The sequence below is a fragment of the Rhodoplanes elegans genome, from assembly GCF_016653355.1.
GTDB classification, from domain to species: domain Bacteria; phylum Pseudomonadota; class Alphaproteobacteria; order Rhizobiales; family Xanthobacteraceae; genus Rhodoplanes; species Rhodoplanes elegans.
The window spans coordinates 1-56,382 of sequence record NZ_NHSK01000059.1; the positions used below are offsets into that span (position 1 = coordinate 1).

A 56,382-nucleotide genomic window follows, 5' to 3' on the forward strand; every position below is an offset into this window, starting at 1 on the left:
CGAAGGGTGGCGCGGCGGGCGCCACCGGCGGGGCATCGACCGCCTCCTCGCCGTCCTCGGCCTCCGGTTCGACGCCGGGCGCCGCGACGGCCGCGCCACCCTTCGCCTCGGGACCCGCATAGGTCGCCTCGAGGTCGATGATGTCGCGCAGGAACACCTTTCCGGCGTTGAGCTCGTCGCGCCAGATGATGATCGCCTGGAAGGTCAGCGGGCTCTCGCACAGGCCGGCGATCATCGCCTCGCGGCCGGCCTCGATGCGCTTGGCGATGGCGATCTCGCCCTCGCGCGACAGGAGCTCCACCGAGCCCATCTCGCGCAGATACATGCGGACCGGGTCGTCGGTGCGCTCGCCGGGCTCCGCGCGCTCGGTCTTGGCCGGGGTCGCACGGGTGACCTCGACGAGCTCGCCTTCGCCCTCGTCGTCGTCCTCGTGCGCCTCCTCGGCGGTCTCCTCCTCGCCGTGCTCCTCCTGCTCGACGACGTTGATGCCCATCTCGTTGAGCATCGCGAAGATGTCCTCGATCTGGTCGGACGTCACCTCCTCGGAGGGGAGGACGGCGTTGATCTGGTCGTGCGTGACGTAGCCGCGCTTCTTGGCGAGCTTGATCATCTTGCGGACGGCGGCGTCCGACAGGTCGAGCAGCGGCAGCGGCGTGTCCGGAGTGTCCGGGGTCTGGCCTTCGGTCGTCTCGTCCTTCTTGTCCTTCACGACCTTGTCCTTGCCGGCCGCTTTCGTCCTGATGGTCGCCATGAGTTCTCCTGAAAGCCGCGCTCTCGCCCAGACCGCCTCGTGTCCCCGCCGTCACGTCGCCGGCGGCACTCCACCGGCCTCTGGCGACCGCTCGTCACCGCCTCGCCGGGGACCGTTCGCCCCGGTGCGGCGTCATCTCGCCCGTTTGCCTGACCGAATCGCTCGAAGTCTCACACTGAAACCTTGCGAGAGCCGAAACACCGTCATGGCGCGCCCGAAACTCGGCCGCACCGGTCCGAAAAACGTTTTCCGCACCCCGTCCCTAATGTACGCCCCGCCCGAATTGCCCGTCCGAGTTGTCCGACCGGCGCACCGGCCCGACCCGTCGGGAGCGTCCGCGGCCGTTCCCCTCTAGAGTCCGCGCGTCGGCCGGCCGGACAGTGCCCCGAACCCCTCGATCGAGGCCTCGGTGCCCTCGATCGCGGCCAGGCGGCCCTGGACGTCCTGCAACCACGCAAAATTGCGCTCGCTGGGGTCGTCCCCCAGCGCGCGCTCGGCCTCTTTGAGTTCCTTATTTAGCGTCCGGTTCTTGTGATGCAAGGTGAGAACGTGGCGCCACCAGGGGCGGACGTCCTCGGGGGCGGCGTCGGCCCGGGCCGGCCAGTCCGCCACATGGGTGAGCGCCGCCTCGATCCGCTCGACCAGGCCGCCGAGATCGCGGGCCAGCACGGCCGCCCGCAGGGTCGCGACGTCGATCTCGGCGCCGCCCTCCTCCTCGTGCGCCGCGATGACGTCGAGGATCGCCCGCCGCAGCCGGTCGGCATCCGGATGGACGAGATCCAGCACGGCGAATTCTTCGGCGTGGCCGTCCAGCAACCACGGATGGTTGAGCACGGCGAGCACCAGCAGGGCTTCGCGGGCCGGCAGCACGGCGCGGGCGCCGCGCACCACCGGGCTGGTCGACATCCGCGGGCTGAGCACGGCCGGCGTCGCCTCCGGCCCGGCGAAGCGGCGGTCCCCGCCCTTGGCTCCGCGGGTAAAGCCCCCCTTGCCGCCCCGGCCGGTGGACCGAAAGCCGCCCGCCGCCGGGCGCCCTTGAAACCGACCCGCTCCGCCGGCCGCCTCCGGCACCAGCAGGCCGCGCAGACGGTTCCCCAGATCGGCCCGGTAGTATTTTCGCACTGACTCGTTGGCGATGCCGGCCAAGAGGCCGTCGAGCCGTGCCTCCAGGCCGGCGCGGCGCTCCGGCGTGTCGAACCGGGCCGCCTCGGTCTCGCGCATCCAGAGAATGTCGGCCAGCGGCTGGGCGGCGGCGAGCACGTCGGCCATCGCGCCCTTGCCGCTCGCCCGGATCAGGTCGTCCGGGTCGTGCCCCTGCGGCAGCGTCGCGAAATAGAGGCTCTTGCCCGGCGCGAGCAGCGGCAGCGCGAGGTCGACAGCCCGATAGGCGGCGCGCCGGCCGGCCGAATCGCCGTCGAAGCACAGCACCGGCTCGTCGGCGATCTTCCACATCAGGGCGAGCTGGTCGGCGGTCAGCGAGGTGCCGAGCGGCGCCACCGTGCCGGGGAAGCCGGCCGTCACCATGGCGATGACGTCGACATAGCCCTCCACGGCGATGAGGGGCGCGCCGGCATGGGCGGCGGCTCGGGCGCCCGCCCCATTGTACAAGAGGCCGCCCTTGTGGAAGAGCGAAGTCTCCGGCGAATTCAAGTACTTGGCGGAGACGTCCTTGTCGAGCGCGCGTCCTCCGAAGGCGACGATGCGGCCGCGCAGGTCGCCGATCGGGAACATCACCCGGTCGCGGAACCGGTCGTAGGGGACCGGGATGTCGTCGCCGGCGACCAGCAGGCCGGCCTCCACCATGTCCTCGACCGACACGCCCTCGCGGCCGAGATGCTCCTTGAGGGCGAAGCGGTCGGCCGGCGCCCAGCCGATGCGAAATTTCTGCTGGGTCGCCGGGTCGAGGCCGCGGTCGGCCAGATAGCCGCGCGCCCGTGCCCCGGCCCGGCTCTGCAGCGCCGCCTCGAAGAACCGCGCCGCCAGCTCGACCACGTCGAGCAGCGTGCGGCTGTGGCGGGCCTGCTCGGCCGCCTCGGGGGACGACTTCGGCAGCGTCATGCCGGCCGCGCCGGCCAGCCGCTCGACCGCCTCGGGGAACGAGAGCCCCTCGGTCGCCATCACGAAGTCGAAGATGTTGCCGTTCCGGCCGGACGAGAAGTCGAACCACATCCCCTTCGAATCGTTCACGAAAAACGAGGGGGTCCGTTCCTTGTTGAAGGGCGACAGTCCCTTCCACTCTCGCCCCGCCTTCTTCAGCTTGACGCGCCGCGACACCACCTCCGAGACCGGGAGGCGGGCGCGCAGATCGTCGAGGAACTCGGGCGGAAACCGCATGGTGATTCGTGAGCCGATTCGCGACTGTAGGCCGAACCTGCCGCCAATATAGGGCGTCCCGCCCGGCCGCGACTCGGCCAGGGTTGCGAAGCGGGGTTGTCCCGGGTTTCCACAGGGGGGCATGAGGCGAAAAGCGCCACCTCGCAGCGCCGGCTCGTGCTTCTAACAAGGCCCGGCCTCGGCGCATCCCACACCGAGGGATGAAACGACTCTCCTCGTGCCCCGGACAAGGCGCGGCAGGCCGCAGGCCTGATGCGCCGCTGAGCCGGGGCCCAGGGGCGGCACGACGAGTGGCGATGGGGCCCTCCGAAAAAGAAGTGTCCGCCTCACCTGATCGCCCCTGGGGTCCCGGTTCGCGGCGCGATGCGCCGCGCCCGGGACACGATGCCTTCGCCGAGGCGACGCAGCAGAACAGCAAGCCTTCGGGCAGTGCCGCATCCGTTCGGGCATTGCCGCATCGGCCCTCTTGGCGTTGCTGTCGGCTCTCGCGGCCAACCTTTTTGCTGAAATCCTCCCGGATCGAAACTGCGTGATCTGAGAAATCCGGACGCTCCGGAGCCGCTGGCCATCTCACCCGCTTCGCAGCCCTCTCTTCACTCCATCACATTACCGCGCGTGCAACCTCCGGCGTGGCCTCGTCGCTGGTGTGCACCGCAAAATTGCAGGACACTGCGGCGTTGCAATCCTGGGAGGTCCGCATGCAGACGCTTTCGACGCTTGCCGGCGTGCAGGTGCAGCGCGCCGCCGCGTTCCCGGAAAAGTTCGCCGATAATCCCGTCCGCTCCGTCGCTCTCGACACGCTCCAGCGCCGCAACGCCGCGATCGACGCGGCCTTCTACGACGTCGGCGCCATCACGGCGGAGGAGGCGCCCCAGCTCGCCTTCTGGCTGGCGCGCGAGGGCGCCATCGTGCTGGTGCCGCCGAGCGGGCAGGGGACGCTCCAGGTGTTCCTCGACCCCGAGGCGTTCTTCGCGGCCGGCGTTCCGGTCGCCGCCCTGGCGGTGGCCGGCGTCGGCAGCTCGGCGCTCGGGGCGGCCGCCTTCGCCCGCAACGTCGCCGACGTGCTGGAGGCGCCGGTCGCCGCCGTCGTCTCCGGCTACGGCCTCGCCGACGTGATGACCGAGGCGCTCGGCGGCTACTTCTGGTTCGGCACGCTGAACAGCATCCGTCATCTGTTCGAGCCGCTCGACGCGGCCACCAAGCTGTTCACCCGCTCCGAGCACGCCGCCGAGCTGTCGAGTGGCGCGATGTGGGCGCGCACCAGCAAGGACACGCGCACGGTCGTCGCGCTCCTGTCCGACCCGCGCTTCCAGCCGGCACTGCTGATCGGCCATTCCAAGGGCAACCTCGTCATCTCCGAGGCGCTCTATGCGCTGTCGTGCGACCAGCAGGCGCTCACGGCGGAGCTCGCGCGGCGCCTCCGCATCGTCACGGTCAGCGCCAAGATCGGCATGCCGCCGCCGTTCCGGCAGGTCCTCGACGTGATCGGCCAGTGGGACTGGTTCGGTGCGCTGAACTCGCGTCCCGACCTGGAGGCCGACTACACGGTGCCGCGCGCCTGGCACAGCACCAATCCGGAGTTCCCGATGGGGCTCGGCATCGACGTGAAGGCGGCGCTGCGCCACGTGCTGCCGATGTTCGATCAGCCGCGACCGGCCGGCAAGGCGGCGGTGCCGTTCTTCGCCGACCTGTCGCAGCGGGCCACCGCGGCGCTCGCCTCCGCGACCCTGCACGGCCGGGCGGGCCCGGTGCCGACCAGCTGAGCGGGCGGCTTTCGGCGGTGCGGCTGCGCGGCCGAGGGGCCGCTACCCGGTAAGCCTGCGGTGCTTCGGACGGGCTCGCCCGAAGCACCGGCGATGTCATGTCACTCGACGCCTTCGACGAAGCGCATGTCGCGCACCGCGCCGTCGGCCAGCACCTCGAGCGCCTTCTGGTAGCCCGGGCTGTCGTGGCAGGCGATCGCGGCGGCGAGGCTCGGGAACTCCCCGACGACGACGCGCTCCTTGACGCCCTGCTCGTGCGCGACGGCGGCCGGGCCGCGGCACAGATAGCGGCAGCCGTATTCGGTCATCACCGGGCCGGCGAGCGCCGCATAGGCGGCGACCTTGGCGGGATCCTTGATCGAACGATAGGTGGTGACCCAGTAACCCTTGGGCATGGTGGCTCCGTTGCTCGAGACGCCTCGCGGGGGCGGCGCGGCGCGCCGCCGCCCGGGCGAGACCTTAAGGCATCGTCCGCCGCCGGGCAGCCGGGCGGCCCGCGGATCTGCCGCGATCCGGGTGCAAAGGGGGGCGCGCCGCGGCATCGGGAACGGCCCGGAGAACCCGCCTTTTCCCCGCCGCACCCGCGTGCCACTCTCGATCCCGACATCGATCGACACGGGGACCGGAATGGCCTTTGCGAAATGTTCGGCGCGCCGCGCGGCGCGCGCCTGTCTCGTCGCTTTCTCCGGTGCTCTTCTGGCGGGCCTCGTCGCGGCGGCGCCCGCCCGGGCCGCCCAGTGCGGCGGCGACTTCGACACGTTCCTGGCCGCCATGGCACGCGACGCGCAGGCGCAGGGCGTGTCCCGCGCCGTGATCGAGCAGGCCTTCGCCGGCGTCACGGCCGATCCGGCCGTCCTCGCCTTCGATCGCCGCCAGCGCTACACCTTCAAGAAGACCTTCGAGGAATACGCCGCGACGCGCGTCATCCCGGCCCGCATCAAGCGCGCCCGGACGCTGATGCAGAAGCACGCGGCGCTGCTCGGCCGCGTCGAGCGCCAGTACGGGGTGCCCAAGGAGCTCCTCATGGCGATCTGGACGCTGGAGAGCGACAACGGCACCGGCGACATGGGCAAGCTGCCGGTGATCCGCACCATCGCGACGCTGGCGCACGACTGCCGCCGCACCGAGCTGTTCCAGGGCGAGCTGATCGCGGCGCTGAAGATCGTCCAGCGCGGCGACCTGCCGCTGCGCGACATGATCGGCGCCTTCGCGGGCGAGCTCGGCCAGACCCAGTTCCTGCCGTCCTCCTACATCAAGTACGGCGTCGACTACGACGGCAACGGCCATGTCGACCTGCGCCACAGCGTGCCCGACGTGCTCGCCTCGACGGCCAATCTCCTCAAGGTCAACGGCTGGCAGCCCGGCGCGCCGTTCGGCGAGGGCACCCAGAACTTCGAGGTGATGCGCGAGTGGAACCGCTCGGTCATCTACCGCAAGACCATGCACCTGTTCGCCGAGCGCCTGACCGAGTGAAGCCAGCGTTGCGGCACCGTGGCCGGCGCGTGGCGCGCGACGTTCCGGGCCGCTGCCCGTCGTGCTAGCATCGTCCCCATGAACGAGGTTCTCCGCCCGCCCGATCTGCCGCTCACGACGCAGGCCGCCGAAGGCCTGATGCGCCGGCGCTGGAGCGTCGCCGAGATCGAGGCGATGGTGAAGGCCGGCGTCCTCGCCGAGGACGAGCGCTTCGAGCTGATCGGCGGGGAGGTGGTGCCGATGTCCCCGAAGGGGCTCCGCCACGAGCGGATCAAGGTCAGTCTCGCATTGTACTGGGTGCCGCGCCTGCCCGGTGATCTCGCTGTCGCCCAGGAAACCACCTTCCGCCTCGATCCCGACACGTTCCTGGAGCCCGACTTCGTCTTCTTCCGTCGTGCCGACGGGTTGGCCAACCTCACGGCCGAGACCGCGCTCGCCGCCGTCGAGGTGTCGGACTCGAGCCTCGTCTACGACCTCGGCCGCAAGGCCCGGCTCTATGCCGCCTTCGGGATCCGCGAGGTCGTCGTGATCGAGGCCGACGGGCTCGTCGCCCATCTCCACCGCAGCCCGGGGCCGGAAGGGTTTCGCGAGAAGGTCACGATCCGCCCGGACGAGCCGCTGCGGCTCGGCTTCGCCCCGACGCTCGAACTGCGCCTGCGCGATCTGCCGCTCGTCTGACGGCGGTACGAAAATAGCGGTAACGCCTTCGCCGTGCAGGAAATGCGGCACGATCCACGGTTTTCGCCGGCCCTGCGGGCTGGGCGTCCTGCGTAGAACACCCTATATGTCTCGGATTGCCGTTTCGGCGGCGCCGGACCGCCGAAAACCCTCGCATGCCGATCTCCAAGCTCGCCCTGATCCGCTCGACCGTCGCCGCATTGCTGGTCGGTCTGGCGGCGCTGCTCGCCATCGTGGTCGCCACGTTGTGGCTGGTGGCCGACACGCGCGTCTATTCCGACCTGTCGGTGAAGGTGCGCCAGCAGCGCGCCGCGCTCGCCGACCTGCGCAGCCTGATGCAGGACGCCGAGACGGGGCAGCGCGGCTATCTGCTGACTGCCGAGGATGCCTATCTGGGGCCCTACGAGCGGGCGAGGCGCGGCCTCGTCGACCAGATCGACCTGGTGCGCCAGCGGCTCGCCTCCGATCCCACGGTCGCCGCGCCGATCGCCCGCCTGTCCGAGATCGTCTCGGCCAAGCTCGCGGAGATGCAGGAGACCATCGATCTCGTGCGCGCAGGGCGCCGCGACGAGGCGGTTGCCATCGTGCGGACCGACCGCGGCCGCGAGCTGATGGACGAGGCGCGCGCCATCCTGGCGAACCTCATTGCCGAGGCCGAGGGTCGCATCGCGGAGGCCGTGGCCCACCAGTCCAAGACCATCTCGACCCTCTACTGGGTCACGATCCTGGGCGCCCTCGTCATCGTCGGCGTGGTCGGCGGTTGTGCGTGGATGGCGATCGCCTACACGCGCCAGCTCGTCGCGGCTCGGCAGGAGGTCGAGACCCTCAATGCCAGCCTGGAGCAGCGGGTCGCCGAGCGCACCGCCGATCTCGGCCGCGCCAACGACGAGATCCAGCGCTTCGCCTATATCGTCACCCACGACCTGCGGGCGCCGCTCGTCAACATCATGGGCTTCACCAGCGAGCTGGAGGCGAGCCTCGGCGCGATCCGCGGCTGGATCGAGAAGGCCGGCGTGCCCGACGACGACCCGATCGCCGCCGAGGCGCGGCTCGCCGCGACCGAGGACGCGCCGGAGGCGCTCGGCTTCATCCGCTCCTCCACCCGCAAGATGGACGGGCTGATCAACGCCATCCTGAAGCTCTCGCGCGAGGGGCGCCGCACGCTGCGGCCCGAGCGCATCGAGCTCGGCGCGCTCCTGGAGACCGCGTCGGAGAGCATCCGCCATCAGGTCGTCGAGGCCGGCGGCGAGGTGGCGCTGTCGCCCGGCCTGCCGTCCGTCGTCTCCGACCGGCTGGCGTTGGAGCAGGTGTTCGGCAACCTGCTCGACAACGCCGTCAAGTACCGCAGCCCCGACCGGCCGATCCGGATCAGCATCCGGGCGAAGCCGGAGCCCGGCCAGCGCATCGTCGTCGAGGTCGAGGACAACGGCCGCGGCATCGCCGCGCAGGATCACGAGCGCGTCTTCGATCTGTTCCGCCGCTCCGGCGCCCAGGACCAGCCGGGCGAGGGCATCGGGCTCGCCCATGTGCGCGCCATGGTGCGCAATCTGGGCGGCGACATCACGCTCGCCTCCGAGGTCGGGCGCGGCACCATCATGAGGATCAACCTGCCGCGCGACCTCCGCCAGGTCGCGCGCGTCGCCGGGAGTGAACGGACGTGAACCAGAACGCGAGGCCGGTCCGGATCGTGATGATCGAGGACGACGAGGGGCACGCCCGCCTCATCGAGAAGAACATCCGGCGCGCCGGCGTCAACAACGAGATCCTGCCGTTCACCAACGGCACCGAGGCGCTCGACTACCTGCTCGGGCCGGACGGCTCCGGCGAGGTGAGCGCCGGGCGCCAGCTCCTCGTGCTGCTCGACCTCAACCTGCCGGACATGACCGGCATCGACATCCTGGAGCGGCTGAAGTCCAACCAGCACACGCGGCGCTCGCCCGTCGTAGTCCTCACGACGACCGACGACGCGCGAGAAATCCAGCGCTGCTACGACCTCGGCGCCAACGTGTACATCACCAAGCCGGTCAACTACGAAGGCTTCGCCAACGCGATCCGGCAGCTCGGCCTGTTCTTCGCGGTCATGCAGGTCCCGGAAACCGACTGATCCATGTCCAACTCGCCCGTCACGGTCCTGCATGTCGACGACGATCCGGGCCTCGCGCGTCTGGTGCAGAAGGCGCTCGGCCGGCGCGGCTACGCGGTCGAGCGGGTGAGCACCGCGGAGGAGGGGTTCGCGCGGCTGGCCCGCGGCGGCATCCAGGTGATCGTGCTCGACCACTTCCTGCCGACCGGCACCGGGCTCGACATGCTGGCGCGCCTGAAGGAGCTGCCGGCGCCGCCGCCGGCCGTCTACGTCACGGCCTCGGGCGAGACCGCGGTCGCGGTCGCGGCCCTCAAGGCCGGCGCCGCCGACTACGTCTCGAAGAGCGTCGGCGAGGAGTTCCTGGCCCTGCTCGAGAGCGCCATCGAGCAGTCGCTGGAGAAGGCGCGGCTCGCCGCCGCCCGCGACCGCGCCGAGCGCGAGATGCGCGAGGCCAAGGAGCGCGCCGAGGTGCTGCTGCACGAGGTGAACCACCGCGTCGCCAACTCGCTCGCGCTGGTCGCAGCCCTCGTCCACATGCAGGCGAAGGAGATCTCCGATCCGGCCGCCCAGGCGGCGCTGCGCGAGATGCAGGCCCGCATCATGGCGATCGCCGGCGTGCATCGCCGCCTCTACACGTCCGGCGACGTGCGCTCGGTCGAGATCTCCGAGTATCTGGGCGCGCTGCTCGGCGACCTCGAGGCGACCATGAAGGCCTCCGGCCACGCCGCCACCATCCGGCTCGCCGCCGCGCCGGTGCGGGTGCCGACCGACAAGGCCGTGTCGATCGGCGTGGTCGTCACCGAGCTGGTCACCAACGCCTTCAAGTACGCCTATCCGGCCGACCGCGGCGGCGAGATCCGGGTGCGCTTCGATGCCCTCGACGACGGCCGGGCGGCGCTGCGGGTGGAGGACGACGGGGTCGGCTGGCGCGGCGACGGGCCGGCGAAGGGCACCGGCATGGGCAGCCGCATCGTCGCCGCGATGGCGCGCGGACTCGGCTCCGAGGTCGCCTATCCGGCGCCGGCCGGGGCGGCCGCCGGCTGCTGCGTCAGCCTCGAGTTCGAGGTGTGATGCGGGCGCGGCCGTCCGCTGCGCTGCGGCAGAAAACGCTCGGCCTTGACGCACTGCCGTATGCATGGCTGTGCCCCGAAGGCGTGGCGGTCCGGTTTGCCGTTGAGGCCGCCGTAAGCCCCGTGTAAGTTCCAGTCCGGCTGCCGCCGCGCTGCCCGGCCGGTCCCGGCATCCACGTTCCGCCCGGAACGCCTGTCCTCGATCCTCTCCGGAGACCGTCCATGAAGGCGCTGATCCTGTATGTCGTGTTCGTCCTGATCGGTGCCGCGATCGCCGCCGGCATCAGCTACTATGTCGAGATGTACGTCTCGGTGACGGCCGGCCTGATCACCTTCCTGGCGCTGTTCTTCACCAACTTCGTCACCGCCTGGCTGGCCGTGATCTTCGCCATGGACGGCTCGCTGCGCAACGCGACCGGGCGCGCCGAGCAGCTCGAGATCGAGGCCAAGACGCGGCGCGCCCACTGACGCGACCCTGTCGGGCACGTCGGGCCCCGCGCGGCCTGGCCGTGCGGCGCGGTTTGCCGCGCCGCGACGCGCGGGCTAAGCTCGCGCCGGTGTTTCTGCTCCGGTGATCGCGATGTCGTTCTGGAAGTCCCTGTTCGGCGGGGGTGCGTCCGCGCCCGCGTCTGCCCCGCGCAGCGAGGTGGTCGAGTACAAGGGGTATACGATCCGGGCCGAGCCGTTTCAGAACAACGGCCAGTACCAGACCGCCGGCGTGATCGAGAAGGAGATCGGGGGCGTCCGCAAGGAACACCGCTTCATCCGCGCCGACAGCCACGCCGCGCTCGACGACGCGATGAGCTTCACGCTCTCCAAGGCTCGCCAGATCGTCGACCTGCAGGGCGACCGCATCTTCGAGTGAGTTTGCTCGCGGCCGTCACCGTCGGTTCTGCCTCGTCCTGAGGAGCCGCCGAAGGCGGCGTCTCGAAGGACGTGGCCCGCCGAAGTCGCGGGTGCCCGCCGGCGTCTCGTGCACACATCGGCTGAATGCGGCGGGGCCTCATGGTTCGAGACGGCCGCTATGCGGCCTCCTCACCATGAGGGCGGAGCCGGTACTCCCGTGCGCCGGCCGGATCCGCCGCGTTCGCGCGGCGGCCGGCGTCCCGCCGCCTTCACCACAGCCAGCCGCTGCGCTTCGGGCCGAGCTCGTCGATCCGGGCCTTCTGGGTCGCGTCGAGCGCGGCGTAGAAGGTGTCGAAGGCCGGCCGCACCAGGCGCAGCGCCGCGATCGCGGTCTCGAGCCGCTTCTCCATCATGGCGAGCTGCTCGGGCGCCGCCTGCAGGCGCGGGGCGCGCTTCGGGCACGCGGTCGCGAACAGATCCGCCGCCTTCGCCGAGGCGGCCTTGAGGTCCTCCAGCGGCTTCTGCTGGGCTTCGGTCGGCTTGATCACCCGCTCGATCCAGGTCACCCGCCACTGGGTGAGGCCGACCGCGCGCGGATCGCACAGCCGGCGCATGCCGCCGGTGCCGAGCGTGCCCGGACCCGTCATCACGCCGGGCAGCAGCACCATCCCGCGGGCGCCGCGCACCGGCTCGGGATAGGCGGGCGCCTGCGCCAGGGCCGGGAGGGTCACCAAGAGGCCGAGCAGACCGAGACCGACCGTCGCTGCGACGAAACGCTTCGTCGTCATGACACACCTCCTGCTTACGATTACAAGTGTCGCGCGCTGCCGCGCGGCCGTGTTGACATGCGTCAAGGGCCGGAAGTCCTGATCAGAAGCGCCGATCGCCGGGCTCGACGGCCGGTCGTTACCTCACCGAGTGTCGTCATGTGATAAAAGTAGCGGTCTGACGCGGCATTCGGCGAGATTTGTCGATTTTCACGGACCCGGATGGCGTCTCGTGCGTTATCGGATCGCGCGGAAATCCAAGCGCGTCCTCCGGTGCTCGCCTTCAGCTTGTTCCTCTTCGACGCCGCCCTGCGTCCGGAGCCGAGGCGAGAGTTCGTCGACACGATCGAGGCTGGCGAGACCAGCAGCCGAAGGAACGCAGGCGGTAAGATCGCGCGGCAACCAGGGTGCGTGATGCGGAAAGAGCGGTATCAGGACGACCTATCGGTGAGCGCCGCCATCGCGGCATGGCGCGCCGGCGAGGCGGCGTTCTCGGTCGAGATGAGGTCCGCCGCGGCGCTGACCCCGCGGACGCTCGATTGCTGGCTCGCCTTCCATGGCCTCACCGATCGCCTGCGGCCGGCTCAGTGCCGCCAATTGCTCGGGTTCCTCGACGACGTCGCGCGCCCGGTCTTTCGCGCTGCGGGAACGCCCTCGTCCGAGGCCTTCACCCGGCTCGACGAGATCAACTTCGAAGCCGTGCGGGCCGGCATCACGACGGCCTCGTTGATGGGTCTGCTCACCCGCTTCGCCTGCGCCTGTGCGCCAGCCGTCTACGCCCCGGCGACGCAGCGCGCCCGCCGCGGCATCCAGGCGATCGGGCATCGGCTGCCGGACATGAGCTACCGTAGCTACATGCTGGCCTTCATGAAGGAGCACGAGCGCTTCGCCGACCGGGTGGCGACCATCGTGCTGGCGGCCGGCAGTGCGGCGGCGAAGCGGCCCGTGATGCCGCTCGATCTGCTGGTGATGCGGGCGCTCGACTGGCGGCTGATGATGGCCGGCGGGTATCCCGTGGGGCAGCTCGAGACGCTGGTGGCGCCGCAGCCGCTGCCGATCCGGATCGCCGGCGGCAGCCGCCCGTCGGCCGCGCGCACCGGGCGCGATCTGCTCCCCGGCGAGACCGCCGGCTGACTCCCCGCCTTCGCGGGGATGAGCGGAATGTGGCGACGTCGGCGGAAGCCGCTCTAGGTCACGCCTCCGAGGGGAGCAGGGCGAGGCGGGCGTCGATCACCTGGCGGATCAGTCCCGGCAGATCGGCCGGCCACTCGCAGAGCGCCAGCGCCTGCGCGGCCGTGAGCTCCTCGGCGCCGCCGAACCCCCACGTCACCCCGATGCAGTCGAGGCCGTTGGCGCGGGCGCCGTTCACGTCGTGCTCGCGGTCGCCGACCATGATGCAGGTCTCGGGATCGATGTCCTCGGTCCCCAGGCACATCGCGATGATGTCGGCCTTCTGGTCGATGCGGCCGTCGAGCGACGAGCCGTAGACGCGCTCGAAGCGCGGCGCGAGCCCGAAGCGGGTGACGATCTTCTCGGCGAAGCTGACCAGCTTGGAGGTGGCGACGTAGAGGCGGAAGCCGTCCTCGACGAGCGCGCCGATCGCCTCCGTTATGCCGGGATAGAGCCGGTTGTCGTAGAGGGCGCCGGCGGCGTAGTGGGTGCGGTAGTGCTGCAGCGCCTGCGCCGTCTTCTCGGGATCGTCGAGCAGGAGCATGAAGCTCTCGCGCAGCGGCGGCCCGATGATCCAGGCGAGCGGCTCGCCGTCCGGCCACGGCTTGCCGATCTGCTCCAGCGCGTAACGGAACGAGGCGTAGACGCCGCCGGCCGGATCGCTGATGGTCCCGTCGAGGTCCAGCAGCACGGTGCCGCGTGCGCTTGTGATCGTGCGCGAAGACAGGGCCGGCTCGCTCATGCGCGCCGGCCCGACATGACCGCGGTCATCACCGGGCTCACGCCGCCGCGCTGGCGCCGGAGGCGGGGCCGCCCGCGCCGGTGCCGACCTTCTCCGGATCGCTGTCGAAGTTGGAGATGCCGCCATGCGCGGCCGACCACTCCGACGGCCCCTCCAGGAATGCCTTCACCTCGCGCAGCACGCCCGGATCGAAATGGCCGCTGGCGGTCGCGACCTCCAGCACGTCGCGCCAGGTGGCGAGGTGATGCAGCTCGACGCCGAGGTCGCGCATGTTGCCCGACACCATCGGGAAGATGTCGTAGTAGAACAGCACGAAGCAGTGGTCGACCGTCGCGCCGGCCTTGCGCAGCGCGTTGCAGAAGTTGACCTTGCTGCGCCCGTCGGTGGCCAGATCCTCGACCAGCAGGGTGCGGGAGCCCGGCACCACCTCGCCCTCGATCTGGGCGTTGCGGCCGAAGCCCTTCGCCTTCTTGCGGATGTACTGCATCGGCAGCATCAGCTTGTCGGCGATCCAGGCGGCGAACGGGATACCGGCGGTCTCGCCGCCCGCGATGTTGTCGATCGACTCGTAGCCGACCTCGGTGAGGATCGTGGAGGCGGCGAAGTCCATCAGGGCGGAACGCAGCCGCGGATAGGAGATGATCTTGCGGCAGTCGACGTAGACCGGGCTCGCCCACCCCGACGTGAACACGAAGGGCTGCGCCGCATTGAACTGGATCGCCTTGATCTCCAGCAGCATCTTGGCCGTCTGCTGGGCGATCACGCGTTTCTCGGTCGGGGGGGAAAACGTGCTCACGGGGTCCTCCGTCTCTGGCACCGTCATGAGCCGCGCGCGAAAACCGCCGGTCAGCCGTGGCTGCCGGCGTCGAGTTCAGTCTCGAGCATGAGCGCGACTCGGCTCTTATCGCGCCATGCGCCGGGCCGGTCAAGCGACTCGGCCCCTTCAGGAATTCCGGTTTCCCCAAGTTCTCCAGACATTTTCGCGAGGGGCCGCGGCGCCGCAGGGCGGCTCCGCGGCGCCGCCGGCGGCATCGCGACGGGCGCCGCCGCCCGCCTCGCAACCGATGGTCGGCCGTTCGCGATCACGGCCCTTCGACCGCGAAGGCGTGCATCAGCTCGACGCCCTGCATGAAGTCGTCGAGGTCCATGGCCTCGGCCGGATTGTGCGAGCCGTTGGCGTTGCGCACGAAGATCATGGCGGAGGGAATGCCGGCATTGGCGAACACGGCCGCGTCGTGGCCGGCGCCGGAGGCGAGCGTCTCGGTCGGCAGGCCGAGCTTGTCGGACGCCGCGACGAGCTTGCGCACCAGCGCCTCGTCCATGCGGGCAGGCTCGGCATAGACGCGGTCGTCGAACTCGAACTTGACGTGACGCAGGTCGGAGACGGCGCGGCACTCCGAGCGGAACAGCTCGTAGAACGCCTCCAGCGTCTCGAAGCTCTGGCTGCGCACCTCGAACGAGAAGGCGACCTCGCCGGGGATGCGGCTGATCGCGTGCTCGTTCGGATCGGTGCCGATCACGCCGGCCGTGACGACGAGATCGAGGCCGCGCTCCAGGAGCCGCATCCAGTGCTCGTCGAGCCGCACGAGCAGATCGGCGACGGCGAACACCGCGTCGCGCCGCAGCCAGCGCGGCACCGTGCCGGAGTGGCCCGCCTCGCCGCGGCACATGATCGCGCGGTGGCGCAGGTTGCCGCGGATGCCGGTGACGACGGCGGTCGGGAATTTCCGCGCCAGCATCACCGGACCCTGCTCGATGTGCAGCTCGACATAGGCCTTGACGGTCGAAGCGTCGATCATCCGGCGGCCGGCCGCCGCGGCGGCGACGTCGATGCCGGCGGCGGCGAGCGTCTCGCGCAGCGTGCGGCCGGTGCCGCGACGCTTCGCCTCCATGTCCTTCGGGTCGAGCGTCCCGAACAACAAGCGCGAGCCGACATTGGCGCGGCCGTAGAAGGCGCTCTCCTCGCCGCGCAGCACCATGGCGCGCACCGGCACGGGCGGGCGCGTGCCCTCGGCGGCGATGCGGATCAGCGTCAGCAGGGCTGCGACGACGCCGGCGCCGCCGTCGAAGTTGCCGCCCTGCGGCACCGAGTCGGCATGCGAGGCGAGCAGCAGCGCCGGCTTCGTGCCGTCGTCGCCGGGCAGCGAGACGATCATGTTCTGCGCGGCGTCGATCTTCACCTTGAGGCCGTGCCGCTCGGCCGCCTCGCGGAAGATCGCCATCGCGGCGTTCTCGCCGGCGTCGTAGCACTCGCGCGTGATGCCCACGCCGTCGAACGTCGCCTCGCGCAGGGCGTCGAACAGGTCGCGCGCGATGTCGCGCAGGCGGAGCGGCTCGGGCAGACGGACCACGGCGGCGTCACTCATGGGACGATCTCGTGCAACGTTATCAGAACGGTGGCGGTCGTGATCACGAGGCGGCCTCGTGGGTGTCGACCGTCAGATCCGCGTCGTGAATCGCGCCGGTGAGCGCGGCGACGCGCGGGAATCCTTTCCGTCGGCAGTAGTCGACGAGGCCGTCGATCACGGTGAGCATCGCGGTCGGGCGCACGAAGGTGGCGGTGCCGACCTGCACGGCCGTGGCGCCGGCCAGCATGAACTCGACCGCGTCGGCGGCCGTCGAGATGCCGCCGCAGCCGATCACCGGGATTTTGACGGCGCGGGCGCATTGCCACACCATCCGCACCGCGATCGGCTTGATGGCGGGGCCGGAGAGCCCGCCCATCACGTTGCCGAGCCGTGGCCGCATCGTCTCGATGTCGATCGACATGGCGAGGATCGTGTTGGCGACCACGACGGCATCGGCGCCGGCCGCCTCGGCGGCGCGGGCGACGCTCGCGATGTCGCCCGTGTTGGGCGACAGCTTCACCCACAGCGGCAGCGCCGTGGCGCGCCGCATCTTCTCGACCACGAGCGCGGTCGGGCGCGGGTCCATCGCGAAGGCCTTGCCGTCCTCCTCGATGTTCGGGCACGAGATGTTCGCCTCGATCGCCGCGACGCCCGGCACGTCGAGCCGCCGCACCGCGTCGGCGAAGGCGTCGGCCGAGAGCGCCGAGACGCTGACCACCAGGGGGGTCGGCACGTCGCGATAGAGCGGCAACGTCTCGGCGACGAAGTGATCGAGCCCCTTGCTCGGGATGCCGATCGAATTCAGCATGCCCTGACCGACCTCGCAGACGCGCGGCGTCGGGTTGCCGCCGCGCAACTGCGGCGTCACGGTCTTGGTGACGAGCGCGCCGAGCGCCTCGAACGGCACGACGGCGCCGAGATTCTCGGCGAAGGTGCCGGACGCCGGCATCACGGCGTTGCGCAGCGTCAGGCTGCCGATGCGGACCGTCTGGTCGATCGTCTGGCCGGCGGCGATGCCCGGGCCGGCGCCGGGCGGCGTTCCGTGCCCTACCATGACATCGCCTCGGCGAGCGGGAACACCGGACCTTCGGTGCAGACGCGGCGCGCCTCGACGACGCCGTCGACCGAGAAGTTGCGCACGCAGCAGAAGCACATGCCGAGGCCGCAGGCCATCTGCTGCTCGAGCGCGACCTCGCCGGGAATGCTCAGCTCGCGGCCGACGCGCTGCATCAGCAGCATCAGCCGGTTGGAGCCGCAGGTGTAGAACGCGTCGGCGCGCCCCGCCGCTGCGACCTCGCGAAGAATCGCCTCGACATTGGCCGGATCGCTCGACCCGTCGGTGTCGAGCACGACGCGCACCGAGGCACCGACGGCGGCGAAGCGCTCGGCCGACATCACGGTCGCCGGGCTGCGGGCCGACAGGATTGCCGTGACGCCGACGCCTTGCGCGGCCGCCGCCTCGGCGAGCGGGGCGAGGGTCGCGAGCCCGACGCCGCGGCCGAGCACGACGATGTGCTTGGCGGTGTCCGGAATCGAGAAGCCGACGCCGAGCGGGCCGAGCAGCCGCATGGTGCGGCCGACCTTGATCGAGGCGAGCGCGCGGGTGCCGACACCCGTGACCTTGTAGAGGAACTCGACGCGGCCGCGCGCCGGATCGGCGCCGTACAGGCTCATCGGCCGGCGCAGGAACGGCTTGTCCTCGGCGGTGTGCGGGCATTCGAGATTGAAGAACTGGCCGGCCTTGGCGAGCGGCGCCGGCTCGGGCGCCTCCAGCACGAGGTGGCGGTACTCGTCGTTCAGCCAGACATGCGAGACCACGACGCCGAGCACGTCGGCGACCGCCGGCGCATCGCCGTGTGCGGCGCCGGATGCGGGGCTCGAGCCGAGCGTGGTGGTGTGCGGCATGCCGGAGTCTGCCGTGCCGGCGACCGGCGCGCCACCCCCCGGCGAGCCGGGCGCTTGCGCGATCGTGCCTTGCGCGGTCGCGCCGCGGCGCATCGGCTGGAAGCTGATGGTCTGGCCCATTCCGCCCTTTCCGGATCCGGGCGGCGACGGGCGGATGCCCGCTCGCCTGGCCGGATCGCTCGAATCGTTTCGGCCGCCGCGGGCCGGTGATCGTCACCGTCGGCGCGGGGCGTTCGACTGTCTAATTTCTGAGACTGTCGCAGCAGGCCGCCTCGTTGTCAACCCGGGGGCTCACGGCTCGAAATTTTATGGCGGTAAAACAAAGCTGTCGTGAACCAATGGTGACGGGCCGGCGAGGTCTTCCGGTCGTCGACCCAGTCCCGAGCCGCGGGAGAAATCTCTTTTTTTCTCCTCTTGTTGTGGTATCAACGGTAGTTTCTTCTCCGGGGGCGCCGTCGGCGCCCGTGGTCGCATTCGAGGGAGGGAACGCTCTTGGACGAACTGCTCACCTGGCTGAAGGCCCAGCACAACGGCCTTCGGACCTACAAGGATTTCCAGCAGAGGGTGCTGAACCTCGCCGGCTCGGATCGCGAGCATGTGGCGCTCTATCAGATCCTCGCGCTGCTGGTCGGCCGCTTCATCGACTCCTACGAGGAGCATCCGCTCACCGGCGACGTGGCCGACCAGGCGTTCGATCACCTCATCGAGATCACCGAGAAGGCGACCGCCTCGATGGGCGCGGCGCCGGCCGATCAGCTCGCGACTCTCAACGCCATCGCGGCGGCCGATCTCGGCTGACGGGCGCGCCTGCTCGGGCCTTCGCACCCTCTCGTCGACACGAACAAAAAAGAGTGCCCGCGCGGGCACTCTTTTGGTTTTGTCGCCGAGGGTGAGGCCTCGCCGTCGTCATGGGCGGGCTTGTCACGAGCCGGGCCCGTCAGGGCCAGCCACGTCTCGTAGCGGCGAACCCGGCGTCGTGGATGCCCGGCACGCGGCCGGGCGCGACGGCGCCGCGAGCGTCCCCGCCACGACCCCGCCTCGAGGGCGGGACGGCCGCCGCCTGAGCACCGCAGGTTCTTGTCCGGTCGCTCGATTTCGCGCTGGCGGCTGGGCGAAGTGCCTCGGTTTGACACCATTTCTGCCGTAGTCTAAATTTTGATACAGGCCCCGATCCCACACAAAACAGCTCCGATCCCGCATACAAGAGAGAGTCCCATGGCTTCACGGCGCCAATTCCTGAAGATCACGAGCGGTGCGCTCGTCGTCGCTGCGTCCGCCTCCACGGTGTCGGCCCAGACGGCCAAGTACACGGCCAAGATCGCGCATCTCGAAGCCCCGACCCAGCCGCGTCATCGCGGGCTCGAGAAGGTGGCCGAGCTCGTCAAGGCGCGCACCAACGGCGAGGTCGAGTTCAAGCTGTTCCCGGCCTCCCAGCTGGGCAATGCGCGCCAGATGGTCGAGGGAGTGCAGTTCGGCTCGATCGAGTGCACGGTCATGCCCGCGGCCTTCCTGGGCGGGTTCAATCCGGTGGTGTCGGTCTTCGACATCCCGTTCCTGCTGCCCAACGACGTCGCCAAGGCGAATGCGCTGCGCACCGGCCCGTTCGGCCAATACGTGCTCGACACCTTCTCCAGCCGCGGCTTCGTCGCCATCGCGCTGTGGCCGAACGGCCGCAAGAGCCTGACGTCGAACAAGCCGATCAACTCGACGCAGGCCTTTAAGGGGCAGAAGTTCCGCGTGATGGACTCGCGCATCCTGATCGAGCAGTTCGGCGCGGTCGGCGCGAGCGCCATCGCGATCCCGTTCGGCGAGCTCTACACGGCCCTGCAGACCGGCGTCGTGGACGGCGAGGAGAACCCGCTCGACACGATCTCCACCATGAAGTTCCACGAGGTTCAGAAGTATCTCGTGGTGTCGGATCACGGCGCCATGGAGGACTTCGTGCTGTTCAATCCGACGTGGTGGAAGTCGCTGCCGGAGGGGCACCGCAAGATCATCACCGACACCTTCATCGAGGTCCGGCCCGAGGTCGAGAAGATGAAGGCGGATGCGAAGATCGCCGCCCTGGAGATCATCAAGAACGCCGGCAAGACCGAGATCAGCGACCTGGGCGAGGCCGACCGCAAGGCCTGGGAGTCGGCAATGGTGCCGAAGTCGGAAGCCGCCTTCGTGGCGCGCGCCGGCGCGGAAGGCCAGAAGGCGATCGACCTCTACAAGGCCGAGATGAAGAAGCTCGGCAACTGACGAACGCGCGACGCGCCCGGCGAGCACCGGGCGCGTCGCGACCGTTCCGACGGCGGGCGGACATGGCCACCCTGCAGACTCGATGAAGAAGACACGCATGTTCGCTCGCGCATTGGACATCATCCGTATCGTCGAGAGAACGTTCATCGCGGTCGTCCTGATCGCGATGTCGTTCCTGTATTTCGTCAATGTCGTGGTCCGCTACTTCAGCGCGGAGCTCGCGACCGAACTCGCCTGGATCGACGAGGCGACGCTGTTCGGGCTCGCGTGGCTGGTCTTCGTCGGTCTCGGGCTGGCGCTGGAGCGGCGCCGGCACATCGCGATGACCGTGCTGATCGACCAGCTGCAGGGCCGCGTCGCCCGCCTGGTGCAGATCGCGATCAATCTGACGGGCCTCGTCTTCTGCCTGCTCTTCACCAAGTTCAGCTTCGATCTCGCGCTGTTCATCTACAACAGCGGGCAGATCAGCCCGACGCTCGGCACCACGATGCTGTGGCTCTACGCGCCGCTGCCGGTCGGGTTCGCCCTTCTGTCGCTGCGCTACCTGCTCGAGCTCACCGGCGTCCAGAACCGGTTCCTGCTTCGCGACGTGTTCCAGGATCATTGAGGTAAGCGCGCGTGACCGTCATCCTGCTCTGCGTCGCCGCGGCGATCCTGCTCGTCCTGGGCTTCGAGATGTTCCTCGTCATGGGGGTACCGACCCTGCTGGCGTGGCTTCTCCTGTTCCCGTCGATTCCGCCGGTCGCCCTGGCACAGAAGCTCCTCGGCGGCGTCAACGTCTCCACCCTGCTGGCGATCCCGTTCTTCATCTTCGCCGCCGACATCATGGCGCGCGGAACCATCGCCAAACGGCTCACCGATCTCGTCAAGACCAATATCGGCCATGTCCGCGGCGGTATCGGGCATACGACGGTCGTCTCCTGCATGGGGTTCGGCGCCATCTGCGGATCGGCGCCCGCGACCGTGGCGGCGCTCGGCCGTCTGCTACATCCCGAGCTCTTGAAGGCGCGCTATTCCGAGACCTTCTCGCTCGCCCTGATCGCCTCGAGCGCGGAGTGCGCCCTGCTCATCCCGCCGAGCATCACGCTCATCATCTACGGCTGGCTGACCGGGACGTCGATCGCCGACCTGTTCGCCGGCGGCTTCGTGGTCGGCGTCGCGCTCGGCATCGCGTTCATGATCTACGTGCAGATCGTCACGTGGCGCACCGGCGCCGGCCTGTTCCCGCGCGCGACGCGCCGCGAGCGCCTGCTCGCCTTGCGCGACGGGCTCGTCGCGCTGGGCATGCCGTTCATCATTCTCGGCGGCATCTATGGCGGGATCTTCACGGCCACCGAGGCCGCGGCCGTCGCCGTCGCCTATGCGCTCCTGATCGAGATGGTCGTCTATCGGTCGATCGGCCTCAAGGTCCTCATGGAGATCGCCGAGGGCTCGGCCATCACCGTCGCCGTCATCTTCATCCTGCTGGCGACCGGGTCGATGCTGTCGTTCCTCATCACGCTGGCGCAGGTGCCTGCCTTCTTCACGCAGCTGTTCGCGGCGTGGAACGTCGACTGGATCGTCTTCCTGCTGATCGTGAACGTCGTGCTGCTCGTCGCCGGGATGTTCATCGATCCCAACTCCATTCTGCTGGTTCTCGTGCCGACGTTCTATCCGGTCGCGACGTCGCTCGGCATCGACCCGGTCCATTTCGGCCTCGTCGTCTGCCTCAACATCTGCATCGGGATGATAACGCCACCGTTCGGGCTCGACCTGTTCGTCGCGTCGTCGACGCTGCGCCGGCCCGTGGAGCTGATCATCCGCGGTATCTGGCCGTTCATCGTCGTCAATATCCTGGTGCTCCTGCTCATTACCTATGTCCCGCAGATTTCCACGGGACTACTGGCGATCGTCCGCTGAGGCTCGCTGCCGCCAACCGTATCGCGACGAGACAACACGATCCCGGACACCATCCGCCGCCGCATCGGGGCGGGCCGCGGGGAGAACGATGTCCGACCATCTGGCCGAGATCGGCCGACGGCTGCGCGCCTATCGGCTGGGCAAGAACCTCACGGTGAGCAGCATCGCCGAGGCGATCGGGGTGTCGCGGGCTGCCGTCTACCGGCTGGAGCGCGGCGAGCTCGTCAAGATCGAGACGCTGGAGAAGATCTCCGAGCTCCTGGAGACGTCGCTGCCGTCGCTGATGGGGGTGGGTGTCGAGTACTACGCCAACGCCGTGTCGTTCTTCGAGCGCATGCGCCAGCTCGAGGAGACCGCCGTCCACGTGCTCGGCAACTTCTCGCCGTTCTCGTTCCTGCTCCAGTCCGACGAGTACATGGAGCATCTGCGCGTGATGCTGCTCGAGGGAATCCCCGAGAGCCATCGCGAGCCGGCGGCGGCGCGCGCCGAGGTCGAGGCCGTGATGGCGATCCTCCACGCGCGGCGGCGGGGCGCCGCGACCCGGCGCATCCCGGTGCTCAGCATCGTCTCGGCGCCCGACATCGAGCGCTTCCTGCGCTCCGGCCTGGTCGGACGCTTCGATCTCCCGGACGCGGTGGTGCGCGCGCGCCGCGCGCTCGCCGCCTGCGAGATCGAGCGGTTCGCCGGCCTGCTCGAGCACCCACCGATCGGCGTCCAGATTGGCGTCATCGAGGACCAGGCGCCGTTCCAGACCTTCCAGGTGTTCGAGGCGGCCGATCACGCCGCCGTCACTCTCAGCCCCTACCGGCTCGGCGACCACCCGAACATCACGTCCGGCATCGCCATGGCGACCGCGACCCCGGAGGCGGTGCGGCTGTTCAAGACCATCATCACCGAGCAGTGGGGCCGCGCCCGGAAAGGCGAGGCCGGCGCCCGCGTGCTGCGCGCCGTGCTGGCCCGCGCCGCGGGCGGGTGAGGGGAGCCCGCCTACCCCACGACCCGGATCGCCGCGGGTCCTTCCTCGACATGGCCGATGCGGCTCGCGGCCGGGTAGCCGGCCTCGACGATGGTGCGCAGGAGCGCGTCGGTGCGCTGCGGGGCGCAGGCGACCAGCAGACCCCCGGAGGTCTGCGGATCGGTGAGCAGGTGGCGGCGCCAGTCCGGCAGGTTTTTGGGGAGCGACACGGCCGCGCCGTAGCTCGACCAGTTGCGGTGCGAGGCGCCGGTGACGCAGCCGGCCTGCGCCAGCGCGGCGGCGTGGGACAGGAGCGGCACGGCCTGCAGCGAGGTGGTCAGCGCCACCGCGGCGCCGCGCGCCATCTCCAGCGCATGCCCGAGCAGGCCGAAGCCGGTGACGTCGGTGACGGCGTGCACGGCCGGGTCGCGGGCGAGATCGGCGCCGATGCGGTTCAGGAGCGTCGTCGAGGCGATCATCTCGTCATAGGCGCCGTCCGGCAGCACGCCCTTCTTGATCGCCGACGAGTACACGCCGACGCCGAGCGCCTTGGTGAGGATCAGGTCGTCGCCGGGCTTGGCATCGGCGTTGCGGCGGACCTGCTCGGGCCGGCAGGTGCCGATCACGGCGAGCCCGTAGATCGGCTCCGGCGAGTCGATCGAGTGGCCGCCGGCGACCGGGATGCCGGCCTGCGCGCACACGCTGGCGCCGCCCTTCAGGATCTCGCGGATCGTCTCGGGCGGCATCTTGTCGATCGGCATGCCGAGGATGGCGAGCGCCATGATCGGCCTGCCGCCCATCGCATAGACGTCCGAGATCGCGTTGGTCGCGGCGATGCGGCCGAAGTCGTGCGGGTCGTCGACCATCGGCATGAAGAAGTCCGTGGTGGCGATCACGCAGGTGGTGTCGTCGATCTGCCAGACGGCGGCGTCGTCGCCCGTCTCGGTGCCGACCAGGAGTTGCGCGAACGGCCCGGCGGCGGGCTGCTCGGCGAGCAGTTGCTGCAGCACCGAGGGGGCGAGCTTGCAGCCGCAGCCGCCGCCATGGGCGAGACTGGTGAGGCGGAGATCGTGCGCGTTCATGACAAGGCTCCGGAGAGGCGCGGGGCGGGGGAAGCCGCCGCGCCGAGCTGCCGCCAGGCGGCGGCGAGACGGTCGGCGGCGGTCGCGACATCGTCCGCCGTGGTGGCGCGCCCGAGCGACAGGCGCACGGCGCCGAGCGCCGCCTCGGGCGCGAGCCCGAGCGCGAGCAGCACGGCGGACGGCGCCTCGCTGCCGGCGTGGCAGGCCGAGCCGGTCGAGGCGAGCACGCCCGGACAGGCCTCCAGCAGCAGCCGGCCGGAGACGTCGGGGAAGAGCACGTTCAGGGTGTTGGGCAGACGCTGTTCCGGATCGCCGACCAGCACCAGGCCCGGCACCGCCTCGCGCAGCCGAGCCAGAAGCCCGGCGGCGAGCACCCGCGTGCGGGCGGCGTCCTGCTCCAGCCGCGCGGCGGCGATCCGGCAGGCGGCGCCGAGCCCGACCATGAAGGCGACGTTCTCGGTGCCGGGCCGCCGGCCGTGCTCCTGCCCGGCGCCGGCGAGCAGCGGTGGCAGGGCGATGTCGTGGCGGATGTAGAGCGCGCCGATGCCCTTCGGGGCGTAGACCTTGTGACCCGCCACCGTGAGCAGATCGACGCCGAGCGCCGCGACGTCGACCGGCACCTTGCCGAGCGACTGCGCCGCGTCGGCATGGACCCGCACGCCGCGGGCGCGGGCCGCCCGGGCGATCTCGGCGACCGGCTGCAGCGTGCCGATCTCGTTCTGGGCGTGGATGAGCGTGACCAGCGCGGTCGTGTCGTCGAGCGACGTGATCACGTCGTCGGCGGCGACACGGCCGTCGGGTCGCGGGGCGACGCGGCGCACCGGATGGCCGGCGCGCTCCAAGAGCCGGCAGCACTCCTCGGTGGCCGGATGCTCGAACGCCGTCGTCACGATGCCGTGCCGACCCGGGCGCGCGACCGCGGCGCCGCGGATCGCCGTGTTGGAGGATTCGGTGCCGCCGCTGGTGAACACGATCTCGTCCGGGCTCGCGCCGATCAGCGCCGCGACTTCGGCGCGAGCGGTCTCCACCGCGGCGCGGGCGCGCCGGCCGGCCGGATGCGACGAGGAGGGATTGCCGAACTCCTCGCGCAGGAACGGCAGCATGGCGGCGAGCACGTCCGGGTCGACCGGGGTCGTCGCGTTGTGGTCGAGATAGACGGGGCCGGGCAGGGGCTGGGTCATGTTGTGCGGGCCGGTCCGGGCTCAATGCCGCTTGACGATGCGGAAGACGTAGAGGTCGCCGCTGATCTCCTGGCCGTCGAGCCAGTGGCCGGTCTGGGCGCAGAAATGCGGCACGTCGATCACGGTGAGCGGATCCGTGCATTCGAGCACCAGCGTGCCGCCGATCGGCACGTGCCGCAGCGCCGTCTTGGCCTTCAGCACCGGCAGCGGGCAGGAGAGCCCGCGCAGGTCGAGGATGGTTTCCATTTGTTCGGTCATCAACGCCATTGCCGTCCTGGTCTCTCTTTCGTCGTGCTCCGCAAAGGCGGAGCACCCAGTACGCCGTAGCGCGTGCGGCTCGATCTCGGCGCTGGTGGATACTGGGTCGTCCGCCTGCGCGGACGACGACGACGGATAGGTTGTGACGGCGGGCCTAAGCCGCCGTCGTCTCCTTCGCCCTGATCACGTAGCGGAAGCTGTCCGGGTCGAGGCAGTCGAGGCGCTGGCTCGCGGTCTCGGCCTGCGGATACATCAGGAAGCCGATCTTCGGCCCCTGGGCGCCCGGCAGCGCGAGGTCGTGCGCGACATTGTAGGCGAGCCAGTTGGTCTCCCACGACCCGAAGAGCGCGCGTCGCGCCGCGACCACCTTGGGTTCGTCGATGGCGAGCCTGGTCGGCGGCTCCTCCAGCACGACCTTGCGCACGTCGGCCGGATCGACCGGCACCCAGCCGAACGCCTCGAGCCACACCTCGGCGCGGCAGTGCTGCGCCTTGGTGATCACCTCCGAGCCGGCGCCGAGGCTCTTGTAGCCGAACGCCGACGGGGCGAGCCTGATGCCGTAGACGTCGCGGGCCGGCAGGCCGGCGGCGCGGGCGAGCCCGACATAGAGGGCGTTGAGATCGGCACACTTGCCGCCGAGATTGCCGGTCTTCAGCATCGCGGCGATGTCGCCGATGCCGCAGCCGCGGGTCGCCGGATCCCGGAACGTGTTGTCGACGATCCACTCGTAGATCGCCGTGGCCTTGGCGACGTCGTCGCGCGCGCCGGCCGTGATCTTCTCCGCCGTCTGCTTGACGATGCCGTCGACCGGGATCAGGTCGGTGCCCTCGGTGTAGAGCGCACGTTCGGCCGCCGACAGCGCGGCGGGGCGGGAGGGTGCCGCGAGATCGACGGCGCGGTCGCGCGTCGCGACCTTGCTGGTCACCTCGACGAACGGCGCCGTCTCGCCGGCCGCCCATTCGACATGGATCATGCCGGCGCCGTATTTCGGGTCACGGACCATCGCCGCCTTGCCGTTCGACGTAAAGGTCGTGTCGAGCGAGCGAAACCAGGCGTCCTCGTTCACGCTCGGCACCGGCACCCAGGCCTGGGTGCGCCCTTCGGGCTTGGCGATCTCGAGCCGCGTCGTCACCGCGAAGCTGCGCCAGGCGCCCGGCTTCGGCGCGAAGCCCGCGGCCGCCGAAGCGGCGGCGCTTTGTGCGAAGGCGATCTCGGGAAGCGTCGCGGCGGCTGCCAGGGCGGCGCCGGCCTTCAACACGTCGCGTCGGTGCATGCTGGTGTCCTCCCGTCGGGGGTTGTCGTGGCGAGCGCCACGAGAGGGGCCGTGACTGTGGGGTCGCGCCAGTCGAGATCGCCTTCGGCGACCAGCCGCGGCGTCGAGGTGGCGTCGAGCACGATGGTGGTCGGCAGCGCCGTGACGCCGAAGGCGCGCGCCACCGCGCGGTCGCGGTCGAGCAGCACCGGGCGGCTCCAGCCGACCTGCGCGGCGAAGCGCTTCACCCGGAGGTCGACCTCGCCGACATCGATCGCGAACGTGATCAGATCGTCGCGGCGGTCGGCGAAGGCCGCGAGCAGCGGCAGTTCGGCCCGGCAGGGCTCGCACCAGGTGGCGAAGAAATGCAGGACCACGGGGCGTCCGCACGCGCGCGGCCTCGCCAGGCTCGGCGACGGTGGTGCAGACGGAACCGGCTAGACCAAAGGCGAGCCCGAAGAGGGATGCGGCAAACACGCGCGCCGTGCTTCGGCGGTGCGAAACTACGGCGGCTGCGCGACGGTGCCACGCTGCCGTCGACCGCGCGCGGCCGCGATCCGGAGCGGCCGGCCCGCGACGACGTGATGATGAGAAGTCGCCCCGGCACCCGGGAGCCGTGATCAGGATCACGACGGCACTCTGCGAGACGCGCCGTCGCGACGTCAACGGATTTCACGTCAGCCAGCGCCCGTCCGGCGGCCCGCACGAGCCGGACCTCCGTCGTGTAAAGTTGTCGCGACACTCGGTGCCCCGTCCTTGTGCAGCGCACATCAATGATGCGCTGCACGCCGAAACTGTCGCCCAGAGAACCCGCAGTTCGATCCAGAAGCTTCGGAATCGTTTTGACTTTCGATCGGTTCCAAAATAGCGTTTTCAGCGACCACCTGACTCGATGACCCGAACAAAAAAGCTGCGTCCCCCGCGCAGCTTCCAGAACCGTCCCCCGCGGGGGCCAACGTAACCAGGAGGGTAGCATTCCATGAACATGGAGCTCTCGCGGCGCGGCTTCCTGGCCGGCGCCGGCGCGGGTCTCGCGGGCACCACGCTCGGTGCGTTCGGCTTCGGCGACGTCGAGGCCGCGCACGCGGCGGCGATCCGTCCGTTCAAGCTCGCGAACACGGCCGAAGCCCGCAACACCTGCACCTACTGCTCGGTCGCCTGCGGCATCATCATCTACTCGAAGGGTGATCTGAAGAAGGGCGAGAAGGCCGAGATCGTCAACATCGAGGGCGACGCCGACCATCCGACCAATCGCGGCACCCTGTGCCCGAAGGGCGCGGCGCTGCGCGACGTCGTGCACGCCAAGACCCGGACCCTCTATCCGCAGGTCCGCAAGCCGGGCTCCGACAAGTTCGAGCGGATCTCCTGGGATCAGGCGCTCGACCGCATCGCTCGCCTGATGAAGGACGACCGCGACCGCAACTTCGTCGCCAAGAACAACGACGGCGTGACCGTGAACCGGTGGATCACCACCGGCTTCCTCGCCGCCTCCGCGACGACCAACGAGACGGCCTGGGCGACCTACAAGGTGGTGCGCAGCGCCGGCATGCTGGTGTTCGACAACCAAGCGCGTGTTTGACACGGCCCGACGGTAGCCAGTCTGGCTCCGACGTTCGGCCGTGGTGCGATGACGAATTCCTGGACCGACATCAAGAACACGGATCTCGTCGTCGTCATGGGCGGCAATGCCGCCGAAGCGCATCCTTGCGGATTCAAGTGGGTCACGGAGGCCAAGGCCAACCGTGGCGCCAAGCTGATCGTCGTCGACCCGCGCTTCACCCGCACGGCGTCGGTGGCGGACTATTACGCGCCGATCCGGCAGGGGACCGACATCGCGTTCCTGCTCGGCGTGATCAACTACTGCATCCAGAACGACAAGGTGCAGTGGGCCTACACCAAGGCCTTCACCAACGCGGCCTATGTCGTGAAGGAGGGCTTCGGCTGGCAGGACGGCCTGTTCACGGGCTATGACGAGCAGAAGCGCGACTACAACCGCTCGACCTGGGACTACGAGATCGGGCCGGACGGCTACGCCGTGGTCGACGAGACGCTGCAGCACCCGCGCTGCGTCTGGAACCTGCTGAAAGCCCACGTCGCGACCTACACGCCCGAGATGGTCGAGCGCATCTGCGGCACCCCGAAGGACAAGTTCCTGACGGTCGCCAAGATGATCTCCGAGTGCTCGTCGCCGACCAAGACGATGACCTCGATGTACGCGCTCGGCTGGACCCAGCACTCCAAGGGGTCGCAGAACATCCGCTGCATGGCGATGCTGCAACTCATCCTCGGCAATATCGGGGTGCGCGGCGGCGGCATGAACGCGTTGCGCGGTCACTCCAACATCCAGGGGCTGACCGACATCGGGCTCATGTCGAACCTGATCCCGGGCTATCTGACGATCCCGACGGAGCGCGAGCCGACCTTCGACACCTACATGTCGACGCGCGGCTTCAAGCCCCTGCGGCCCGATCAGATGAGCTACTGGCAGAACTACCGGAAGTTCTTCGTGAGCTTCCAGAAGGCCATGTGGGGCGACGCGGCGACGCCGGAGAACAGCTTCGCCTACGACTGGCTGCCCAAGCTCGACGTGCCGGCCTACGACGTGCTGCGTGCCTTCGAGCTTATGCACCAGGGCAAGATGAACGGGTACTTCTGCCAGGGCTTCAACCCCCTGCTGTCGTTCCCGAATCGCAAGAAGATCACCACGGCGCTCTCCAAGCTGAAGTTCCTGGTGGTGATGGACCCGCTGCAGACCGAGACGGCGCGGTTCTGGGAGAATCACGGGGCGAACAACGACGTCGACCCGAAGACGATCCAGACCGAGGTGATCGAGCTGCCGACCACCTGCTTCGCCGAGGACGAGGGCTCGCTCGTCAACTCGGGCCGCTGGCTGCAGTGGCACTGGCCCGGCGGCTCGCCGCCCGGCGAGGCCCACACCGACGCCTGGATCATGGCGCAGATCCACCTGCGGCTGAAGGATCTCTACCGCAAGGAGAGCGGCCCGGTTCCGGAGCCGATCGTCAATCTCGACTGGCGCTACAAGGACCCGAACGAGCCGTCGCCCGAGGAGCTCGCCAAGGAGCTCAACGGCTACGTCGTCGAGGACGTGACGGATCCGGCCGATCCGACCAAGGTGGTGCTCGCCAAGGGCAAGCAGGTGCCGGGCTTCGCGGTGCTGCGCGACGACGGCAAGACGGCGGCCGGCTGCTGGATCTACTCCGGCAGCTTCACCGAGGCGGGCAATCAGATGGCCCGCCGCGACACCTCGGATCCAGACGACACCGGCGCCTTCTCCAAGTGGGCGTGGTCGTGGCCGGCCAACCGCCGCATCCTCTACAACCGGGCCTCGGCGGACGTCTCCGGCAAGCCGTGGGATCCGAGCCGCAAGCTGCTCGAATGGGACGGCACCAAGTGGACCGGCTACGACGTGCCGGACATCGCGCCCGGCGCCAAGCCGGACGTGGTCGGCCCGTTCATCATGAACCCGGAAGGCGTGTCGCGCCTGTTCACCCGGGCGATGATGCGGGACGGACCGTTCCCGTCGCACTACGAGCCGTTCGAGTCGCCGGTCGTCAACGTCGTCGCACCCAAGGTGCGCGGCAATCCGGTGGCCCGCGTGTTCCGCAACGACTTCGAGCAGTTCGGCGAGGCGAAGGAGTTCCCCTACGCGGCGACCTCCTACCGGCTCACCGAGCACTTCCACTTCTGGACCAAGCACGCCCACGCGAACGCCGTGCTCCAGCCCGAGTTCTTCGTCGAGATCAGCGAGGAGCTCGCCAAGGAGAAGGGCATCAAGAAGGGCGGCATCGTGAAGGTGTCGTCTAAGCGCGGCGTGGTGACGGCCAAGGCCGTGGTGACCAAGCGGATCAAGCCGCTGGTGTGCGACGGCAAGACCGTCCACATCGTCGGCATCCCGCTGCACTGGGGCTTCACGGGCGCCGCGAGGAAGGGCTTCGGCCCGAACTCGCTCACCCCGTTCGTCGGTGACGCCAACATCGAGACGCCGGAATACAAGGCGTTCCTGGTCGACATCGAGCCCGTCGCCGGGCCGGTCGCGTAAGGGAGGATCGAGAGATGTTTCCCCCGCTTCCGAACCCGACCACCACCCCGACGCCGCCGCGCTTCGGCGATCAGGATCTGATCAGGCGATCGGCGTCCACCGTGACGCCGCCCGCCAAGCGGCAGACCGAGGTCGCCAAGCTCATCGACGTGTCGAAGTGCATCGGCTGCAAGGCGTGCCAGTCGGCCTGCCTGCAGTGGAACGACATGGTCGAGGAGGTCGGCGTCAATGTCGGCGTCTACGACAACCCCCACGACCTGACGCCGAACTCCTTTACGCTGATGCGCTTCACCGAATGGGAGAACCCGGAGACCAAGAACCTCGAGTGGCTGATCCGCAAGGACGGCTGCATGCACTGCGAGGATCCGGGCTGCCTTAAGGCCTGCCCGGCGCCGGGCGCGATCGTGCAGTACTCGAACGGCATCGTGGACTTCGTGCACGACGCCTGCATCGGCTGCGGCTATTGCGTGAAGGGATGCCCGTTCAACATCCCGCGCATCTCCAAGGTCGATGCCAAGGCCTACAAGTGCACGCTCTGCTCCGATCGCGTCGCGGTCGGGCAGGGCCCGGCCTGCGCCAAGGCGTGCCCGACCCAGGCGATCGTCTTCGGCACCAAGGACGACATGAAGAAGTGGGCCGACGGCCGCATCACGGACCTCAAGTCCCGCGGCTTCAAGAACGCCGGCCTCTACGATCCGCCGGGTGTCGGTGGCACCCACGTGATGTACGTGCTGCACCACGCCGACAAGCCGGAGATCTATTCCGGCCTGCCCAAGGATCCGAAGATCAGCCCGCTGGTCGAGATCTGGAAGGGGGTCGCGAAGTACGCCGGCTTCGCCGCCATCGGCGCGATGGCGGCCGTCACGGTCGTCCACAGCATCTTCTCGGGGGCGAGCCGCGTCTCGCCGCACGACGAGGAGAAGGCGAAGGAGATGGCCGAGAAGCCGCCGGCGCGAGAGAATGCGTAGGGAGAACGCGTGATGAGCGTCTCGAACGAGAGACGAGAGGTCGTCAAGGGCGACGCTCTCGAGAAGGGCGATCCGGTCGCCGATCCGGTCGTGGTCGTTCGCTACTCGACGGCGGCGCGGATCAACCACTGGCTGACGGCGGGGGGCTTCGTGCTCCTCGCCCTCTCGGGCTTCGCCCTGTTCCACCCGAGCCTCTACTGGCTGACCGGCCTGTTCGGCGGCGGCCAGTGGACCCGCACCGTCCATCCGTGGTTCGGCGTGTTCCTGTTCCTCGGCTTCACCGGGCTGTTCCTGCGCTTCTGGCGGGTCAACCTGTGGTCGCCGGCGGACGGGAGCTGGCTCAAGAACATCCACACCTTTCTGGCCGGCGACGAGGACAAGATGCCCGAGGTCGGGCGCTTCAACTTCGCCCAGAAGGCGGTGTTCTGGTGGATGGGCATCCTGATCCTGATCATGATCGGGACCGGGGTAGTGATCTGGGAGCAGTATTTCGGCGCCTACACGACGCTGGATCAGAAGCGCATCGCCGTGCTGGTCCACTCGATCGGGGCGATCGTGATGGTCTGCATCCTGATCGTCCACATCTACGGGGCGTTCTGGGCGCGCGGCACCATGACGGCGATGGTCAAGGGCAAGGTCTCGGGCGGCTGGGCGTTCAAGCACCACCGCATGTGGCTGCGCCAGCTCGCCCGCAGCGACAAGACCAACCACGTCCGCACCCCGACCGGCACGCCGGCGGAGTGAGGGTGGTCCGGCACCTCCCACCTCCCCCTGGCGGGGGGAGGTACGGCGCCGGCGCTCCCTCTCCCCGCGTGCGGGGAGAGGGTCGGGGTGAGGGGGCCTCGCGTGGATACGCAGGCCCGTGAATATGGAGACCCCCCTCACCCGGACTTCGCGCGAGGGCGCGCGAAGTCCGACCTCTCCCCGCGCGCGGGGAGAGGTGAAAGAGGCGGCGCGGCGACCATCGCGTGCGTCCGCCATAGGCACGCTCCCGTTTTTCTGATTAGGTTCCGCAGTCCTGGTCCTGTCACGTGGCCCGTGCGGTTCGTGAGGTGAGTGATGAGCGATTTCGGTACGGGTGCGGGCGGCGTCGGCGAACTCGGCACCATCACGGCGCCGCCCTTCGCGGTGCGCCCGGATCCCGAGACCCTGTTCCTGCGCCGCAGCGACCGCTTCCGGGCGCTCGCCGACGGGCATCCTCTAAAGCCCTACCTGATCTTCCTGGCCGACCTCGCCAGCGCCCAGCACTGGGTGCAGCAGGAGCTGCCGCCTGTCGCGCCGCCGGAGGCCGAGACGGTGGCGCGCGCCCGCGCCCACCAGATGCCGCCGCTCGACCGCGAGCGCTTCACGCCCGACGCCGCCTGCACGGCGACGCTCGACCGCATGCTGGTGCTGTTTTCCGACTGTCACATGCCGGACCCGGCCCGCGCCGCGCTGCAGCACGTCGCGCAGGCGGATCCCGCGAGCCGCACCGTGATGATGCGGGCCGTGCTCGCCGACGCGATTCCGGTCGAGGCGATCGCCGAGCACGTGCTGGTCGCCGCCGCCCTGCAGGTGCATTTCGCCCGGCTCGCGGCGACGCTCGATCCCAAGGCGCTGGTCCAGGTGGGTGATGCGGTGTGCCCGGCCTGCGGCGGCCGCCCCGTCGCGTCGGTGATCGACGAGATCGGCGGCGCCAACCCGGCGCGCTACTGCGTCTGCTCCCAGTGCAGCACTCAGTGGAACTACGTCCGCATCCGCTGCACCTCCTGCGGCTCGACCAAGGGCATCTCCTATCCGGAGGTCGAGGGCTCGGGTGGCACCGTCAAGGCGGAGACCTGCTCGGAGTGCGGCCGCTACGCCAAGGTGCTGTACCGCGACAAGGCGCCGTGGCTCGATCCGGTCGCCGACGACGTCGCGACGCTCGGCCTCGATCTCCTGGTGCGCGAGACCGGCCTGAAGCGCGGCAGCCTGAACCCGTTCATGCTGAGCTTCTGATCATCATGACGGCCCGGGTTACAGTTCACGCAGAGGCGCGCGGGGCGGCGCTGCGGCGTCTGCCGTCGGTCGACGACGTGTTGAAGACCGACGCCGCCGCGGTGGCGATCGAGCGATTTGGCCGAACCGCCACGGTCGCCGCCGTGCGCACGGCGCTCGACGAGACGCGCGCCGCGTTCAGGGCCGGCGGCGACGCCGGCGAGCCCGACGTTTCGTCGGCGCGGGTGGCCGGAGACGCGCTCGCCAGGATGGTCGCCGATGCGCAGCCCGCGGTGCGGCCGGTGTTCAATCTCACCGGCGTCGTCCTGCACACCAATCTGGGCCGAGCCGTGCTGGCTGAGGCCGCGATCGAGGCGGCCGTGACGGCGATGCGCCGGACCATCGCGCTGGAATTCGATCTCTCGACCGGCAAGCGCGGCGAGCGTGACACGCTCGTGCGCGATCTCTTGTGCGAGCTGACCGGGGCCGAGGATGCGACCGTCGTCAACAACAACGCCGCTGCCGTGCTGCTGGTGCTCGCCACGCTCGCCAAAGGCCGCGAGGCGATCGTCTCGCGCGGCGAGCTGATCGAGATCGGCGGCGCCTTCCGCATGCCGGACATCATGGCGCGCGCCGGCGCGAAGCTGGTCGAGGTCGGCACCACCAACCGCACCCATCCGAAGGACTACGCGGCCGCGCTGAACGACCGCACCGGCCTGGTGCTGAAGGTCCACACCTCGAACTACCGCATCGAGGGGTTCACGTCGGCGGTGCCGGCGCGCGACCTCGTCGCCCTCGCGCGGGACAAGAACGTGCCGGTGGTCGACGATCTCGGCTCGGGCACGCTGATCGATCTGACGCGGTTCGGCCTCGCCCACGAGCCGACCGTCGCCGAGGCGGTGGCGGCCGGTGCCGATCTCGTCACCTTCTCGGGCGACAAGCTCCTCGGCGGCCCGCAGGCCGGCTTCGTCGTCGGCCGACGTGATCTGATTCAGAAGATCAACCGCAACCCGATGAAGCGCGCGCTGCGGGTCGACAAGATCCGGCTCGCCGCCATCGAGGCGACGCTCAAGCTCTATCGCGATCCCGACCGGCTCGCAGAGAAGCTGCCGACGCTGCGCCATCTTGCCCGCCCGCAGGCCGACATTTTGGCCCAGGCCCGCCGCCTGCAGGCTGGGCTCGCGACAGCGGTCGGCGAAAAGTTCGACGTGACAGCGGCGGCGTGCAACAGCCAGATCGGCTCCGGCGCGCTGCCGCAGGAGACGCTGCCGAGCGCCGCGCTCACGATTCGTCCGCGGGCCGAGCGCGGCGCCGGCCGGGCGCTGGAGACGCTCGCGAAGGCGTTGCGCGACTTGCCCGTGCCGGTGATCGGCCGCATCGCCGACGGCGCCCTCGTGCTCGATCTGCGCTGCCTGGACGACGAGGTCGGGTTCCTGAATGCGCTCGCGTCGCTGCGAGGAGGCGCCGATGGGCTGGCTTGATCGTCTGCTCGGGCGCGACGCGCCGGCCGTCGACGTGAAGGCCCGCATGGCCGAGGCCTACGACCTCGCCGCGAAGGGCGAGCTCACGGCTGCGCTCGACATCTGGGCCGAGCTCGCCCAGGCCGGCGTGCCGCGCGCCCAGAACAATGTCGGCGCCTGCTTCGCCGAGGGCATGGGGGTCGAGCGCGATCTCGTGCTGGCGCGCCGCTGGCTGGTGCTCGCCGCCGGCAACGGCGATCCGGTCGGCCAGCGCAATCTCGCGGCGCTGCATTTCCGCGGCGAGGACCAGCCGGCCGACTTCGCCGAGGCGGCGCGGCTCTATCGCGCCGCGGCCGAGCAGGGCGACGGCCCGGCCCAGGACATGCTGAGCTGGATGCTGCTCGAGGGCGAGGTCGTCCCGCGCGATCCGCTGGAGGCGCGTCGCTGGGCCGAGGCGGCGGCCAAGCAGGGCATCGCCGCGGCGATGACCCGCATGGGCATGCTCCATCACGACGCGATCGGCGTGCCGCGCGATCCGGCCGAGGCCGCGCGCTGGTGGCGGCGTGCCGCGGAACGTGGCGAGGCCGACGGCCAGGCGATGCTGGGCGCCGCCATGATGACGGGCGCCGGCGTCGCGCGCGACCCGGTCGAGGCGTTCATCTGGCTGTTGCGCGCCCAGGCCGGCGGCAGCGCGCTCGCGGCCCAGTTCCTGCCGGCCGCCCGCAACGCACTCGACGGCGCCACGCTGTCGGAGGCGGCCCGCCGGGCCGCCGCGCCGCTGCCCGATCCCGGTCCGCTCGATCTCGCTGCGCCCGCGGCCCCCGCTGCGCCAGAGGCGCAGCCATGATCGTCGGCACGGCGGGCCATATCGACCACGGCAAGACCTCGCTGGTGCGGGCTCTGACCGGCGTCGACACCGACCGCCTGAAGGAGGAGAAGGCGCGCGGCATCTCCATCGATCTCGGCTTCGCCTATGTGCCGACGCCGGACGGCGGCGTGCTCGGCTTCGTCGACGTGCCGGGTCACGAGCGCTTCGTTCACACCATGGTGGCCGGCGCGAGCGGCATCGATCTCGTGCTGCTGGTCGTCGCCGGCGACGACGGCGTGATGCCGCAGACCCGCGAGCATCTCGCCATCGTCGATCTGCTCGGCATCCGCACCGGCATCGTCGCGCTCACCAAGTCCGACATGGTCCCGCCGGAGCGTCGCGCCGAGGCGACCGCCGAGATCGCGGCGGCGCTCGCCGGCACCGGCCTCGCCGATGCGCCGATCGTGCCGGTGTCGTCGGTGACGGGCGAGGGGATCGAGGCGCTTCGTGCGCAACTGTTCGACGCCGCGAGGGCGTTCGGGCGCCGTGAGGCGGGGGACAAGAAATTCCGGCTCGCGGTCGACCGCTCCTTCACGCTCGCCGGCACCGGCACGGTGGTCACCGGCACGGTGCTGTCCGGCCGCGTCACAGTCGGGGACCGCGTGACCGTCAGCCCGTCGGGACTTTCGGCGCGCGTCCGCTCGATCCACGCTCAGAACCGTCCGGCCGGCGAGGGCGTCGCCGGTGATCGCTGCGCCCTCAATCTCGCCGGTGATCAGATCAGCAAGGAGGCGATCCGGCGCGGCGACATGGTGCTGGATCCGACGCTCCACGCGCCGGCCGATCGCATCGACGTGACGTTGCGCCTGCTGCCGGGCGAGGCGAAGCCGCCGACGCAGTGGATGCCGGTGCGGCTGCATCACGCCTCGGCCGAGGTCGGCGCCCGCATCGTGCTGCTCGGCGACGCTCCGCCGGCGCCCGGTCGCGAGGGCCGCGTGCAGCTCGTGCTGGAGACGCCGATCGCCGCCGCGGCCGGTGATCGTTTCGTGCTGCGTGACGTCTCGGCGAGCCGCACCATCGGGGGCGGCCGGTTCCTCGATCTGCGCGGGCCGGCCCGCAAGCGCCGCACGCCGGAGCGCGTCGCCCAGCTCGATGCGCTCGCGCTCGACGATCCCGGGGCGGCACTCGCCGCGCTGCTGGCGCGGCCGCCCGCGCATGTCGAGCTGACCGGTTTCGCCCGCGACCACGCGCTCGCCGACGACGCGCTGGCACGCCTCGTCGAGACGCTCGGTATCGTGCGCATCGCCGACAAGGATCTGCTGATCGGCCTCGCGGCGCCGACCTGGGAGGCGCTGACCCGCGACGTCGTCGCCCGGCTCGATGCGTTCCACGCCGACAACCCGGACCTGCCCGGCGTCGGGCTCGAGCGGCTGCGCCTGCAGATCGAGCCGCGCCTTCCGGCACCGGCCTTCCGCTCGGTGCTGCAGGGGCTCGCCCGCGCCGGCGCCGCCGTGCTCGACGGCGCCTGGGTGCGGCGGCCCGGCCATGCGGTGCGGCTGAGCGAGGCCGAGGAGCTGATCTGGCAGCGGATCGCGCCGACGCTCGGCGGGGCCGAGCGGTTCAAGCCGCCGCGGGTGCGCGATCTCGCCGGCCTGTTCGCGATCGACGAGGTTCTGGTGCGGCGCGTCCTCAGGCTGACGGCGCGCACCGGCCGGGTCGACGAGGTGGCGCACGACCATTACTTCCTGCGCGGCACCGTCGCCGAGATGGTGACGATCGCGCGCGACCTCGCGGACCAGCCGTCCGGCGTGTTCACGGCGGCGCAGTTCCGCGACCGGCTCGACAACGGTCGCAAGGTGGCGATCCAGATTCTCGAGTTCTTCGATCGTCACGGCGTCACCTTGCGTCGCGGCGATCTCCGGCGCATGAACAAGCATCGGCTCGACCTGTTCGGTTCGCTGCCCGCCGGCGATGCGCAGGCGGGCGAAGCGGCTGGCGCGGAGCCGGACGCGACCGCTGCAGATGCGGACCAGCACGGAAGAGAATCGTCCCCGGTGGGGCGTCCGGACTTCAAATCCGGGAGGGGCCGCGAGCCGGTCTCTGGTGGGTTCGACTCCCATTCTCTTCCGCCATCCATTCGGAGCGCGCGATGACCTCCACGGCCGCCATGCCGGTCTCTTCGCTGCCGTTCCTCGTCTCGCTCGAGGCCGCCGCCGGTCACGCCGAGACGGCCGAGGCTGCGTTCCGCCGCGAGGCGGCGCAGCGCATCGCGGCGCTGGAGCAGGAGCGCGCCGTCGCCTATCGGCGCCTCAACCTGATGCGCGGGCTCGCCGAGGCGATGGCCGGCGCCGACGCCGAGGCGAGTGCGGTCGCGATCAGCTTCGCCGTGCTGCGTGGAAAGCTCGGCTGGCACGAGGACAGCGAGGCACGCACCGAGGTCTTGGAAATGTTCGCGCCGGTCGCGCAGGCGCTGTTCCGCGCGCTCAGCGGCGAGGACGAGCCCGAGCCGTCGCCCGCCGCCGCGCTCGCCGGTTTCGAGGGCTGGTACGCCGACAACCGCCACGGCTCGTTCTGGACGCTGTTCGACACCTATATGCCGGAGACGCCGCTTGTCGATTTTTGATCGCTCCCTGGCGGCAATGGATGAGCATTGGCTCTGTTCGTCCCCGCGAAGGCGGGGACCCAGGGGCGACTGGCACGGCGGCCCGAATTTCGGCCCCTGGATTCCCGCTTGCGCGGGAATGAGCGGAGGGTGGGGCGCCTTCAGTGGCATCCGCACGGCGATCTGCGCATGACCCGCCGCCTGCTGATCGTGCTGCTCAACACCGACCCGCGCAATCCGGAGGAGCTGGGGGGGCCATTCTATCACGCCGCCGTCGCGGCCGCGATGGACTACCGGGTCGACGTCGTGTGCACGGCGACGGCCGGCCGTCTGATGCGCAAGGGCGTGGCGGATCAGATCCACATCAAGCCGGGGCATCCGAAGACCGTGCACGACTGGATCATGGAGGCGCACGACCAGGGCGCCCGCTTCTGGGCCTGCCCGGCCAATCTCGACCTGTTCGACATGACCGAGGCGGATCTCATTCCCGAATGCAGCGGCATGATGGGCGCGGCCGCGATGATCCGCGACCTGATGGAAGGCGAGTGCCGGGTGCTGACGTATTGAGCGCGGTCATTCCGGGGCGACGCGCAGCGCCGAACCCGGAATCCAATCGCGCGTTCCGAGGCTGTCGCTGGATTCCGGGTTCGCGGCTTCGCCGCGCCCCGGAATGACAGGGAGCTGGTCGACCGGAGTTGGTATGATGGAGGACGGAGCTTCCCCGTGGCCAAGGTGCTGGACGCCGATTATCCGGACGATCTGTTCTACGACATGGAGAACCAGATCTGGTACGCGGCCGAGCCGGACGGGGCGGTGCGGGCCGGCTTTACGCCGTGGGCGGTGGGGCTGATCGGCGACGTGCTGGTGTTCACGCCGAAGCGCACGGGGCTCGACGTCGAGAAGGACCGCTGGATCGCCATGGTCGAGGGCGGCAAGTGGGTCGGCGCGGCGCGCGCGGGATTCGACGGCACCGTGGTGGGTCACAACGAGCGGCTGGTGGACGCCCCCGAGCTGATGATGAAGGATGCCTTCGGCGAGGGCTGGATGATGCGCCTGCGTCCGGCCCGCGACGACTGGCGCGACGGCCTCGTCACCGGCGAGGCGATCGGGCCGGCGTTCGACGCCTGGCTTCTCACGGGCGCCTACAAGGACCGCACCGGGTAGCCGCCCCGGTTCTTCCCTGCGAAACGGCAGACCGGCCTCCGTTACGCATCAAAATCCACGTCCACATCCAAGAAGACTGACGACGCGGGCCACGCCCGCGCCAACGAGGAATGCCCATGACCCGACGCCTGCTCGCCGCGGCGACCCTGCTCGCCGCCTCCACTCTCCCCGCCATCGTGTCCCCTGCCGCCGCCCAGACGGCCGCCGTTCCCGCCTCCACGGGCCTGACCGGCCCGCTCGTGCTGGAGAAGCAAGGCAGCTTCTTCGTCGGCGGCCGCAACGTGACGTCCGACACGCTGTCGACCCTGCCGGCCTATGCGCCGTCCGGCACCATCACGGTCGAGCAGATGTACGTGCGTTATCAGGTCCCGGTCGCGGCGGGTCGTCCGCCCGTGACGCTGATCCACGGCTGCTGCCTCACCGGCAAGACCTGGGAGACGACGCCGGACGGCCGCATGGGCTGGGACGAGTATTTCGTCCGCCGCGGCCACCCGACCTATGTGGTCGATCAGGTGTCGCGCGGCCGCTCGTCGGCCGATCCGAGCCTGGTCAACAGCGTAAAGCTCGGCAAGACGCCGGTCGACAAGACCCCGCCGATCTTCGCGGCCGGCCAGGAGGCCGCGTGGGCGATCTTCCGCTTCGGTACCGAGTACCCGAAGGTGCATGACGGCATGCGCTTCCCGCTCGCCGCCAAGGACGAGTTCTACAAGCAGATGGTGGTCGACTGGATCGCCACCATGCCGACCCCGAACCCGACCGTGAAGGCGCTCTCCGAGCTGTCCAAGAAGCTCGACGGCACCGTGCTGATCAGCCACTCGCAGTCCGGCATCTACCCGTTCCAGACCGCGGCGCTCGACACCACGGGCATCGCCGGCATCGTCTCGATCGAGCCCGGCACCTGCCCGGCGGCGACCGGCGACCTGAAGCCCTACATGAGCATCCCGATCATGGTGCTGTGGGGCGACTACGTCGAGACGTCGTCGCGCTGGGCGCCGCGCCTGAAGGCGTGCCGCGAGTTCGCCGAGGCGCTGACCAAGGCGGGCGGCCGCATCGATCACGTCGTGCTGCCCGACCTCGGCATCAAGGGCAACTCGCACATGCTGATGCAGGACGACAACAGCCTGGAGATCGCCGATCGGCTGGTCGCCTGGATCGAGAAGAACGTGAAGGCGAAGAAGAACTGATACCAGGGGCTTTGCACCTCGACCCGTCATCCTGAGGTGCTCGCCGCAGGCGAGCCTCGAAGGATGTGGCCCGGGCCGTCGCCCTTCGCGGCTCGGGCTTCGCCCGAGCACCTCAGGGTGACGGTGAGAGTCAGGGGCGCAGGCCGCTGGTATGAGGCATTTCACGACGCGCCGCGGCGCGGTTCAGGCCGTGCCGCGACGAATTCCGTGCGTGAGATGCCGCGACTACGGGTCCGGCTCGCGCCGGGCCCGCTGGCGGGTCTGGCGCGGCTGCTCCCCGAACGCCTCCTTGTAGGCCGTGGTGAAGTGGCCGAGATGCGTGAAGCCGGAGCGCCGCGCGATCTCGGCGACGGTCGTCTCCGTTTCGCCGCGCTCCAGCCGCTCGCGGGCGAGCGCCAGCCGGTGGCGCCGAATGAACTGCACGATGGTGCAGTCGTGGTTGGCCCGGAACAGGATCTGCAGCGAGCGCAGCGACAGCCCGGCGTGCCGCGCCATCGCGACGAGATCGACGTGACGCTCGGCATAGGCCCGGATGTACTCCTCGGCGCGCCGCAGCGCCGCGCTGTTGCGGCCGACGGCCAGGGAACCGCGCTCGCGGACCAGAGCCAGGATGTCGGCGAGCCGCAGGACCAGATTCTGCTCGTGTGCGCGGCGGAACGTCGGCTGGTCGAGGATCCGGGCCGGCTTGTCGTCGATGGTCGCGATCAGGCGCCGCAGATGCTCGGCGAAGTCCTGCAGACCCGGAAGGCGCGGCTCGAAGAAGACGGCATCGAGAATCCGATCGACCTCGGCCTCGCAGTCCATCTCCTGCAGCGCGAGGTCCAGCTTGTCGCGATCGACGCGCAGAACGAGGTGATGTCCGGGCGTGTACCGCAAGCGGAGCGGGTTCGACGGAAGCAGCCCGGCGAGGCCACCGCCGAGGATCTCCCGCGACCGAGCCCCGGAGCTGATCGCGATGGCGGATGTGGTCGGGATCACAAGCCGCACCGCCCGGCGGCCGACCGCCTCGACCTCCAGGTCCGGCATGTGGGCCACCGAGGCGATGGCGGTCCCGGTGCGGGTGTCCCCCAGCAGCATCACATCGACCGCGCTGCTGAAGCGGCCAGGGCGCAGCTGCTCGACTCGGACGATCTCCGGAACGAGGGTCTGCGAATGCAACCGGTGCTCGTCGACATCGGTCGCGTTGAAGAGAGGAAACCGCTTCAGCATCGTCGGTTCGTGGGGTGGCGATCGAATACTATGTCGGCCCCACAAATCACATTGTCTATACTACCTTTTCCGATCTTGATGCGGAATCGGGATAGTCTTGCGTCTTTTGGAGTATTGGAAATTGAGTCCTTTATTAATATAAACTTAGCGTTTTGTCGTCAGAATTACAGGAAATAATAAACACAGGCTAATCCGAATACGCAAACTCCGATCGACCGCGACCTTCGCGCCCCACGCGACGGCCGAACGATCTCTCGTGCCCGGAGCTCACGACCGCCATGTCTCTGCTCACCCGCATCAAGATCCTTCCGAAAATCCTCGCCGTCATCCTGCTGCTCGCCGCCGTCGCCGCCGGCGGCACCTGGTATGCCGGCCGCACCATGACGGCGATCGACGACGGCTACTCGCGCTTCCTCGACCACGACGTGGTCGCCTACATCTCGGTCGCCCGCATGTACCGCGCCGTCTATCAGAACGGCATGTTCACGGTGCGGGCGATCGCCGAGACCGACGAGGCCGAGAAGCGGACCAATGTGGCGCGCGCCGAGAAGGCGCTGGACGACATCGTGTCCTACGCGAAGACCGCCCGTGAGAGTCGGCCGCAGCTCGCGGCGCGCCTCGACGAGGCCGAGCGCGTGATCGCCGACATCCGAACCAGCATGCGGCCGGTCCTCGACCTCGCCTTGAAGGGCGAGCAGGCGCGGGCCAACGCGCTGATGCGCGCGACCGTCGATCCGCCGATCCGCAAGATGCTGGCCGACATCCAGGACATCGCGACCGCGCTCGACCGCGACATCAAGCAGGGCTCGGTCGATCTGACCGACACCACCCGGTCGGCTGTCTCGTTCACCTATCTGATCGTCGGGCTCGGTGTCGCGCTCGCGCTCGTGCTCGCCTTCGCGGTGGCGCAGTTCGGCATCGCCCGGCCGATCACGCGGCTCGCCGCCGGCATGCGCCGGCTCGCCGACGGCGACTTCGGCGTGGTTCTGACCGGCGTCGGCCGCAAGGACGAGGTCGGCGAGATCGCCGACGCGGTCGAGGCGTTCAAGATCAAGGCGGCCGAGAAGGCCCGGATCGAGGCCGAGGAGAAGGCCGAGCAGGACCGGATCGCCGCGGCGCGCCGCAAGGCCGACATGATCGCGCTCGCCGACGGCTTCGAGCGTGCGGTCGGCGACATCGTGAAGACCGTGTCTTCGGCGTCGACAGAGCTCGAGGCGGCGGCCGGCACGCTCACCCGCACGGCCGAGAGCACCCAGGAGCTGTCGACCACGGTCGCCGCGGCGTCCGAGCAGGCCTCCGCCAATGTCCAGAGCGTCGCCTCGGCGACCAACGAGATGTCGTCGTCGGTCGGCGAGATCGGCCGCCAGGTGCAGGAGGCGACCCGTATCGCCGGCGAGGCGGTGCGTCAGGCCGAGAAGACCGACGGTCAGATCACCGAGCTGTCGCAGGCGGCGAACCGCATCGGCGACGTGGTCAAGCTGATCACGGCGATCGCCGAGCAGACCAACCTGTTGGCCTTGAATGCGACGATCGAAGCGGCTCGCGCGGGAGAAGCCGGCAAGGGCTTCGCGGTCGTGGCGCAGGAGGTCAAGGCGCTCGCCGCCCAGACCGCCAAGGCGACCGGCGACATCGGCGCCCAGATCTCGGGCATGCAGTCGGCCACCCAGGTCTCGGTCGGGGCGATCAAGGAGATCGGCGGCACCATCGGCCGCATCGCCGAGATTTCCGCCGCCATCGCGGCCGCTGTCGAGGAGCAGGGCGCAGCGACCCACGAGATCGCCCGCAACGTCCAGCAGGCCGCCGCCGGCACCACCCAGGTCGCCGCCAACATCACCGAGGTGAACCGCGGCGCCGGCGAGACCGGATCGGCGTCAAGCCAGGTGCTCGCCTCGGCCCAGTCGCTCGCTCACGAGAGCGCGCGGCTGCGCGTCGAGGTGGATCGCTTCCTCGTCGGCGTGCGCGCCGCCTGACGCCGGGAGCGCGATCGTGACGAGCCCCGCACGTCCGTCCACCATCGGCCCGGCGCCGCCGGGCGGCGAAGCGGCCCTGCGCCGCCGCATCGCCAGCCTGCGGCGACGCTCCGACCACCTCTCGACCCTGCTGTTCTGTCTCGTCTCGTGTCTCGACGTGATCGCCGACGGCCTGGTCGCGCACGAGCTGGCCGAGCACGGGCCGACCGAGCACGCGCTGCACGAGGAGGCGCGGGCGCTGCTCGCCCGCATCGATCAGGTGAAGGCGAAGGCGGCGTCGGCGCGCCAGCACCTGCACGAGACCGAGCGGCTGCTGCACGGCCCGGGCCTGCCCGGCGACGTGGTGTGGCGCCCGTGACGCCGTGATCCTGCTCCGCCGCCGGCGTGTCTCACGCCGGCGTCGGGAACTCCTCGCCGCTCCACTCGTGCGGCACGGCGAGCCGGCCGGCGACGATCTCGGCTGCGATCGCCGCGATGCGGGCGCGAACCTCCTCCGGCACCCGCGGCGCCATGGCGAGCCGCACCGCCTCCGGAGTCTCGAGCCCGACCTGCCGGATCGATCCCGCCGCGAAGCGGCCGGCCGCCTTGTCGGCCACCGCCTGGACGACGGCGCGGCCCGAGTCGGCGCAAGCCGAGGCGATGAACACGTCGGGCACGATGGTCGTCCAGTCGACCACGTTGCCGATCTGCGGCACGCCCCTCTCGCGGCACGCCTCCACGGCGCCCATGCGGCCGGCATTGAGCATCGTGAACACGACGTCGGCGCCGGCCGCGATCATCGCGGTCGCGATCTTCTTCGACAGCGCGTTGTCGTCCTGGTTGCCGGAGAAGTTGGTGAGCAGCTTCGCCTTGGGGTTGGTGTGGGCGACGCCGGCCGCGTAGCCGGCCCGGCCCTTGAGGCCCGGCACGACGCGGATGCCCGACATGTGGCCGACCACGCCGGTCTTGGTGATCAGGCCGGCGAGCGCCCCGGCCAGGAAGGCCGACTGCTCCTGCAGCACCTCGTAGCTCGCGAGGTTCGGCCCGGTGACGTTGCCCTGCGTCACCACGAAGGCGATGTCGGGAAACTCCGCCGCCACGGTCCTGGTCGCGGCATTGTTCTGGCCGCCATGGGCGACGACGAGATCGGGCTTCTTCTGGGCGAGCGCGCGCAGCGCCGCCGCGAGGGCGTCCGGCTGCGGCGCGATGCCCTGGGTGAACTCGATCTCGGCCGGCACGGTGCGGGCCGCCAGCGTCAGACCGTCATAGCCCGCCTGCATGAAGCCGCGGTCGTCGATCTTGCCGGCGAACAGGGCGGCGACGCGCAGCCGCGCGGCGCCCTCGGCGGCGCGGCCCGCCGACCACGGCAGCGCCGCGGCCGCGCCCGCCGTGGCGGCGCGCAGAAGCGTGCGGCGGTCGATCCTCGTCGGTCTCATGATGCGGGTCCTCCTCGCGGCGTCTCCGGGCAAGTCCGAGACCAGCCGTGCGTGTCGAGCTGTACCCGTGGCGCGGACATAAAAAAAGCGCGGCCCGGGGGCCGCGCTTTGCATATCGACTTCGCATATCAACTTCGCAGGCCGACCGCGATCGGGTGCCGCGATCTCCGCCGCCGCCTCAGTGGGCCGCGGCGGCCATCGCCTCGCGGGCGGCGGCAGGGCTCTCCATCGCGGCGACGCGGTTGCGCACCGCCTTCTGCACCTTCTCGAAGGCCCGCACCTCGATCTGCCGCACGCGCTCGCGCGACACGCCGAACTCCTCGGCCAGCTCCTCCAGCGTCACCGGATCGTCGGCGAGGCGGCGCGCCTGGAAGATGCGGCGCTCGCGATCGTTGAGCACCTCCATGGCCTCGGCCAGCGCCTTGCGGCGGTTGTCGAGCTCCTCGTGCTCGGCGAGGCGGGTCTCCTGGCTGTCGCTGTCGTCGACCAGCCAATCCTGCCACTCGCCCGAGTCGCCGTCGTCGCGGATCGGCGCGTTGAGCGAGGCGTCGCCGCCGAGCCGGCGGTTCATGTCGATGACGTCCTGCTCCCCGACGCCCAGGCGCTTGGCGATGATCGCCACCTGGTCGGGGCGCAGATCGCCTTCCTCGAGCGCCGAGATCTTGCTCTTCGCCTTGCGCAGGTTGAAGAACAGCTTCTTCTGGTTGGCCGTGGTGCCCATCTTCACCAGCGACCACGAGCGCAGGATGTATTCCTGGATCGCCGCCTTGATCCACCACATCGCATAGGTCGCGAGGCGGAAGCCCTTCTCGGGCTCGAACCGCTTCACGGCCTGCATGAGGCCGACATTGCCTTCCGAGATCACCTCGGAGATCGGCAGACCGTAGCCGCGATACCCCATGGCGATCTTGGCGACCAGGCGAAGATGGGACGTGACGAGCTGCTGGGCGGCGTCGCGATCACCGTGCTCGCGCCAGCGCTTCGCCAGCATGTATTCCTGCTGGGGCTCCAGCATGGGAAACCGGCGGATCTCGTCGAGATAGCGGGCGAGGCCCGACTCGGCGTTGATCACCGGCATGGAAGCGGATTGGGCCATCGTAAGCGCCCTCCAAGTTGTGCCCCCGTGTCGCGGCGGGCGATGAAGGCGCCGCCGCTCCAGGAGCCGACGACGCCCTGCTGCGTGCGACGGCTTTCGCCGATCGCGCGTCGCAGCATACACGGGTGGGTCGTTCGAAGAAACCAGACGAGCCGTCACCGTCACGTGACGACCCTGTGACCAATCGACCTACGGCGTTGATGTCGCACCGTTTTGGTTACCGTGGCCTTGGCGGCCGTGGTTACCGATCCATTCGTTGGTACGATCGACGGGCCGAAACGATCACCCCCGCGACGGAGCGCCGCGGCGCCCACGCCCGTGTCCGACACCCGGCTCCGAACGTCTGGAGCCGGATCTCGCCACGAGCATGTCGTCGGTGTCTTTGCTCGTTCCAACCTGCCGGTGACCAACTCTCGGGCGCATCCGACGCGCCGCGCGCACGCGAGCGCATACGGCCTCAACGTCGCGCGAGGTCGATGGTTCCCCCACCCAGGACCTTATGTAGGTGGGCGAGATCGGCCGGCAAGGGGGCACGCCAGACCAGATGCTTGCGGGTCTTCGGATGCTGGATGCCGAGCAGGAAGGCGTGCAGGGCCTGGCGGCCGAGGCCGTCGAGGATCGTCTGCGCCTCGGCGGGCAGCAGCGCCGCCTTGGTGCGGAAGCCGGGCCCGTAGACCGGATCGCCGATCAACGGGTGGCCGAGCGAGGCGAGATGCACCCGAATCTGATGGGTCCGGCCGGTCTCCAGCCGGCAGGCGATCAGGCTCGCCACCGGCTCGCCGGACTTTCCGCGGTATTTTTCCACCAGCTCCCAGTGGGTGATCGCCTCGCGGCCGTCCGGCCGGATCGCCATCTTGTCGCGCGACTGCGGATGGCGGCCGATCGGCTTGTCGATCGTCCCGCGCGGCCGGTCCGGCACGCCCCAGACGAAGGCGAGGTAGCCGCGCTCCAGCGGCCCGGTGCGGCCGTGGTCGGCGAACTGGCGCGACAGCGCGCGGTGCGCCTTGTCGGTCTTGGCGACCACCATCAGGCCGGTCGTGTCCTTGTCCAGCCGGTGGACGATGCCGGGCCGCGCCACCCCGCCGATGCCGGACAGGCTCTCGCCGCAATGGGCGACCAGCGCGTTGACGAGCGTGCCGCTCCAGTGCCCGGCGGCCGGGTGGACGACCAAGCCCGCCGGCTTGTCGATCACCAGGAGCTCGTCGTCCTCGAACACCACGTCGAGGGCGATCGCTTCCGGCTGCGGCTCCGGCGGCTCCGGCGGCGGCACCTTGACCAGCAGGCGCTCGTTCGCATTGACGCGCTGGCCGGGATCGCGGACTGTGCGGTCGCCGATGGCGACGTGGCCGCCCAGAATCAGGCTCTTGAGCCGGGAGCGCGAGTAATCGGCGAGGCGGGCGGCGAGCACACGGTCGAGTCGATCGCCGGCCTCGGCAGGCGCGACGACGACCGTCTCGTGGCGATCCCCTTCGGTCATGACCTCTCCGCACTCCTCCCGTGATTCGGCCGGCGCCGCCGGTGGACCCGACGACAAGCCGCTCGATCCCGAACAGGCGCGCTTCATGGCGCGCGTCAAGCTTCTGATGGCCCTCTCCGGCGTCGCCACGTTCCTGGGCATCGCCGTGGTGCTCGGAGTCGTGGGCTACCGCGTTTCAAAGAGCGGGGGAAGCACCGAAAGCGAGCTGACCGTCCAGCTTCCGAAGGGGAGCAGAATCACCGCCACGGCGGTCGCCGGCGAGCGCGTCGTGCTGACGATCGAATCACCCGCCGGCATCGAGATTCGCAGCTTCGACGCCCAGACCCTGAAGCCCGCCGGCCGCCTGCGCTTCGCCACCGAGCCGTGAGGCGAGGGCGTTTGGCGGACCTGCACCGGAGCGCTTGCGCTCGCGCTCGAAGGCGGCTATGTCCACCTCAACGCTCCCTTCGTCTAGCGGCCCAGGACGTCGCCCTCTCACGGCGAAAACAGGGGTTCGAGTCCCCTAGGGAGCGCCATCGGCCTTTAAGGCCTTGATCCTCCGAGAAATTCTGATCTATCAACGGCTTCGTCGGCCCGCTGCTACATGCACTTGCTACATGCAGGGCCGGGCGATGGGCTTCATGACGTACCTGATCCGCCGCGGATCGACGTGGCACTTCCGCTTCCGCCTTCCCGACGATCTCCGCGGCCATGCCGTCCCGGACCACTGGCCGAGCAATCTCGAGCCGCTGGTCAACCGGAAGCTCGGCCGGATCAAGCAGGAGATCACCGAGAGCCTCCGCACGGCCGAGAACTCGATCGCGAGGGCGCGGGCCGGCGTCCGGATCAGCGACACCGAGCTGCTCGTCCGCGAAGCTCGCCGGTTCCTGGCCGAGGGACCGGCGCTGACGATCCCCGAGGACGTGATCGAGTTCTTGGCGGAACGTCGGGCACAGGAGCTGATGGCGGCCGACGACGCGCTTCGGTCCAAGGGGCTCGGCCTCGACCTGGAGCCGGTGCGGGAGGCCGCGTTCGCGGACCTCGGCGTCCCCACCGACGAGCCCCCGTCCGAGCCGGCCGAGGCCCCGCCGCGTCGGGGGATGACCCGCGACGACCTCGGGCTGCTCACCTTCGCCGTCGACAGGTTCGGCAGTGAGCTTCGGCTCGCCGTCGCGCTGCGCCAGCCCCCCGACTGGGTCCGGTCCGCGGTCGACAAGGCGCTGTCCGAGCGCGGCATCGCCCTGCCGGCGGACGCCCCCGAGCGGGAGGCCCTGGACGTCGAGTTCCTCGCCGCCACCCAACGGGCGTTCGCCGCGCTCAAGAAGCGGAACGACGGGCACTTCGTCCCGACCCCGCCACCGCCGCCCGACCCGGCCGAGAAGCTCGGCCCCACGCTGTCCGACACCTTCGCGCAGTGGAAGGCCGGCACGTTGCTGCCCGGCATGAACGCGCCGCGCCAGAGTACCGCGGACGAGGCCGAGTTCTGCATCCGCCGCTTCCGCGAGATGCACGGCGATCCGCGCATCGGCGCGATCACGCGCGATCAGGCCCGGAGCTTCTGTGACGCCCTCTGGCGGCTGCCGACGCGGCTGCCGGCTCAGGTCGAAAGCCTGCCGCTTCCCGACATCCTCGCCCGCCGCGACCTCGTGGACTATCCGCGCCGGTCGTCAGGAACGCTCGGCAAGCACATCACCCTGATCACGGCCATCATCAACAAGGGCGCGAAGGCCTACGACCTCAAGTTCAACGGGTCTGGTTGGGCGAACCCCTTCGAAGGGCTGAAGCCCGAGAGCAATGGCGACGAGCGCGACCGCGACCCGTTCACGCCCGACGACTTGGCGACGATCTTCTCGTCGTCGATCTACACCGCGAACGAGCGCCCACGCGCAGGGCAGGGCGAGGCCGCGTTCTGGCTCCCGGTGCTCGCCGTCCTGACGAGCGCCCGCCTGTCGGAACTGGCGCAACTACAGGTCCGGGACGTCAGGCGCGACCCCGAGACCGGGATCGCCTTCCTCGACATCACCGACGAGCGCGGCAAGACGCTCAAGGCGAAGACCTCGAAGCGGCAAGTCCCGCTCCATCCGGTCCTCGGCGAGATCGGGTTCTTCGAGTTCCTGGAGGTGAGGCGGGCCGAGGCCGCGGACGACGCCGCACCACTGTTCCCCGGTCTGGAGCCGCGCGGCAAGAAGGCGGGCCGGTGGGGCGCGGCATGGTCGAAGTGGTTCAACCGTTGGCGCCGCGTCCACCTCAAGATCGTCGGGGAGGACGGCCGCAAGGACTTCCACTCGCTCCGGCACACCTTCAAGGACATGTGCCGGGCTGCCCGGATCGAGGAAGAGGTCCACGACGCCCTCAGCGGCCACAGCTTCAAGGGCGGTGGCAGGAGTGTCGGCCGACGCTACGGCAGCGGGGTTCCGCTGCAGGTCCTGGCGGATGCCGTCGCGAGCCTCAAGCCACCGAGCGCGATCGAGCGGCTGAGGTGGTCGCGACCTCTCCCTCGTGTCGCGAGGTGAGAAACGTGTCCTCGCTGTGGTGTTGACCGTGTTCAAAAACACAGATGGTCTCGCACCCCCGCCGAAAAAAAGGCGGGCCAACACGGTCTCGGGAGCTGACGGACGTGGGTGCGATCTCGCCGGATGTGCGCTCCAGGATGATGCGGAGCATCCGCAAGAAGGACACCGGTCCCGAGCGCGAAGTGCGGCGGGCGCTGAGGAAGCTCGGATACGGCTACCGGCTCCATGCGGCCGAACTTCCCGGTCATCCGGACATCGTGATGCGTGGTCGTCGCAAGGCGATCTTCGTTCACGGCTGCTTCTGGCATCAGCATGACGGATGCCGGCTCGCGAAGAAGCCGTCCGCTCGCCCCGAGTATTGGCTGCCCAAGCTCGCGCGGAACGTCGAGCGCGACCGCGCCGCCCTCAAGGCCCTGGCGGCGCTCGGGTGGACCTCGCTCGTCGTGTGGGAATGCGAGGTATCGTCCGAGGAAGGCCTGATCTGGCGCCTACAGGAGTTCCTCAGAGATGACGGCACCGCCTGACGGGGCTCGCTCCATTGCTCGGTAGCCCTTCCCCGTGCCCGGATGTGCGGCGTGGACGCCGCGCAGGGCGAGATACTTCCGAGGCATCGGAGCCGGCGTCTCGGCCGGCGGGATCGGGGCGGATGTCGCCGCGACCGCGAGCTTCAGCCGACCGCGGGGCGTGACGTCCAAGAGCTGCTCGGCAATCGAGCGGGCCAGCACCTCGGCCAGGAGCGACGGGACGGCATTGCCAAGTTGGCGGTGCGCATCCGCGTAGGTCCCGATCAGCTTCACGTCCGAGGGGAAGGTCTGCAGACGCGCCATCTCCTCGACGCTCAGGCGACGGTTTGCCCAGTGGAACGGACCCGTGGCTGGACCGGGCTGCGCCTGGATGGTCCAGGAGGGGGCGTTCTTCGCCAGCTTGAGCAGGAACGACCAGTATCGGCGGCGCCAGCCGAACAGAGGCTCACCACCGCCGCGTTCCGTGTGCCACAGGTAGTTCTGCCCCTCGGGGATCGTCGGCAGCAAGTCGGCCCACTTCCCCCGCAGGCGAAGGTCGTCTCCGGCCGAGACGCGCACCTTCCGCAGGGCGTCCCACGCGGTCAGATGCCTCCTCTGCCCCGTGTGCTCGGCTTGATCAGCAGCCGCATGCGTCGGAGAAGGGAACCGGAACTCTCGACCGTCCCTCGCGCCCACGATGAACATGCGTCGTCGAAGCTGAGGCACGCCGAAGTCCGCCGCATTCAGCACGGCCGTGTGTGCCCGGTACCGCGTCCGGCGACGGGTGTTGATCTCGTCCAGGCGAGCGTGGATGTACGTGAGGCCTTCATCTTTCCCGCGAAAGCCCAGGCCCTCCACGTTCTCCATCAGGAACGCGCGGGGCTGCGCCTCCTCCAGCACTCGGAGGTAGTTCTCGAGCGTCGACGCCCGCGGGTCTTCCAGTCGCTTGGTGGACCCCGTCGCCCAGAAGCCCGACTTGGAGAATGGCTGGCAGGGAGGGCCGCCGATCAGCACGTCGGCCTCGCCGCGCTTCAGGCCGGCGGTGCCGAGGATGTCGCGTGTGGCGACGTCGTTGATGTCCGCGCTGATGATTGGCCAGGATCGGCTGGCGTTGAGGGTCTTGGCGCAAACGCCATCAAGCTCGACGGCGGCGGTCGTTTCGAAGCCGGCCGCCTCGAACCCGTAGTCCAAGCCGCCGGCGCCGGTGTAGAGGCTGATCACCCGCAGCGGTTCCATCAGAGCCTCGTCATGGCTGCCGCTTCGAGCACCGGAACAGGGTTTGCGGTCCAGGCGTCGTCCACGCGGACGTTGTTGTTCAGCTTGCCGGGGCACTTTCGGTGCTCGGCCAGCCGGCTGGGCTGGATGTACTTGAACTCCCAGCTTTCCGTGACCGCGTGAAGGCAAGCGGCCAGGATGTTGAAGTCGGTCGGAGCATAGTACCGGGAGCAAGGATCGCTCTTCGACGCCCTTGTTCGTTGGAAGTCGAGCCGCGGAACGCCGAGCCTATCCGTCTCCCGCAGGACGTTCTTGCACTCGATCGTCAAGAACGGCCCGTCCTTGAGCCGCACACGGAGGTCCGGGGCTCCCTCGTCATCGATCCGCTCACAATGCGTGATGCCGGGTGTGCGCTTGAGCACGTCGGCAAGGTGCCTCTCCGCCACCCATCCTCGCACTGCCATCTTCAAGCGCCGAGCCGTCGCGATGAGATCGAGAATATCGTCGGAGCCCAGGTCCAGCTCCTTCGTGAGCGGGTGGCTTGCGATCTCCTCGACAGCTTCGGCTTCGCTCGGGGTCGTGGGGGCTCCGGTGAAGAGGCCCCGCTTCTGCGCCAGTAGCTGCCGGTTGCCAGGGTCGAGCCCTTGAGCGGCACGCTCGAACCGGATCAGGTCCAAGAGGTGCTCGGACGTGCCCCCGACGAGGACCTCGATCGGCTGGTCCTCGCGACCGACGCGGCTCCGCTCCCACGCATGCCATCCGGCCTTGCGGATCTGCTCAGCTTGGCTGTCCTTGTACTCGATGCGGATGAAGAACTTGGTGGGGTTGTGCATCTCCGGGTCGACGGCGACGAAGTGGCCGTCCTCCGGTGAGATGCCGAGAAAGATGGTGGTGTAGAGACCGAGCGGGTCCTGCCAGATGTCGTGGACGTTGTCGGCGAGCTTGCTGCCGTACTTCACCTGGAAGCTCCGCTCGTCCGTCGGCCGGTTCTTGGTCGGGGTCCGGGTCGCAAGGAACGCATACGCCACGACGCCCATCCGCTCGCCGCTGCGGGTCTCGAACGTGATGATGAATGGCGCTTGGTCGGGCTCCGAGCAGTAGATGATGCGGCAGCCCTCGCCTTCGAGCGCGTCGCGCATGAACCGGACCAGTGGCTCCCGGTCGGCGCGTTGGACGCGGTATGTGCGTGGGCTACGGAACACGGCTCATCATCCTCGCCGGCCTTGTACACGAGTCGTTCGTGTCGGGAAGGGATGGCCGATTGTGGGGGCGCCGGAAGCCCGCAGCAAGCCCCGCGGGGGCTTGCGGGGACGAGCTGTGCCGACCGGTGCCCGCAGAAATGACGCCACGGCGCCTAAGCGGCGGCGCCCCTGGCTTCCCACTGGGCCAACACCCTCTCCGCGTCCGCCGGGTCGTTCTTGATCCTGTAGACGGTCTGTCGGCTCAGGCCGGTGGTCTTGGCGACGCGGGTGATCTCGACGCCCTGCCCGAGCAGGTCCCGGACCTCGGCGAACTGCTTCCGGGTGTAGCTCGGCTTCCGGCCGAGGTAGCGGTGATCCTCTCGGCCCTTCGCGGCCTCGATGCCGGCCCGCTGGGCTTCCTTGATCGCCTCGGCGTTCGCCTGTGCGGTCGCGGCCATGAAGGCGATCAGCGCGTCCCGCACGGCCTGTTGCATCGGGTCCGTGGTGGCGCCGTCGAAGGTCAGGTTGTTGATGACGGTGCGGATGACGACGCCACGGCGCATGAAGTCCCGGATGGTGTCGCAGACGTCGGCGTAGTTCCGCCCGAGCCGGTCGACCCACCGCACCACCAGGACGTCGCCGGCCCGGAGCATGTCGAACAGCCGCCGCCCCTGCGGACGATCGCGCAGCCGAGTGCTGATCCCGGAGACGCCATGATCGGCGACGACCTCGTCGATCTTGAACCCGGCCGCCTCGGCGTGGGCTCGCTGGTGGTCGAGGGTCTGCTCGGCGGTCGAGACGCGGGCGTAGAGGATGGTGGACATGGCAGGCTCCGAGACGTCCGTACGGGTCACGTCCGCACAGTAGCCTGTCCGTAGATCGATTTCAACCCGTACGGACGCCGGAAACGAGCACCTCCGCGACGTCCGCGAGGGTATACCCTTGGGGACATTTCGGCGTGATTGTCGCGGGCCCTGCGGTGCCGTATCTCAGGCGCAACCTGGGGAATGCCAGATGATGCGCCTTGCCGTCCTAGTCGCGATCTCCGTCGTTGCGGGCTCCACCGCCGAAGCGGAGACGTTTTCGATCCGATGCACTCACTCCAAGTTCACGGCACCAAGGTTCTCGCCCTATCACGCGACCTTCGATCTCGACGCGAAGCTGATCCTCTTCGAGCCCGCCACCGGACAAGCTCGCCCGGCCACGATCCGAAGCTCGGACGACCAGAAGGTCTTGTTTTCGGTCCACGGCGACGGTGGTGACCTGGAGTTGACGTGGGACCGATCCGAGAACGTATTGGTGTGGCCAGGTTTCATTGGCGACGAGCTGAGACCAGCGCTTCGGCACGTTTGCGAGATCACCGAGACGAGGACCATGGTCTCGGGGCGCGACGACGTGCCAGGGCGTGCCGAAGATGGGATGCCCCCGTTCTCCCTTCGCTGCCACGGGGACCAGGGCCCGTTCTTCTTCACCTTCGATCCGCGGACCAGGAAGGCGTTGATGGAAGGCTACCACTACGGCGGAGCCTATGCAGGAACGATCCGGGAGGCCGACGCCGAGAACGTGGCGTTTTCTCTCGACACCCTCGGATTGAGTGGTTCTTGGCGCCGACGCGACCGAACGCTGACGATGACGGGATATAGCGATGATCCGGCCCGTCGGGCCACGGCCGAATGCAATGAGATCGGTGTCCGCTCGATCATGCACGTCTTGTGTGCGGGGCCTGGTCGGGTCCGAGCGGAGCTGTGCAAATGACACTCGCACGGCCTCTCAGCCCGATAGACGATGTCGCTTAGGGGCAGACCCTCAACACGGGGAGGCTCGACCAGCGGGTCCGGGCTGACGTGCTGTCCGGGCAGTAGATCAACAATCCACCGCGTCCACCGGTTTGTTCGTTTGGGCCGGGCGGGGGGACTTGGCGAGGCGGCGCGGATCGAGGGGGCGGCTCGGAAATTGTCGCCAAAACATGCCGGGCCGTTTCCCCACGGGTCCCATCCGCGGGTCCCCCGGCGCTCTGCTACGCTCCCGGATGGCCGTGAACGGACGCGCTCCGATCGGCGGTGAAGCCGGCCGGGCAGACGTGAAATCGTCCTCGGGCGCGGGGCAGATAACGTATTGTGTAGTCAATGAAAAATGCCGGCGTTCAGCGTTCACGGCCTATGAAGAACATGAACGGTGAAGCGTCGGGCAAGGCGAAGCACCAAGGTGACTTCTTGGGGCGACTGTGACCGCCGTGAACGCGCCGGCCGGGGCGGGTGTCGGACCCGCTGTCTCCCGGTCGGTCGCGTGGTCGCTCAGAAGTCGTTGTGTGCGTCGTCCTCGTCGGCCTCCGCGACATCGGGGAAGGCGTCCAGGCCGCTCTCGCTCGCCCGCGCCGCCTCCACGCATCGCTTCCAGTCCGGCGCCTTGATGAGCCCGCGGGCGATGGCGGTGTTCTTCAGGCCCGACAGCTTGCCGGTCGACACGCCCAAGGCCTTCGCGAGGTCCGCGTCACGTCCGTAGCGGCAGGTCTTCACCAGGGTGACGACCCGCCCCAGCTCGGCGTCCTCGCTCTCCTTCCACCGCCACCGCAGCGTCCCGTCGGCGGCCTCTTCCAGCCACGCACTGGTCTCCACGATGGTGTCGTTCCGGCGCCCGCGGAACTTCGTGAACGCCAGATCGAAGGCGGCTGTGTACCGGGACGCGACGCCACTGTTCGCCTTGAGGCCGATGATCGCCTCGAAGGTCGTCGCGATCTTCGACGACCCGCGGTAGCTCTCGCCGCCCTTGTTGGAGTGGTGGACCAGGATGGTGGCGATCCCCGCCTGCTTCATGCGGAGCA

The 56,382-nt window shown here is 69.6% G+C and carries 52 protein-coding genes, 2 tRNA genes and 1 pseudogene (1 of these 55 only partly in view); 33 read left to right on the top strand and 22 right to left on the bottom strand.

Features of this window, described 5'->3' with window-relative positions; all coding sequences use genetic code 11:
* Together CCR97_RS05265 and dnaG are read right to left on the bottom strand one after the other, a co-directional pair.
* Positions 1-742, bottom strand: a 742-nt coding sequence (locus tag CCR97_RS05265; protein WP_420826061.1) for an RNA polymerase sigma factor region1.1 domain-containing protein, incomplete at its 3' end; no start/stop codon positions are given.
* Between the two features lie 360 nt (positions 743-1,102).
* A complete protein-coding gene (dnaG, locus tag CCR97_RS05270; RefSeq protein ID WP_111355778.1) occupies positions 1,103-3,085 on the bottom strand; it encodes a DNA primase in 1,983 nt (660 codons plus the stop codon).
* A gap of 698 nt (positions 3,086-3,783) precedes the next feature.
* On the opposite strand from dnaG, the gene CCR97_RS05275 reads away from it, so the two are divergent.
* Positions 3,784-4,848 carry a hypothetical protein gene (locus CCR97_RS05275; protein ID WP_111355777.1) on the top strand — a complete coding sequence of 355 codons (1,065 nt, stop codon included), beginning with the start codon at positions 3,784-3,786 and terminating at the stop codon, positions 4,846-4,848.
* A 101-nt stretch (positions 4,849-4,949) separates the two neighbouring features.
* Here CCR97_RS05275 and CCR97_RS05280 read toward each other — a convergent pair whose 3' ends face one another.
* Positions 4,950-5,243, bottom strand: coding sequence for a DUF1330 domain-containing protein (locus tag CCR97_RS05280; RefSeq protein WP_111355776.1), 294 nt, complete (start codon positions 5,241-5,243; stop codon positions 4,950-4,952).
* Between the two features lie 232 nt (positions 5,244-5,475).
* Between CCR97_RS05280 and CCR97_RS05285 the strand changes: the two genes are divergently transcribed.
* From CCR97_RS05285 to CCR97_RS05315, 7 genes are all read left to right on the top strand, one after another.
* The gene (locus CCR97_RS05285; protein ID WP_111355775.1) at positions 5,476-6,321 is read left to right on the top strand and encodes a lytic murein transglycosylase; all 846 of its coding nucleotides are present in this window, start codon (positions 5,476-5,478) and stop codon (positions 6,319-6,321) included.
* 78 nt (positions 6,322-6,399) lie between these two features.
* Positions 6,400-6,999 (top strand): Uma2 family endonuclease, encoded by a 600-nt coding sequence (locus CCR97_RS05290; RefSeq protein WP_170145704.1) that lies wholly within the window; start codon positions 6,400-6,402, stop codon positions 6,997-6,999.
* A 155-nt stretch (positions 7,000-7,154) separates the two neighbouring features.
* Positions 7,155-8,660: a sensor histidine kinase gene (locus CCR97_RS05295; RefSeq protein ID WP_111355774.1), complete on the top strand. Its 1,506-nt coding sequence runs from the start codon at positions 7,155-7,157 to the stop codon at positions 8,658-8,660.
* Positions 8,661-8,689: 29 nt separating this feature from the next.
* On the top strand, positions 8,690-9,103 hold the full coding sequence (locus CCR97_RS05300) for a response regulator (RefSeq protein ID WP_111355789.1): 414 nt from the start codon (positions 8,690-8,692) through the stop codon (positions 9,101-9,103).
* A 3-nt stretch (positions 9,104-9,106) separates the two neighbouring features.
* Positions 9,107-10,153: a histidine kinase dimerization/phosphoacceptor domain -containing protein gene (locus CCR97_RS05305; RefSeq protein WP_111355773.1), complete on the top strand. Its 1,047-nt coding sequence runs from the start codon at positions 9,107-9,109 to the stop codon at positions 10,151-10,153.
* Positions 10,154-10,374: 221 nt separating this feature from the next.
* A complete protein-coding gene (locus CCR97_RS05310) occupies positions 10,375-10,620 on the top strand; it encodes a hypothetical protein (protein WP_111355772.1) in 246 nt (81 codons plus the stop codon).
* A 112-nt stretch (positions 10,621-10,732) separates the two neighbouring features.
* Positions 10,733-11,017 (top strand): HlyU family transcriptional regulator, encoded by a 285-nt coding sequence (locus CCR97_RS05315; RefSeq protein WP_111355788.1) that lies wholly within the window; start codon positions 10,733-10,735, stop codon positions 11,015-11,017.
* A 250-nt stretch (positions 11,018-11,267) separates the two neighbouring features.
* Here CCR97_RS05315 and CCR97_RS05320 read toward each other — a convergent pair whose 3' ends face one another.
* A complete protein-coding gene (locus tag CCR97_RS05320) occupies positions 11,268-11,786 on the bottom strand; it encodes a Spy/CpxP family protein refolding chaperone (RefSeq protein ID WP_111355771.1) in 519 nt (172 codons plus the stop codon).
* Between the two features lie 426 nt (positions 11,787-12,212).
* On the opposite strand from CCR97_RS05320, the gene CCR97_RS05325 reads away from it, so the two are divergent.
* Positions 12,213-12,899 carry a hypothetical protein gene (locus CCR97_RS05325; RefSeq protein WP_111355770.1) on the top strand — a complete coding sequence of 229 codons (687 nt, stop codon included), beginning with the start codon at positions 12,213-12,215 and terminating at the stop codon, positions 12,897-12,899.
* Positions 12,900-12,957: 58 nt separating this feature from the next.
* Here the strand turns inward: CCR97_RS05325 and CCR97_RS05330 are convergent, their stop codons facing one another.
* The 5 genes from CCR97_RS05330 to CCR97_RS05350 all read right to left on the bottom strand — a co-directional run bounded on the left by CCR97_RS05330 (position 12,958) and on the right by CCR97_RS05350 (position 18,050).
* Positions 12,958-13,677 carry an HAD hydrolase-like protein gene (locus CCR97_RS05330; RefSeq protein WP_170145703.1) on the bottom strand — a complete coding sequence of 240 codons (720 nt, stop codon included), beginning with the start codon at positions 13,675-13,677 and terminating at the stop codon, positions 12,958-12,960.
* Positions 13,678-13,714: 37 nt separating this feature from the next.
* Complete coding sequence (locus CCR97_RS05335; protein WP_111355768.1) at positions 13,715-14,500, bottom strand: orotate phosphoribosyltransferase; 786 nt, start codon at positions 14,498-14,500, stop codon at positions 13,715-13,717.
* 259 nt (positions 14,501-14,759) lie between these two features.
* Complete coding sequence (locus CCR97_RS05340) at positions 14,760-16,043, bottom strand: hydantoinase/carbamoylase family amidase (protein WP_201159356.1); 1,284 nt, start codon at positions 16,041-16,043, stop codon at positions 14,760-14,762.
* A 43-nt stretch (positions 16,044-16,086) separates the two neighbouring features.
* Positions 16,087-17,079 (bottom strand): dihydroorotate dehydrogenase, encoded by a 993-nt coding sequence (locus tag CCR97_RS05345; protein WP_111355767.1) that lies wholly within the window; start codon positions 17,077-17,079, stop codon positions 16,087-16,089.
* On the bottom strand, positions 17,073-18,050 hold the full coding sequence (locus CCR97_RS05350; protein WP_244670279.1) for a dihydroorotate dehydrogenase electron transfer subunit: 978 nt from the start codon (positions 18,048-18,050) through the stop codon (positions 17,073-17,075). The genes CCR97_RS05345 and CCR97_RS05350 overlap by 7 nt, the downstream gene beginning before the upstream one ends.
* 372 nt (positions 18,051-18,422) lie before the next feature.
* On the opposite strand from CCR97_RS05350, the gene CCR97_RS05355 reads away from it, so the two are divergent.
* From CCR97_RS05355 to CCR97_RS05375, 5 genes are all read left to right on the top strand, one after another.
* Entirely contained in the window at positions 18,423-18,728 is a 306-nt protein-coding gene (locus CCR97_RS05355) for a hypothetical protein (RefSeq protein ID WP_111355766.1), read from the top strand.
* Positions 18,729-19,145: 417 nt separating this feature from the next.
* Entirely contained in the window at positions 19,146-20,174 is a 1,029-nt protein-coding gene (locus CCR97_RS05360; RefSeq protein ID WP_111355765.1) for a TRAP transporter substrate-binding protein, read from the top strand.
* A gap of 97 nt (positions 20,175-20,271) precedes the next feature.
* Positions 20,272-20,781, top strand: a complete 510-nt coding sequence (locus CCR97_RS05365; protein ID WP_170146057.1) for a TRAP transporter small permease — start codon at positions 20,272-20,274, stop codon at positions 20,779-20,781.
* An 11-nt stretch (positions 20,782-20,792) separates the two neighbouring features.
* Complete coding sequence (locus tag CCR97_RS05370; protein ID WP_111359927.1) at positions 20,793-22,073, top strand: TRAP transporter large permease; 1,281 nt, start codon at positions 20,793-20,795, stop codon at positions 22,071-22,073.
* Between the two features lie 88 nt (positions 22,074-22,161).
* Entirely contained in the window at positions 22,162-23,049 is an 888-nt protein-coding gene (locus CCR97_RS05375; RefSeq protein WP_111359928.1) for a helix-turn-helix domain-containing protein, read from the top strand.
* 11 nt (positions 23,050-23,060) lie between these two features.
* Here the strand turns inward: CCR97_RS05375 and selD are convergent, their stop codons facing one another.
* From selD to CCR97_RS05400, 5 genes are all read right to left on the bottom strand, one after another.
* Positions 23,061-24,110 carry a selenide, water dikinase SelD gene (gene selD / locus CCR97_RS05380; protein WP_111359929.1) on the bottom strand — a complete coding sequence of 350 codons (1,050 nt, stop codon included), beginning with the start codon at positions 24,108-24,110 and terminating at the stop codon, positions 23,061-23,063.
* Positions 24,107-25,291, bottom strand: a complete 1,185-nt coding sequence (locus CCR97_RS05385; protein ID WP_201159357.1) for a cysteine desulfurase family protein — start codon at positions 25,289-25,291, stop codon at positions 24,107-24,109. Before CCR97_RS05385 ends, selD begins: the two co-directional genes overlap by 4 nt.
* A 21-nt stretch (positions 25,292-25,312) precedes the next feature.
* On the bottom strand, positions 25,313-25,549 hold the full coding sequence (locus CCR97_RS05390) for a sulfurtransferase TusA family protein (protein WP_111358796.1): 237 nt from the start codon (positions 25,547-25,549) through the stop codon (positions 25,313-25,315).
* Positions 25,550-25,703: 154 nt separating this feature from the next.
* Positions 25,704-26,822, bottom strand: coding sequence for a transglutaminase-like domain-containing protein (locus tag CCR97_RS05395; RefSeq protein ID WP_111358795.1), 1,119 nt, complete (start codon positions 26,820-26,822; stop codon positions 25,704-25,706).
* Entirely contained in the window at positions 26,801-27,178 is a 378-nt protein-coding gene (locus tag CCR97_RS05400; protein WP_170145964.1) for a TlpA family protein disulfide reductase, read from the bottom strand. Before CCR97_RS05400 ends, CCR97_RS05395 begins: the two co-directional genes overlap by 22 nt.
* 602 nt (positions 27,179-27,780) lie before the next feature.
* Between CCR97_RS05400 and fdnG the strand changes: the two genes are divergently transcribed.
* The 12 genes and pseudogenes from fdnG (at position 27,781) to CCR97_RS05460 (ending at position 41,003) form a co-directional block, all read left to right on the top strand.
* Positions 27,781-30,861 (top strand): formate dehydrogenase-N subunit alpha, encoded by a 3,081-nt coding sequence (gene fdnG / locus CCR97_RS05405; RefSeq protein WP_111358793.1) that lies wholly within the window; start codon positions 27,781-27,783, stop codon positions 30,859-30,861.
* A gap of 14 nt (positions 30,862-30,875) precedes the next feature.
* Complete coding sequence (fdxH, locus tag CCR97_RS05410) at positions 30,876-31,829, top strand: formate dehydrogenase subunit beta (RefSeq protein ID WP_111358792.1); 954 nt, start codon at positions 30,876-30,878, stop codon at positions 31,827-31,829.
* Positions 31,830-31,841: 12 nt separating this feature from the next.
* A complete protein-coding gene (locus CCR97_RS05415; RefSeq protein ID WP_111358791.1) occupies positions 31,842-32,573 on the top strand; it encodes a formate dehydrogenase subunit gamma in 732 nt (243 codons plus the stop codon).
* 315 nt (positions 32,574-32,888) lie between these two features.
* A complete protein-coding gene (gene fdhE, locus CCR97_RS05420; RefSeq protein ID WP_111355670.1) occupies positions 32,889-33,806 on the top strand; it encodes a formate dehydrogenase accessory protein FdhE in 918 nt (305 codons plus the stop codon).
* A gap of 5 nt (positions 33,807-33,811) precedes the next feature.
* Positions 33,812-35,266 carry an L-seryl-tRNA(Sec) selenium transferase gene (selA, locus tag CCR97_RS05425; protein ID WP_111355669.1) on the top strand — a complete coding sequence of 485 codons (1,455 nt, stop codon included), beginning with the start codon at positions 33,812-33,814 and terminating at the stop codon, positions 35,264-35,266.
* Complete coding sequence (locus CCR97_RS05430; protein ID WP_111355675.1) at positions 35,253-36,092, top strand: tetratricopeptide repeat protein; 840 nt, start codon at positions 35,253-35,255, stop codon at positions 36,090-36,092. The genes selA and CCR97_RS05430 overlap by 14 nt, the downstream gene beginning before the upstream one ends.
* Positions 36,089-37,921, top strand: a pseudogene (gene selB, locus CCR97_RS05435) (selenocysteine-specific translation elongation factor); the annotation flags it as partial. The gene CCR97_RS05430 and the pseudogene selB, both read left to right, overlap by 4 nt.
* Positions 37,922-38,089: 168 nt before the next feature.
* Positions 38,090-38,185, top strand: a tRNA-Sec gene (locus CCR97_RS05440).
* Between the two features lie 17 nt (positions 38,186-38,202).
* Positions 38,203-38,676, top strand: a complete 474-nt coding sequence (locus CCR97_RS05445) for a hypothetical protein (RefSeq protein WP_111355667.1) — start codon at positions 38,203-38,205, stop codon at positions 38,674-38,676.
* 168 nt (positions 38,677-38,844) lie between these two features.
* The gene (locus tag CCR97_RS05450; protein ID WP_111355674.1) at positions 38,845-39,222 is read left to right on the top strand and encodes a DsrE family protein; all 378 of its coding nucleotides are present in this window, start codon (positions 38,845-38,847) and stop codon (positions 39,220-39,222) included.
* A gap of 156 nt (positions 39,223-39,378) precedes the next feature.
* Positions 39,379-39,819, top strand: a complete 441-nt coding sequence (locus CCR97_RS05455; RefSeq protein WP_111355666.1) for a biotin/lipoyl attachment domain-containing protein — start codon at positions 39,379-39,381, stop codon at positions 39,817-39,819.
* 116 nt (positions 39,820-39,935) lie between these two features.
* Entirely contained in the window at positions 39,936-41,003 is a 1,068-nt protein-coding gene (locus tag CCR97_RS05460; protein WP_244670280.1) for an alpha/beta hydrolase family protein, read from the top strand.
* 225 nt (positions 41,004-41,228) lie between these two features.
* Here CCR97_RS05460 and CCR97_RS05465 read toward each other — a convergent pair whose 3' ends face one another.
* Complete coding sequence (locus CCR97_RS05465) at positions 41,229-42,212, bottom strand: helix-turn-helix domain-containing protein (protein WP_111355665.1); 984 nt, start codon at positions 42,210-42,212, stop codon at positions 41,229-41,231.
* A 278-nt stretch (positions 42,213-42,490) separates the two neighbouring features.
* On the opposite strand from CCR97_RS05465, the gene CCR97_RS05470 reads away from it, so the two are divergent.
* Positions 42,491-44,182, top strand: coding sequence for a methyl-accepting chemotaxis protein (locus CCR97_RS05470; protein WP_111355664.1), 1,692 nt, complete (start codon positions 42,491-42,493; stop codon positions 44,180-44,182).
* Between the two features lie 16 nt (positions 44,183-44,198).
* Complete coding sequence (locus CCR97_RS05475; RefSeq protein WP_111355663.1) at positions 44,199-44,540, top strand: hypothetical protein; 342 nt, start codon at positions 44,199-44,201, stop codon at positions 44,538-44,540.
* A 31-nt stretch (positions 44,541-44,571) separates the two neighbouring features.
* Here the strand turns inward: CCR97_RS05475 and CCR97_RS05480 are convergent, their stop codons facing one another.
* The 3 genes from CCR97_RS05480 to CCR97_RS05490 all read right to left on the bottom strand — a co-directional run bounded on the left by CCR97_RS05480 (position 44,572) and on the right by CCR97_RS05490 (position 48,170).
* Positions 44,572-45,597, bottom strand: a complete 1,026-nt coding sequence (locus CCR97_RS05480; RefSeq protein ID WP_111355662.1) for a BMP family protein — start codon at positions 45,595-45,597, stop codon at positions 44,572-44,574.
* 178 nt (positions 45,598-45,775) lie between these two features.
* Positions 45,776-46,693, bottom strand: a complete 918-nt coding sequence (gene rpoH / locus CCR97_RS05485; protein WP_111355661.1) for an RNA polymerase sigma factor RpoH — start codon at positions 46,691-46,693, stop codon at positions 45,776-45,778.
* Between the two features lie 457 nt (positions 46,694-47,150).
* Positions 47,151-48,170: an RluA family pseudouridine synthase gene (locus tag CCR97_RS05490; protein ID WP_244670281.1), complete on the bottom strand. Its 1,020-nt coding sequence runs from the start codon at positions 48,168-48,170 to the stop codon at positions 47,151-47,153.
* Here CCR97_RS05490 and CCR97_RS05495 point away from each other — a divergent pair.
* From CCR97_RS05495 to CCR97_RS05510, 4 genes are all read left to right on the top strand, one after another.
* Positions 48,169-48,537 carry a hypothetical protein gene (locus CCR97_RS05495; RefSeq protein WP_244670282.1) on the top strand — a complete coding sequence of 123 codons (369 nt, stop codon included), beginning with the start codon at positions 48,169-48,171 and terminating at the stop codon, positions 48,535-48,537. The two genes, CCR97_RS05490 and CCR97_RS05495, sit on opposite strands and share 2 nt — an antisense overlap.
* 72 nt (positions 48,538-48,609) lie before the next feature.
* Positions 48,610-48,685 (top strand) — tRNA-Glu (locus CCR97_RS05500).
* Positions 48,686-48,790: 105 nt separating this feature from the next.
* Positions 48,791-50,662 carry a site-specific integrase gene (locus CCR97_RS05505; RefSeq protein WP_111355659.1) on the top strand — a complete coding sequence of 624 codons (1,872 nt, stop codon included), beginning with the start codon at positions 48,791-48,793 and terminating at the stop codon, positions 50,660-50,662.
* Positions 50,663-50,706: 44 nt separating this feature from the next.
* The gene (locus CCR97_RS05510) at positions 50,707-51,186 is read left to right on the top strand and encodes a very short patch repair endonuclease (protein WP_111355658.1); all 480 of its coding nucleotides are present in this window, start codon (positions 50,707-50,709) and stop codon (positions 51,184-51,186) included.
* On the opposite strand, the gene CCR97_RS05515 is transcribed toward CCR97_RS05510, so the two are convergent.
* The 3 genes from CCR97_RS05515 to CCR97_RS05525 form a co-directional block, all read right to left on the bottom strand.
* Complete coding sequence (locus CCR97_RS05515) at positions 51,151-52,401, bottom strand: DNA cytosine methyltransferase (RefSeq protein WP_111355657.1); 1,251 nt, start codon at positions 52,399-52,401, stop codon at positions 51,151-51,153. The two genes, CCR97_RS05510 and CCR97_RS05515, sit on opposite strands and share 36 nt — an antisense overlap.
* Positions 52,401-53,519: a hypothetical protein gene (locus CCR97_RS05520; protein WP_146618652.1), complete on the bottom strand. Its 1,119-nt coding sequence runs from the start codon at positions 53,517-53,519 to the stop codon at positions 52,401-52,403. The genes CCR97_RS05515 and CCR97_RS05520 overlap by 1 nt, the downstream gene beginning before the upstream one ends.
* A 215-nt stretch (positions 53,520-53,734) precedes the next feature.
* Complete coding sequence (locus tag CCR97_RS05525; protein ID WP_111355655.1) at positions 53,735-54,385, bottom strand: recombinase family protein; 651 nt, start codon at positions 54,383-54,385, stop codon at positions 53,735-53,737.
* Positions 54,386-54,575: 190 nt separating this feature from the next.
* Between CCR97_RS05525 and CCR97_RS05530 the strand changes: the two genes are divergently transcribed.
* Positions 54,576-55,316: a hypothetical protein gene (locus CCR97_RS05530; protein ID WP_111355654.1), complete on the top strand. Its 741-nt coding sequence runs from the start codon at positions 54,576-54,578 to the stop codon at positions 55,314-55,316.
* A 539-nt stretch (positions 55,317-55,855) separates the two neighbouring features.
* On the opposite strand, the gene CCR97_RS05535 is transcribed toward CCR97_RS05530, so the two are convergent.
* Positions 55,856-56,382, bottom strand: the final stretch of a protein-coding gene (locus CCR97_RS05535) for an AAA family ATPase (RefSeq protein ID WP_111355653.1). Its footprint extends 547 nt past the window's final position; the window shows 527 of its 1,074 coding nt (coding positions 548-1,074); the start codon falls outside the window, past its right edge; the stop codon is at positions 55,856-55,858.

Bases quoted from the DNA above. Each gene is read 5' to 3' on its own strand.
- dnaG (WP_111355778.1), bottom strand. From the start codon at position 3,085: ATGCGGTTTCCGCCCGAGTTCCTCGACGATCTGCGCGCCCGCCTCCCG.
- CCR97_RS05275 (WP_111355777.1), top strand. From the start codon at position 3,784: ATGCAGACGCTTTCGACGCTTGCCGGCGTGCAGGTGCAGCGCGCCGCC.
- CCR97_RS05280 (WP_111355776.1), bottom strand. From the start codon at position 5,243: ATGCCCAAGGGTTACTGGGTCACCACCTATCGTTCGATCAAGGATCCC.
- CCR97_RS05285 (WP_111355775.1), top strand. From the start codon at position 5,476: ATGGCCTTTGCGAAATGTTCGGCGCGCCGCGCGGCGCGCGCCTGTCTC.
- CCR97_RS05290 (WP_170145704.1), top strand. From the start codon at position 6,400: ATGAACGAGGTTCTCCGCCCGCCCGATCTGCCGCTCACGACGCAGGCC.
- CCR97_RS05295 (WP_111355774.1), top strand. From the start codon at position 7,155: ATGCCGATCTCCAAGCTCGCCCTGATCCGCTCGACCGTCGCCGCATTG.
- CCR97_RS05300 (WP_111355789.1), top strand. From the start codon at position 8,690: ATGATCGAGGACGACGAGGGGCACGCCCGCCTCATCGAGAAGAACATC.
- CCR97_RS05305 (WP_111355773.1), top strand. From the start codon at position 9,107: ATGTCCAACTCGCCCGTCACGGTCCTGCATGTCGACGACGATCCGGGC.
- CCR97_RS05310 (WP_111355772.1), top strand. From the start codon at position 10,375: ATGAAGGCGCTGATCCTGTATGTCGTGTTCGTCCTGATCGGTGCCGCG.
- CCR97_RS05315 (WP_111355788.1), top strand. From the start codon at position 10,733: ATGTCGTTCTGGAAGTCCCTGTTCGGCGGGGGTGCGTCCGCGCCCGCG.
- CCR97_RS05320 (WP_111355771.1), bottom strand. From the start codon at position 11,786: ATGACGACGAAGCGTTTCGTCGCAGCGACGGTCGGTCTCGGTCTGCTC.
- CCR97_RS05330 (WP_170145703.1), bottom strand. From the start codon at position 13,677: ATGAGCGAGCCGGCCCTGTCTTCGCGCACGATCACAAGCGCACGCGGC.
- CCR97_RS05335 (WP_111355768.1), bottom strand. From the start codon at position 14,500: ATGACGGTGCCAGAGACGGAGGACCCCGTGAGCACGTTTTCCCCCCCG.
- CCR97_RS05340 (WP_201159356.1), bottom strand. From the start codon at position 16,043: ATGAGTGACGCCGCCGTGGTCCGTCTGCCCGAGCCGCTCCGCCTGCGC.
- CCR97_RS05345 (WP_111355767.1), bottom strand. From the start codon at position 17,079: ATGGTAGGGCACGGAACGCCGCCCGGCGCCGGCCCGGGCATCGCCGCC.
- CCR97_RS05350 (WP_244670279.1), bottom strand. From the start codon at position 18,050: ATGGGCCAGACCATCAGCTTCCAGCCGATGCGCCGCGGCGCGACCGCG.
- CCR97_RS05360 (WP_111355765.1), top strand. From the start codon at position 19,146: ATGGCTTCACGGCGCCAATTCCTGAAGATCACGAGCGGTGCGCTCGTC.
- CCR97_RS05365 (WP_170146057.1), top strand. From the start codon at position 20,272: ATGTTCGCTCGCGCATTGGACATCATCCGTATCGTCGAGAGAACGTTC.
- CCR97_RS05375 (WP_111359928.1), top strand. From the start codon at position 22,162: ATGTCCGACCATCTGGCCGAGATCGGCCGACGGCTGCGCGCCTATCGG.
- selD (WP_111359929.1), bottom strand. From the start codon at position 24,110: ATGAACGCGCACGATCTCCGCCTCACCAGTCTCGCCCATGGCGGCGGC.
- CCR97_RS05385 (WP_201159357.1), bottom strand. From the start codon at position 25,291: ATGACCCAGCCCCTGCCCGGCCCCGTCTATCTCGACCACAACGCGACG.
- CCR97_RS05390 (WP_111358796.1), bottom strand. From the start codon at position 25,549: ATGACCGAACAAATGGAAACCATCCTCGACCTGCGCGGGCTCTCCTGC.
- CCR97_RS05395 (WP_111358795.1), bottom strand. From the start codon at position 26,822: ATGCACCGACGCGACGTGTTGAAGGCCGGCGCCGCCCTGGCAGCCGCC.
- fdxH (WP_111358792.1), top strand. From the start codon at position 30,876: ATGTTTCCCCCGCTTCCGAACCCGACCACCACCCCGACGCCGCCGCGC.
- CCR97_RS05415 (WP_111358791.1), top strand. From the start codon at position 31,842: ATGAGCGTCTCGAACGAGAGACGAGAGGTCGTCAAGGGCGACGCTCTC.
- fdhE (WP_111355670.1), top strand. From the start codon at position 32,889: ATGAGCGATTTCGGTACGGGTGCGGGCGGCGTCGGCGAACTCGGCACC.
- selA (WP_111355669.1), top strand. From the start codon at position 33,812: ATGACGGCCCGGGTTACAGTTCACGCAGAGGCGCGCGGGGCGGCGCTG.
- CCR97_RS05430 (WP_111355675.1), top strand. From the start codon at position 35,253: ATGGGCTGGCTTGATCGTCTGCTCGGGCGCGACGCGCCGGCCGTCGAC.
- CCR97_RS05445 (WP_111355667.1), top strand. From the start codon at position 38,203: ATGACCTCCACGGCCGCCATGCCGGTCTCTTCGCTGCCGTTCCTCGTC.
- CCR97_RS05450 (WP_111355674.1), top strand. From the start codon at position 38,845: ATGACCCGCCGCCTGCTGATCGTGCTGCTCAACACCGACCCGCGCAAT.
- CCR97_RS05460 (WP_244670280.1), top strand. From the start codon at position 39,936: ATGACCCGACGCCTGCTCGCCGCGGCGACCCTGCTCGCCGCCTCCACT.
- CCR97_RS05465 (WP_111355665.1), bottom strand. From the start codon at position 42,212: ATGCTGAAGCGGTTTCCTCTCTTCAACGCGACCGATGTCGACGAGCAC.
- CCR97_RS05470 (WP_111355664.1), top strand. From the start codon at position 42,491: ATGTCTCTGCTCACCCGCATCAAGATCCTTCCGAAAATCCTCGCCGTC.
- CCR97_RS05480 (WP_111355662.1), bottom strand. From the start codon at position 45,597: ATGAGACCGACGAGGATCGACCGCCGCACGCTTCTGCGCGCCGCCACG.
- rpoH (WP_111355661.1), bottom strand. From the start codon at position 46,693: ATGGCCCAATCCGCTTCCATGCCGGTGATCAACGCCGAGTCGGGCCTC.
- CCR97_RS05495 (WP_244670282.1), top strand. From the start codon at position 48,169: ATGACCTCTCCGCACTCCTCCCGTGATTCGGCCGGCGCCGCCGGTGGA.
- CCR97_RS05490 (WP_244670281.1), bottom strand. From the start codon at position 48,170: ATGACCGAAGGGGATCGCCACGAGACGGTCGTCGTCGCGCCTGCCGAG.
- CCR97_RS05505 (WP_111355659.1), top strand. From the start codon at position 48,791: ATGACGTACCTGATCCGCCGCGGATCGACGTGGCACTTCCGCTTCCGC.
- CCR97_RS05510 (WP_111355658.1), top strand. From the start codon at position 50,707: ATGGTCTCGCACCCCCGCCGAAAAAAAGGCGGGCCAACACGGTCTCGG.
- CCR97_RS05515 (WP_111355657.1), bottom strand. From the start codon at position 52,401: ATGGAACCGCTGCGGGTGATCAGCCTCTACACCGGCGCCGGCGGCTTG.
- CCR97_RS05520 (WP_146618652.1), bottom strand. From the start codon at position 53,519: ATGCGCGACGCGCTCGAAGGCGAGGGCTGCCGCATCATCTACTGCTCG.
- CCR97_RS05525 (WP_111355655.1), bottom strand. From the start codon at position 54,385: ATGTCCACCATCCTCTACGCCCGCGTCTCGACCGCCGAGCAGACCCTC.
- CCR97_RS05530 (WP_111355654.1), top strand. From the start codon at position 54,576: ATGATGCGCCTTGCCGTCCTAGTCGCGATCTCCGTCGTTGCGGGCTCC.